Source organism: Desulfuromonas sp. KJ2020 (assembly GCF_024197615.1).
GTDB lineage: Bacteria > Desulfobacterota > Desulfuromonadia > Desulfuromonadales > SZUA-540 > SZUA-540.
In genome coordinates, this window is sequence record NZ_JAKUKE010000004.1 from 56529 (window position 1) to 113132 (window position 56604).

General features: G+C 57.7%; 58 protein-coding genes (2 of these 58 running past the window's edge). 49 read left to right on the plus strand and 9 right to left on the minus strand.

Features of this window, described 5'->3' with window-relative positions:
* The 44 genes from fliL to MJO47_RS15680 all read left to right on the plus strand — a co-directional run.
* Positions 1-421: the 3' portion of a flagellar basal body-associated protein FliL gene (gene fliL / locus MJO47_RS14940; protein WP_253961961.1), read on the plus strand. Its footprint begins 89 nt before the window's first position; the window shows 421 of its 510 coding nt (coding positions 90-510); its start codon lies off the left edge, out of view; the stop codon is at positions 419-421.
* 36 nt (positions 422-457) lie between these two features.
* Positions 458-1471: a flagellar motor switch protein FliM gene (gene fliM, locus MJO47_RS14945; protein ID WP_253961962.1), complete on the plus strand. Its 1014-nt coding sequence runs from the start codon at positions 458-460 to the stop codon at positions 1469-1471.
* Positions 1452-1790 carry a flagellar motor switch protein FliN gene (gene fliN / locus MJO47_RS14950; protein WP_253961963.1) on the plus strand — a complete coding sequence of 113 codons (339 nt, stop codon included), beginning with the start codon at positions 1452-1454 and terminating at the stop codon, positions 1788-1790. The genes fliM and fliN overlap by 20 nt, the downstream gene beginning before the upstream one ends.
* Before the next feature lie 7 nt (positions 1791-1797).
* Positions 1798-2172 carry a flagellar biosynthetic protein FliO gene (locus MJO47_RS14955; protein ID WP_253961964.1) on the plus strand — a complete coding sequence of 125 codons (375 nt, stop codon included), beginning with the start codon at positions 1798-1800 and terminating at the stop codon, positions 2170-2172.
* A complete protein-coding gene (fliP, locus tag MJO47_RS14960) occupies positions 2169-2909 on the plus strand; it encodes a flagellar type III secretion system pore protein FliP (RefSeq protein ID WP_253961965.1) in 741 nt (246 codons plus the stop codon). The genes MJO47_RS14955 and fliP overlap by 4 nt, the downstream gene beginning before the upstream one ends.
* A 72-nt stretch (positions 2910-2981) precedes the next feature.
* A complete protein-coding gene (gene fliQ / locus MJO47_RS14965) occupies positions 2982-3251 on the plus strand; it encodes a flagellar biosynthesis protein FliQ (protein WP_253961966.1) in 270 nt (89 codons plus the stop codon).
* A gap of 8 nt (positions 3252-3259) precedes the next feature.
* The gene (fliR, locus tag MJO47_RS14970) at positions 3260-4036 is read left to right on the plus strand and encodes a flagellar biosynthetic protein FliR (RefSeq protein WP_253961967.1); all 777 of its coding nucleotides are present in this window, start codon (positions 3260-3262) and stop codon (positions 4034-4036) included.
* Positions 4037-4044: 8 nt separating this feature from the next.
* Positions 4045-5109 carry a flagellar biosynthesis protein FlhB gene (flhB, locus tag MJO47_RS14975; protein WP_253961968.1) on the plus strand — a complete coding sequence of 355 codons (1065 nt, stop codon included), beginning with the start codon at positions 4045-4047 and terminating at the stop codon, positions 5107-5109.
* Complete coding sequence (flhA, locus tag MJO47_RS14980; protein WP_253961969.1) at positions 5106-7199, plus strand: flagellar biosynthesis protein FlhA; 2094 nt, start codon at positions 5106-5108, stop codon at positions 7197-7199. The genes flhB and flhA overlap by 4 nt, the downstream gene beginning before the upstream one ends.
* Positions 7189-8442: a flagellar biosynthesis protein FlhF gene (gene flhF / locus MJO47_RS14985; RefSeq protein WP_253961970.1), complete on the plus strand. Its 1254-nt coding sequence runs from the start codon at positions 7189-7191 to the stop codon at positions 8440-8442. The genes flhA and flhF overlap by 11 nt, the downstream gene beginning before the upstream one ends.
* 10 nt (positions 8443-8452) lie before the next feature.
* Entirely contained in the window at positions 8453-9364 is a 912-nt protein-coding gene (locus MJO47_RS14990; RefSeq protein ID WP_253961971.1) for a MinD/ParA family protein, read from the plus strand.
* Between the two features lie 2 nt (positions 9365-9366).
* Positions 9367-10104 (plus strand): FliA/WhiG family RNA polymerase sigma factor, encoded by a 738-nt coding sequence (locus tag MJO47_RS14995; RefSeq protein WP_253961972.1) that lies wholly within the window; start codon positions 9367-9369, stop codon positions 10102-10104.
* A gap of 9 nt (positions 10105-10113) precedes the next feature.
* Positions 10114-10527: a hypothetical protein gene (locus MJO47_RS15000; protein WP_253961973.1), complete on the plus strand. Its 414-nt coding sequence runs from the start codon at positions 10114-10116 to the stop codon at positions 10525-10527.
* A 59-nt stretch (positions 10528-10586) separates the two neighbouring features.
* Positions 10587-11318 (plus strand): flagellar basal-body rod protein FlgF, encoded by a 732-nt coding sequence (gene flgF / locus MJO47_RS15005; RefSeq protein WP_253961974.1) that lies wholly within the window; start codon positions 10587-10589, stop codon positions 11316-11318.
* A 27-nt stretch (positions 11319-11345) separates the two neighbouring features.
* Complete coding sequence (gene flgG, locus MJO47_RS15010) at positions 11346-12134, plus strand: flagellar basal-body rod protein FlgG (protein ID WP_253961975.1); 789 nt, start codon at positions 11346-11348, stop codon at positions 12132-12134.
* An 11-nt stretch (positions 12135-12145) separates the two neighbouring features.
* Positions 12146-13099, plus strand: a complete 954-nt coding sequence (gene flgA / locus MJO47_RS15015) for a flagellar basal body P-ring formation chaperone FlgA (RefSeq protein WP_253961976.1) — start codon at positions 12146-12148, stop codon at positions 13097-13099.
* A 1-nt stretch (position 13100) separates the two neighbouring features.
* Positions 13101-13793, plus strand: coding sequence for a flagellar basal body L-ring protein FlgH (locus MJO47_RS15020; RefSeq protein WP_253961977.1), 693 nt, complete (start codon positions 13101-13103; stop codon positions 13791-13793).
* A 22-nt stretch (positions 13794-13815) separates the two neighbouring features.
* Positions 13816-14922, plus strand: coding sequence for a flagellar basal body P-ring protein FlgI (locus MJO47_RS15025; RefSeq protein WP_253961978.1), 1107 nt, complete (start codon positions 13816-13818; stop codon positions 14920-14922).
* Positions 14923-15055: 133 nt separating this feature from the next.
* The gene (locus MJO47_RS15030) at positions 15056-15364 is read left to right on the plus strand and encodes a rod-binding protein (protein WP_253961979.1); all 309 of its coding nucleotides are present in this window, start codon (positions 15056-15058) and stop codon (positions 15362-15364) included.
* A gap of 303 nt (positions 15365-15667) precedes the next feature.
* A complete protein-coding gene (gene rfbF, locus MJO47_RS15035; protein WP_253961980.1) occupies positions 15668-16447 on the plus strand; it encodes a glucose-1-phosphate cytidylyltransferase in 780 nt (259 codons plus the stop codon).
* A complete protein-coding gene (gene rfbG, locus MJO47_RS15040) occupies positions 16429-17547 on the plus strand; it encodes a CDP-glucose 4,6-dehydratase (protein ID WP_253961981.1) in 1119 nt (372 codons plus the stop codon). The genes rfbF and rfbG overlap by 19 nt, the downstream gene beginning before the upstream one ends.
* A gap of 8 nt (positions 17548-17555) precedes the next feature.
* Positions 17556-18896 (plus strand): lipopolysaccharide biosynthesis protein RfbH, encoded by a 1341-nt coding sequence (gene rfbH, locus MJO47_RS15045; RefSeq protein WP_371926707.1) that lies wholly within the window; start codon positions 17556-17558, stop codon positions 18894-18896.
* Entirely contained in the window at positions 18893-19456 is a 564-nt protein-coding gene (gene rfbC / locus MJO47_RS15050) for a dTDP-4-dehydrorhamnose 3,5-epimerase (protein ID WP_253961983.1), read from the plus strand. Before rfbH ends, rfbC begins: the two co-directional genes overlap by 4 nt.
* On the plus strand, positions 19453-20385 hold the full coding sequence (locus tag MJO47_RS15055) for an NAD(P)-dependent oxidoreductase (RefSeq protein ID WP_253961984.1): 933 nt from the start codon (positions 19453-19455) through the stop codon (positions 20383-20385). Before rfbC ends, MJO47_RS15055 begins: the two co-directional genes overlap by 4 nt.
* 4 nt (positions 20386-20389) lie before the next feature.
* Positions 20390-22042, plus strand: a complete 1653-nt coding sequence (locus tag MJO47_RS15060) for a B12-binding domain-containing radical SAM protein (protein ID WP_253961985.1) — start codon at positions 20390-20392, stop codon at positions 22040-22042.
* The gene (locus MJO47_RS15065; RefSeq protein WP_253961986.1) at positions 22014-23030 is read left to right on the plus strand and encodes a radical SAM protein; all 1017 of its coding nucleotides are present in this window, start codon (positions 22014-22016) and stop codon (positions 23028-23030) included. Before MJO47_RS15060 ends, MJO47_RS15065 begins: the two co-directional genes overlap by 29 nt.
* Complete coding sequence (locus MJO47_RS15070) at positions 23027-24340, plus strand: glycosyltransferase family 4 protein (protein ID WP_253961987.1); 1314 nt, start codon at positions 23027-23029, stop codon at positions 24338-24340. The genes MJO47_RS15065 and MJO47_RS15070 overlap by 4 nt, the downstream gene beginning before the upstream one ends.
* Positions 24341-24344: 4 nt before the next feature.
* Positions 24345-25559, plus strand: a complete 1215-nt coding sequence (locus tag MJO47_RS15075; protein ID WP_253961988.1) for a bifunctional 2-polyprenyl-6-hydroxyphenol methylase/3-demethylubiquinol 3-O-methyltransferase UbiG — start codon at positions 24345-24347, stop codon at positions 25557-25559.
* Positions 25560-25624: 65 nt separating this feature from the next.
* On the plus strand, positions 25625-31558 hold the full coding sequence (locus MJO47_RS15080) for a glycosyltransferase (RefSeq protein ID WP_253961989.1): 5934 nt from the start codon (positions 25625-25627) through the stop codon (positions 31556-31558).
* Between the two features lie 232 nt (positions 31559-31790).
* The gene (flgM, locus tag MJO47_RS15085; protein WP_253961990.1) at positions 31791-32162 is read left to right on the plus strand and encodes a flagellar biosynthesis anti-sigma factor FlgM; all 372 of its coding nucleotides are present in this window, start codon (positions 31791-31793) and stop codon (positions 32160-32162) included.
* A gap of 2 nt (positions 32163-32164) precedes the next feature.
* Positions 32165-32515 (plus strand): hypothetical protein, encoded by a 351-nt coding sequence (locus MJO47_RS15090; RefSeq protein ID WP_253961991.1) that lies wholly within the window; start codon positions 32165-32167, stop codon positions 32513-32515.
* Position 32516: 1 nt separating this feature from the next.
* On the plus strand, positions 32517-33926 hold the full coding sequence (gene flgK, locus MJO47_RS15095; protein ID WP_253961992.1) for a flagellar hook-associated protein FlgK: 1410 nt from the start codon (positions 32517-32519) through the stop codon (positions 33924-33926).
* A 3-nt stretch (positions 33927-33929) separates the two neighbouring features.
* Complete coding sequence (gene flgL / locus MJO47_RS15100; RefSeq protein ID WP_253961993.1) at positions 33930-34871, plus strand: flagellar hook-associated protein FlgL; 942 nt, start codon at positions 33930-33932, stop codon at positions 34869-34871.
* Between the two features lie 53 nt (positions 34872-34924).
* A complete protein-coding gene (gene csrA, locus MJO47_RS15105; RefSeq protein WP_253961994.1) occupies positions 34925-35164 on the plus strand; it encodes a carbon storage regulator CsrA in 240 nt (79 codons plus the stop codon).
* A complete protein-coding gene (locus tag MJO47_RS15110; RefSeq protein ID WP_253961995.1) occupies positions 35164-35586 on the plus strand; it encodes a flagellar assembly protein FliW in 423 nt (140 codons plus the stop codon). The genes csrA and MJO47_RS15110 overlap by 1 nt, the downstream gene beginning before the upstream one ends.
* A 123-nt stretch (positions 35587-35709) precedes the next feature.
* Positions 35710-37722 (plus strand): tetratricopeptide repeat protein, encoded by a 2013-nt coding sequence (locus MJO47_RS15115; RefSeq protein WP_253961996.1) that lies wholly within the window; start codon positions 35710-35712, stop codon positions 37720-37722.
* The gene (locus MJO47_RS15120; RefSeq protein ID WP_253961997.1) at positions 37719-38555 is read left to right on the plus strand and encodes a glycosyltransferase family 2 protein; all 837 of its coding nucleotides are present in this window, start codon (positions 37719-37721) and stop codon (positions 38553-38555) included. The genes MJO47_RS15115 and MJO47_RS15120 overlap by 4 nt, the downstream gene beginning before the upstream one ends.
* 202 nt (positions 38556-38757) lie before the next feature.
* Positions 38758-39576 carry a flagellin domain-containing protein gene (locus MJO47_RS15125; protein WP_253961998.1) on the plus strand — a complete coding sequence of 273 codons (819 nt, stop codon included), beginning with the start codon at positions 38758-38760 and terminating at the stop codon, positions 39574-39576.
* Positions 39577-39650: 74 nt separating this feature from the next.
* Positions 39651-39995 (plus strand): flagellar protein FlaG, encoded by a 345-nt coding sequence (locus tag MJO47_RS15130; RefSeq protein ID WP_253961999.1) that lies wholly within the window; start codon positions 39651-39653, stop codon positions 39993-39995.
* 17 nt (positions 39996-40012) lie between these two features.
* Complete coding sequence (fliD, locus tag MJO47_RS15135) at positions 40013-41338, plus strand: flagellar filament capping protein FliD (RefSeq protein ID WP_253962000.1); 1326 nt, start codon at positions 40013-40015, stop codon at positions 41336-41338.
* 13 nt (positions 41339-41351) lie between these two features.
* Positions 41352-41804, plus strand: coding sequence for a flagellar export chaperone FliS (gene fliS, locus MJO47_RS15140; RefSeq protein WP_253962001.1), 453 nt, complete (start codon positions 41352-41354; stop codon positions 41802-41804).
* A gap of 23 nt (positions 41805-41827) precedes the next feature.
* Positions 41828-42319, plus strand: a complete 492-nt coding sequence (locus MJO47_RS15145; RefSeq protein ID WP_253962002.1) for a tetratricopeptide repeat protein — start codon at positions 41828-41830, stop codon at positions 42317-42319.
* 12 nt (positions 42320-42331) lie between these two features.
* The gene (locus tag MJO47_RS15150) at positions 42332-42757 is read left to right on the plus strand and encodes a hypothetical protein (RefSeq protein ID WP_253962003.1); all 426 of its coding nucleotides are present in this window, start codon (positions 42332-42334) and stop codon (positions 42755-42757) included.
* Between the two features lie 37 nt (positions 42758-42794).
* Entirely contained in the window at positions 42795-43469 is a 675-nt protein-coding gene (locus MJO47_RS15680) for a PilZ domain-containing protein (RefSeq protein WP_253962004.1), read from the plus strand.
* 709 nt (positions 43470-44178) lie between these two features.
* On the opposite strand, the gene mazF is transcribed toward MJO47_RS15680, so the two are convergent.
* The 3 genes from mazF to MJO47_RS15170 form a co-directional block, all read right to left on the minus strand.
* Positions 44179-44508 (minus strand): endoribonuclease MazF, encoded by a 330-nt coding sequence (mazF, locus tag MJO47_RS15160; RefSeq protein WP_253962005.1) that lies wholly within the window; start codon positions 44506-44508, stop codon positions 44179-44181.
* A 3-nt stretch (positions 44509-44511) separates the two neighbouring features.
* Entirely contained in the window at positions 44512-44757 is a 246-nt protein-coding gene (locus MJO47_RS15165) for an AbrB/MazE/SpoVT family DNA-binding domain-containing protein (protein WP_253962006.1), read from the minus strand.
* A 567-nt stretch (positions 44758-45324) separates the two neighbouring features.
* Positions 45325-46323: a diguanylate cyclase domain-containing protein gene (locus MJO47_RS15170; protein ID WP_253962007.1), complete on the minus strand. Its 999-nt coding sequence runs from the start codon at positions 46321-46323 to the stop codon at positions 45325-45327.
* A 106-nt stretch (positions 46324-46429) separates the two neighbouring features.
* On the opposite strand from MJO47_RS15170, the gene MJO47_RS15175 reads away from it, so the two are divergent.
* The 3 genes from MJO47_RS15175 (at position 46430) to MJO47_RS15185 (ending at position 48338) form a co-directional block, all read left to right on the plus strand.
* Positions 46430-47461, plus strand: a complete 1032-nt coding sequence (locus MJO47_RS15175; RefSeq protein WP_253962008.1) for a flagellar hook-length control protein FliK — start codon at positions 46430-46432, stop codon at positions 47459-47461.
* Between the two features lie 3 nt (positions 47462-47464).
* Entirely contained in the window at positions 47465-47752 is a 288-nt protein-coding gene (locus tag MJO47_RS15180; protein ID WP_253962009.1) for an EscU/YscU/HrcU family type III secretion system export apparatus switch protein, read from the plus strand.
* Positions 47753-47819: 67 nt separating this feature from the next.
* On the plus strand, positions 47820-48338 hold the full coding sequence (locus tag MJO47_RS15185; protein WP_253962010.1) for a chemotaxis protein CheW: 519 nt from the start codon (positions 47820-47822) through the stop codon (positions 48336-48338).
* Between the two features lie 78 nt (positions 48339-48416).
* Here the strand turns inward: MJO47_RS15185 and MJO47_RS15190 are convergent, their stop codons facing one another.
* The 5 genes from MJO47_RS15190 to MJO47_RS15210 form a co-directional block, all read right to left on the minus strand.
* Complete coding sequence (locus tag MJO47_RS15190; RefSeq protein ID WP_253962011.1) at positions 48417-50330, minus strand: putative nucleotidyltransferase substrate binding domain-containing protein; 1914 nt, start codon at positions 50328-50330, stop codon at positions 48417-48419.
* Between the two features lie 122 nt (positions 50331-50452).
* Positions 50453-52156, minus strand: a complete 1704-nt coding sequence (locus tag MJO47_RS15195) for a VC_2705 family sodium/solute symporter (RefSeq protein ID WP_253962012.1) — start codon at positions 52154-52156, stop codon at positions 50453-50455.
* A 1-nt stretch (position 52157) separates the two neighbouring features.
* On the minus strand, positions 52158-52493 hold the full coding sequence (locus MJO47_RS15200; protein ID WP_253962013.1) for a DUF4212 domain-containing protein: 336 nt from the start codon (positions 52491-52493) through the stop codon (positions 52158-52160).
* 61 nt (positions 52494-52554) lie between these two features.
* Positions 52555-53343, minus strand: a complete 789-nt coding sequence (locus MJO47_RS15205; protein ID WP_253962014.1) for a helix-turn-helix domain-containing protein — start codon at positions 53341-53343, stop codon at positions 52555-52557.
* A 374-nt stretch (positions 53344-53717) separates the two neighbouring features.
* Positions 53718-54137, minus strand: coding sequence for a (deoxy)nucleoside triphosphate pyrophosphohydrolase (locus MJO47_RS15210; protein ID WP_253962015.1), 420 nt, complete (start codon positions 54135-54137; stop codon positions 53718-53720).
* A gap of 134 nt (positions 54138-54271) precedes the next feature.
* Here MJO47_RS15210 and ubiE point away from each other — a divergent pair, with 134 nt between their 5' ends.
* Positions 54272-54982: a bifunctional demethylmenaquinone methyltransferase/2-methoxy-6-polyprenyl-1,4-benzoquinol methylase UbiE gene (gene ubiE, locus MJO47_RS15215; RefSeq protein WP_253962016.1), complete on the plus strand. Its 711-nt coding sequence runs from the start codon at positions 54272-54274 to the stop codon at positions 54980-54982.
* Positions 54983-55107: 125 nt separating this feature from the next.
* Positions 55108-55629, plus strand: coding sequence for an isochorismatase family protein (locus tag MJO47_RS15220; protein ID WP_253962017.1), 522 nt, complete (start codon positions 55108-55110; stop codon positions 55627-55629).
* 16 nt (positions 55630-55645) lie between these two features.
* Here the strand turns inward: MJO47_RS15220 and MJO47_RS15225 are convergent, their stop codons facing one another.
* Positions 55646-56604: the final stretch of an AsmA-like C-terminal domain-containing protein gene (locus MJO47_RS15225; protein ID WP_253962018.1), read on the minus strand. The gene runs 2290 nt beyond the window's last position; only the last 959 of its 3249 coding nucleotides appear in the window; its start codon lies beyond the right edge, outside the window — the gene reads right to left on this strand; it ends in the stop codon at positions 55646-55648.

Sequence of the window (56604 nt, forward strand, 5' to 3'; positions counted from 1 at the left end):
CCTGCTCGGCGGGGTTGGGGTCGGCGCCTATTTCCTGGGGGCCAATGGGCAGGAACAGACGCCTGCTGGCGAAGTCGCCGAATCGTCGGCGCCGGCCAAAAAAGCCCAGGCCGGGAAGGTCGGTCCCATGGTCGATATTTCGGGATTCATTATCAATATCCTCGATCGGGACGAGATCCGCTATCTCAAGGCCGCTATCACCCTGGAGGCGGACAGCGAAGCAGGCGCCCTGGAATTGCAGGAACGACAGGCCCAGGTGCGCGACGCGATCCTGTTGCTCATCGGCAACAAGACCTTCGACGAGTTGCGCGACCTGCAGGGCAAGATGCAGCTGCGCTCCGAGCTGATCACCCAGGTCAACACCCTGCTGCAGCAAGGGCAGGTCAAGAACATCTACTTTACCGACTTCGTCGTTCAGTAATGGCTGCCCGCCGGGCATAGCAGCAAGGGGTCCTTCGTGGAACGCATCCTGACCAAAGACGAAATAGCCGAACTCCTCTCGGCCGTGCGCGACGGGGATATCGATACCGAGCTCGACGCGGAGGAGTCGCCGCAGCAGAAGCGGGCCGTCAGCCGGGTCGACCTGATCGGCGCCGGGGGGGCGGGTCGCTACCGCATCAACAATTTCGACATTATCCTCGATGCCTTTACCCGCAACTACAGCCTGTCCCTCTCCAGTCGCCTGCAACGGTCGGTGACCATCAAACGGGGCAAGCTCGATTACCTGGAATTCGATCCCTTTATCCAGCAGCTCGGTGACCACAACGCCATCGGGGTCATCAAGCTTGACCCTCTCAAGAGCGCCGGCCTGTTCATATTTGATGGTTCCCTGTCCTTCTCCTTCCTGGAGGCCATGCTCGGTGGCTCCTCCGATGTCAAACCCGTCGCCCTGTCCCGCGCGCTGACCGCCATTGAGATGAATGTGCTGCGCGGATTGATGCTCGATGCCTGCGGCGACATGCAGAAAGCTTTCCGGCCCCTCGAAGAGTTGACGGCGACCCTGGTCAACATCGAAGCGAGTTCGCGCATGGTCAACATCGTGGCGCCTGATACGGATGTCATGGTCGCCGAATTCGACGTCACCGTCGACAAGACGCCCGGCAAAATCACCCTGATGATCCCCTTCTTTTCGCTGGAGCCTTTCCGCGAGAAGCTCAAGGACGGCATCCTCGCCATCACCTCCCTGCGGGGAGACGACTGGAAATCAACCCTGCAGAGCGACCTGGCCCGCCTGAAAACCAGTGTCACCGGCCAGTTCGCCGAGGTATCCCTGTCGGTTCGGGATATTCTGAATTTCCAGGTCGGCGATATTATCGATCTGGGCTGTGAACCGAACAGCCCCATCCGCCTGCTGGTGGAAAATAAACCCAAATTCGAGGGCATGGTCGGCGCGCGCAACGGCAAGAAAGCGGTTCGCGTCACCAGCCGGATTATCCCAGAGGGAGTGCACGATGGAAAAGACAGAGAATAAAGAGTCCAAGGTCGCGGCTGCCGAGACACAAGGGGAGAGCGTCGCACCGCAGAAAGAGCTGCGCAATCTCGACTTTCTGCTCGACGTCCCTTTGCAGCTTTCCGTTGAAGTGGGGCGGTCCAAGCTGCTCATCAAAGACCTGCTGCAGGTGCGGGAAGGCTCCGTCATCGAACTGGACAAGCTGGCGGGGGAGCCCCTGGACGTCTATGTCAATTCCCGCCTCATCGCCCGCGGCGAGGCGGTCATGGTCAATGACAAGTTCGGCCTGCGGCTCACCGACGTGGTCAGTCCCGCCGAGCGCATCGAGAAGCTGGGCTGAGTCCGTGATGATACGTCTTTTTTTTGCAGCCCTCTGCCTCTGGCCTTCTCTGGCTCTGGCCGCCGATTCGGGCAGCCTGCTGGCCTCTTCTCTGAAGATGCTGGCCGCGCTCGGTGTGGTTCTGGGGCTGGTGCTGCTGCTCTATGCGGCCAGCCGCAAGGGCTTCGGCTTTCTGCCGGCGGCCAAAGGGGGCGCCATCAAGATCGTGGAGATGCGACATCTGGCCCCGCGCAAGGCCGTCTGTCTGGTGGAGGTCCGTGGCCGGGAATTTCTGCTGAGCGTCGGCAACGACCGGGTAGAATTGCTGACCTCCCTGGGCCCGAAAGAGGCGCAGAAATCGTTTGACGAGAATCTGCGATCCGAGATCGAGAGCGGCCAATGAAGACGCGGTTTTTCTGGCTGTTGGCAATACTTCTTCTGCTGCCGGCTCTGGCTCAGGCCGCGCCGCTGCCGACGATCAGCTTCGGGATAACGGAAGCCGAAGGTCCCCAGCAGGTCTCCACCGCCATGCAGGTGCTGCTGCTGCTCACCGTTCTGTCCATGGCGCCGGCCATCCTGCTCATGACCACGGCTTTTACCCGCATCGTCATTGTCCTGTCCTTTGTGCGGCAGGCCATGGGGACGCAGGGAATGCCGCCCAACCAGATCATCATCGGCCTGGCGCTCTTTCTCACCCTCTTCATCATGGCGCCCGTCTACAACCAGGTCAACGATACGGCCCTGCAGCCCTATCTGGCCGAGACCATCAGCCAGGAGCAGGCTTTCGATCAGGCCCTGATTCCGGTGCGCGAATTCATGTTCGCCCACACGGACGAAAAAGACCTGGCCCTGCTCATGGAGATCGCCAAACAGCCGGCGCCGGAAAGCCGCGCCGATATTCCGACCCTCAGTCTGGTCCCCGCGTTCATGCTTTCCGAGCTCAAGCGGGCTTTCCAGATGGGGTTCATGATCTTCATCCCCTTTCTGGTCATCGACATGGTCGTGGCTTCGGTGCTCATGTCCATGGGGATGATGATGCTGCCGCCGATTATTATTTCACTTCCATTCAAGCTGCTTCTCTTCGTTCTGGTCGATGGCTGGGCCCTGGTGGTTGGCTCGCTGGTGCAGAGTTTCTATTGACGGAAAGTAGGGGCCTCGGGCGGCAGGACTTAACGTCTCCCACCTTGATGTCTCTGGTCCTCGGGATATGCCATGACTCCGGAATTTGTTGTTGACATAGGACGCCAGGCGGTAGAGACAGTTCTGCTGATGGCTGCCCCCATGCTGCTGGCCGCTTTGATAATCGGCCTGATTATCAGTATTTTCCAGGCCGCCACCCAGATCAACGAGCAGACCATGACCTTCATTCCCAAGATCGTGGCGGTGTTGGTGACCCTGCTTATTTTCGCCCCCTGGATGATCAAAATCATGCTCGCCTTCACCCTGGGCATCTTTGAAGGTCTGGCCACTGTCGGAACCTGAGGCCTGCTGTGGAACTGCCGCTTATTCCCGTCGAACAATTTCAGAGCTTCCTCGTCTGCCTGGCCCGGGTCGGCGCCCTGATCGGGGCCCTGCCCGTCTTCAGTGGCGGTCAGACCCCCATGCAGTTGCGCGTCGGCCTGGCGGTGACGGTTTCGCTCCTGGTCTACCCGGTGGTGGCGCCCTATATCCCGGCCCAGTCCTTCCATCCCGTCAGTCTGGCGGTGCTGGTGACGGGGGAGACCCTGTTCGGCGTCCTCGTGGCCATTATCGCCCGCCTCATCTTCACGGCCGCGGAGTTTGGCGGCACCATCATTGGTTTTCAGATGGGATTCGCCGCCGCCAACGTCTTCGACCCGCAGAACCAGCGGCAGATCGCTCTTATCTCCCAGTTGCAGAATGTCTTCGCCATCCTGGTCTTTCTGGCGCTTGACATTCACCACCTCTTTTTGCGGGCCATCGTCGCCTCTTATGAGCTGCTGCCGCCGGGTGGGGTCGATTTTTCCGGCGAGGCCGTCCCTTATCTGATGACCCTGGTTTCGGGGATGTTCGTGCTGGCGGTCAAGTTCAGCGCGCCCATCCTGGCCGTGCTGCTGCTGTCCAGCTTCGTGCTGGGCATACTCTCCCGCGTCTTTCCCCAACTCAATGTGTTCATGCTGTCCTTCCCGATCAATATCGGCCTGTCTCTGATCGTGATGGGATTGACCCTCAACGTGCTGGTTACCATGCTCGGGCGCGAATTCAATGCGCTCAGCGACCGTTTCATGCAGCTCTTTGAGCTGCTTTAAGGACGACCATGGCTGACGACAGCGGACAGGAAAAAACCGAACAGGCGTCAGAAAAACGGCGCCGGGAATTTCGCGAAAAAGGGCAGGTGGCTCAGAGCCGGGAAGTGCAGACGGCGGCTTTGCTGACCACGTCGCTGCTGCTCTGGTTCTTTTACGCGCCCTTTTTCTGGGCGCAGCTCTCCAGGCTGGTGGCGACGTTCTGGCGCACCGCCGGCGAATTCGAAATGACGCCCCTGTCCATAGTCAATTTAATGACAGCCACTTTCGGCAAAATGGCCCTGATGCTGGCGCCTCCCCTGATTCTGGTCCTGGTGGCGGGGTTTCTGGCCAGTTTTCTGCAGATCGGCTGGCTCTTCACCGGCAAACCCCTGGTGCCGGACCTCAAAAAGCTCGACCCGGTCGAAGGGGCCAAAAAGTTCGTTTCCAAACGCTCTCTGGTCGAGCTGGTCAAATCTTTGGCCAAAGTCCTCTTGGTCGGCGTTATCGCCTTTCGCGCCGTCAGCGCCGAGTTCGAGCAGGCACTCTACCTGATCGACATGGACGTCAGTGAGACCGTGCGCTACGTAGGCCGGGTCGGGGCGGTCGTGCTGCTCAAGAGCAGCGGCGTCCTTATTTTGTTGGCCGTGCTCGATTTTTTGTTCGTGCGCTGGGAAATGGAACAGAAAATGAAGATGTCCAAGCAGGAACAGAAAGAGGAGTACAAGGAAACGGAAGGCGACCCCTACATCAAGTCGCGCATTCGCTCCATTCAGCAGCAGGTCGCCCGCAAACGCATGATGGCCGAAGTGCCCAAGGCCGATGTCATCATCACCAACCCGACCCACCTCTCCATTGCCCTGGCTTACCGGCGCGGGGAAATGGAGGCGCCACAAGTGGTGGCCAAGGGCGCCGATCATCTGGCCATGCGCATCCGTGACCTCGCCCGCGAGCACAACGTCCCCATGGTGGAGAACGTGCCGGTCGCCCGGGCGCTGTACAAGGTGGAGATTGGTCGGGAGATCCCCGAAGAGATGTTCAAGGCCGTGGCCGAAATCCTGGCCTATGTCTATAACGTAAAGAGGAATAAGGGATGATAAACGTAAGCACGCTTCGCTCGCTGAACTACAAAGAGATGCTGCTGCGCAGTGACATCATGGTCGCCGTGGGACTGGTGGCCATTCTGCTGGTGATGATTATCCCGCTGCCGCCCATCCTGCTTGATATTTTTCTTTCCCTCAATATCACCCTGGCCCTGCTGATCATGATCATCAGTCTTTATACGTCCCGGGCTTTGGATTTCGGCATCTTTCCTTCAGTGCTGCTGGCCACAACCCTCTTTCGTCTCTCCCTCAATGTCGCTTCCACCCGGCTGATTCTGCTCAACGGCGACCAGGGGCCGACGGCGGCCGGTTCGGTGATCGCCTCCTTCGGCCAGTTCGTGGTCGGCGGCAACTACGTGGTCGGTATCGTGGTCTTCTCCATCCTGGTGGTCATCAACTTCATGGTTATCACCAAGGGGGCCGGGCGCGTGGCCGAGGTCGCCGCCCGCTTCACCCTCGACGCCATGCCCGGCAAGCAGATGGCCATCGACGCCGACCTTAATGCCGGCCTGGTCGACGAACAGGAGGCCCGCACCCGCCGCAAGGATATCGCCATGGAGGCCGAGTTCTACGGGGCCATGGACGGTGCCAGCAAGTTCGTGCGCGGCGACGCCATCGCCGGCATCCTCATCACCCTGATCAACATCGGCGCCGGTTTTATTATCGGCGTCATGCAGAAGGGCATGCCGATGCTGGAGGCGGCCCAGAACTACACCATCCTCACCGTCGGTGACGGCCTGGTGGGGCAGGTGCCGGCCCTGATCATCTCCACCGCCGCCGGCATCCTGGTGACCCGCACCGCTGGCGACGGCGACTTCGGGTCGGATATCAAGAAGCAGTTTTCCCTGCACCCGCGGGCCATCTGGGTGGTTTCCGGCGTGCTGCTCGGTTTCGCTCTCATCCCGGGCCTGCCTTTTCTGCCCTTCATGCTCCTCTCCATTGCCCTGGCCTTTCTGGCCTACGGCATTGACAAAAAAGTCAAGGAGGCCGAACGGGCCGCCCGCCTGCCGGTGGAGCCGGAAGCGCGTCCGGAGGAGAAGGAGGACTACGAGGAGATGCTGGCGGTGGACCTGCTCGAGTTGGAGGTGGGGTACGGTCTGATTCCTTTCGTCGACGCGGCCCAGGATGGCGAACTGCTGGCCCGCATCCGCTCCACGCGCAAGCAGTTCGCGGTGAGCATGGGCTTCATCGTGCCGCCGGTGCATATCAAGGACAATCTGCAGCTCAAGCCCAACGAATACCGTATCCTCCTCAAGGGGGTTTCCATCGCCGGCGGCGAGATGCTGCCCGGCCACTATCTCGCCATGAATCCGGGGCTGGCCACGGAGAATCTCAAAGGAGTGCAGACGGTGGAACCCGCCTTCAACCTGCCGGCCACCTGGATTTCCGAAGACAAGAAGGAGAGGGCGCAGATGGCCGGTTATACGGTGGTCGACTGTACCACCGTCATTGCCACCCATATCAGCGAGATCATAAAAAGACATGCCCATGAGCTGCTTGGCCGTCAAGAGGTACAGAACTTGCTAGATAACCTCGGCAAGAGCTATCCGAAGCTGGTTGAGGAACTGGTTCCCAACCTGATCAGCCTGGGGGGCGTCATGCGTATCTTGCAGAATTTATTGCGCGAACAGGTTTCCATAAGAGATCTGCGCACCATCCTGGAGACGGTGGCCGACTGGGCGCCTTCCACTCAGGATGTCGATATGCTGACGGAGCAGGTACGGCAGGCCCTGGGACGGCAGATCAGCGCCCGTTATGCCCAGGACGACAATGTGCTGCCGCTGCTCACCCTCGATCGCAGCGTCGAGGAGACGCTGCAGCGGGCGGTGCAGCAGACGGACCAGGGCGCGTTTCTCAATATCGATCCGCGCACGGCCCAGTCCATCCTCGAAGGCTTGAGCGAGAACCTGGGGCGGTTCAGCGGGGCGAGTGAGCCGGTGCTGCTGTGCCCGCCAACAATCCGACCGCATGTCAAAAGGTTGACCGAACGTTATCTGCCGTCGCTGGCGGTCATCTCTCACAACGAGGTGGCCCCCAATCTCAAAGTCAGATCCATCGGAACGGTGAAATTGAATGCAAGTTAAAGTCTTTCAATCGGAAAACATGGCGACCGCCCTGAGGATGGTCAAGGAAACTCTGGGGCCCGATGCCCTCATCCTTTCCACCCGCACCGTGCGCAAAGGCGGCGGCTTTTTCGGTAAGCCGCTGCTGGAGGTAACGGCCGCCGTCGAACCGGAGACCGCCAAGCCGGCCCTGAATAAGCCCGTGGCTGCGGCCAGGCCGGCGCGGACCTACGCCAGCGTCGCCGACGATATCCGTTATGAAGATATCTGGGCCGGTCGCCGGACTTCGCCGGTGATGGAGGAGCCGCCCGCGCGCCGCCCCCAGCCTGCCAGCGTTCCAGTCGACACCTTGCGCGGCGAAATCGACGAACTGCGCTCACTGGTCCAGGGCTTTGTCCGGGAGATGGCCGAGCGCAAGCCCGAGCCTGCTCCGCCGGCGCCGCGTTGGGCCGAACCCGCCCTCCCGGCGCGCAAAGGGCAGGATGCCTGGCTGGCGCCGGTCATGGCTGAGCTCAGTGCCCGCGGCCTCGAAGATGAGGTGGCCGAGACCATCGCCCGTTATGCCGGCGAGAAGCTGACGCCGCAGCAGGTGTACAGCCCCGGCGTGCTGGACAGCTTCTTTCACGACGCCCTCACTGATCTAGTGCAGGTCAGTGGCCCGGTCTTCCGCCCTGGCGAGGCCCGTCGACTGGCCCTGGTTGGTCCCACCGGGGTCGGCAAAACGACGACCATTGCCAAACTGGCGGCCGATTATCTCCTGCAGGGCGGGCAGAGCGTCGCCCTGGTGACCATCGACACCTACCGTATCGCCGCCGTGGAGCAGCTCAAGGTCTACGGCGAAATCATGAATGTTCCCGTCGAGGTGGTTGTCCGGCCCGAACAGATGGAGCAGGTTTTCGCCCGCCACCGGGACAAAGACCTCATTCTCATCGACACTGCCGGCCGCAGCCCCAAAGACGATGTCAGCCTGCGCGAACTCGGGGAATTTCTGCACCCCGATTATGCCATCGAGAATCATCTGGTCCTTTCCGCCACCACCCGCGAACGGGATCTGGGCGAGGTCATCCGTCGTTTTCAGGGTCTTGGCCTTAAAAGTCTGATGTTCACCAAGCTGGATGAGTGCGAAAGTCTGGGCGCCCTGATCAATGTGCCGGTACGTCACAACTTTCCCATTTCCTATCTGGGCAACGGTCAGCGGGTTCCTGAAGATCTTCTGCTGGCCGAGGCGCGCCGGGTAGCCGGTCTCATTCTGGGAAAAGAGTAAGGATTTGCCAATGATGGAAACTGTACAGAAATATGTGGACCAGGCTGGAACCCTGCGCTCCCTCTCCGGCCGACTGGCCGGACAGGACAAGGTGGCGGTGGCCGGAACGAAGACGACCCGCGTCATTTCCGTCACCAGCGGCAAAGGGGGGGTCGGCAAGACCGCCGTCGTTTCCAACATGGCTGTGGCGCTGGCCCGTCTGGGGAAAAAGGTGCTGATTATCGATGCCGACCTCGGCCTGGCCAACGTCGACGTCGTCTTCGGCCTGGCGCCGCGCTACAACCTGAACCATTTCTTTGCCGGCGAACAGAGCCTGCAGGATATCATGGTCGAGGGACCGGCCGGCATTCACATTCTGCCCGCCGGCTCGGGGGTTCAGAAATTCACCCGTCTCGATTCCTCGCAGAAGATGCGCTTCATGGATGATCTGGACAACCTGCACGGCGAATTCGATATCGTCCTCATCGATACCGAAGCCGGCATTTCCGAGAACGTCACCTATTTCAACGTGGCCGCCCAGGACATTCTGGTGGTGACGACGCCGGAGCCGACGGCAATCACCGACGCCTACGCGCTGATGAAGCTGCTCTCCATCCAGTATCACGAAAAACGCTTCAACCTCATTGTCAACTCGGTGCGCAACAATGACGAGGCCCTCGACGTCTACCGCAAGCTCACCATGGTCTCGGGGCGCTATCTCGACATTTCCATCGATTTTCTCGGCGGCATTCCCTTCGATCGCCGCATGCACGAGGCCGTGCGTCGGCAGCGGGTCATGGTCGAGCTCTTTCCCACCACCAAGGTAAGCGCCGCCTTTGAATCCCTGGCCGGCCAGCTCACCTCCGGTTCGCGCGAAGCTCAGGCCAAGGGGTCCCTGCAGTTTTTCTGGAAAAAACTCATGTCTTTCGGCAGCGGAGGCTAGGCATGAACAAAGCGTTTGGATATGGCCAGGCAGAGGGCGACGAGCGCTCCCGGCTGATCCAGTCGCATCTGCCGACGGTCAGCCTGGTGGTCGATCGCATGATGTGCCAGGTGCCATCCTTTCTGACCCGCGACGACGTCACCAGCGCCGCCATGATGGGACTGCTCGACGCGGCCAATCGTTTTGACCCTTCGCGGGGCATCCTCTTCAAAACCTTTGCCGAACACCGCATTCGCGGCGCCATCTTTGATGAAGTCCGCAAGATGGACTGGTTCTCCCGCTCCTTGCGCGATAAGCAGTCGCGGGTGGCCGAAGCGATGAACGCGCTGGAGCATCAGCTCGGCCGCAGTCCCGAGGAGGAAGAAGTCGCGCAGGCCATGGGGATCGCCCTGGCCGAATACCGGGACACCCTCGGTCAAATCGGTCATCTCGGCTGTGTCAGTCTGCACGAAACGCTGGATGATTCGGACGAAGGCCGCAGCTTCCTCGACAGTCTCGAAGACACCGACAGCAAGAACCCCGAAGAGCGGCTGGCCGAGCACCAGCTGACCCATGAACTGGCCGCGCACCTGGAAAAACTCACGGAAAAAGAGCGGCTGGTCATCTCCCTTTATTATTATGAAGAACTGAGTCAGAAGGAGATTGCCGAGGTGCTCGAGCTCTCCGAAGGGCGGGTTTCCCAGCTGCACAGCCAGGCCCTGCTCAAGCTCAAAGTCAAGATGCAGAAACGTCAGCCATAGGTCATGTCCATGTCTCTGCAGGAAATCGCCCTCATTGCCGCTTCCGCCCTCTGGCTGCTCACCTGTGTGGTTCTGCTTCTGCTCCTGGTGCGGCTGCGGCGCCTGGATGGGCAGAACGGCGCCCTGCGGCAACAGCTGGACGAGGCTCTCGCCCGCCTGGAGCAGCTGGAGAGTCAAACGACCGCGAATGGCACCCCGATCGACGCCCGGCCCGACAAAGAGCAACTGCGCGCCCAGCTCAAAGCCCGCCTTGACCTGTCCGCCGCCGGCAGCAGCCTGCCGGAAAAATACCGCTATCTCGCCTCCATGGCCGGGCACGGCATGAAGGCCGAAGATATCGCCGACGTGCTCGACATTTCGCCCCGTGAGGCCGAGCAGCTGGTACGGCTGGCCCAGGTAGGGAGACGAAACAGTAACGCCTAAAGATTCGGCCTCTTCCTGTCGAAGAGTAAGGGGACAGTCAAGAGAGAGGACAGGTTGCCATGAGTTCAGGAATATACAGCGCCATGTCGGGCGCGATGGCCCGGATGAATCGGATGGATACCATCAGCGACAATATGAGTAACAGCCGTACTGCCGGCTTCAAGGGCGGCGAGAGCGCCTTTGAAGGCATTCTGGAGCGAACGATAACCGGTGTCGAAACCCGCGGCATCAACCTGACGGAAGTTCGCCAAGGCTTCACGAATTTTGGTCAGGGAGCGCTTACCCCCACCGGCATCGGCACCCACCTGGCCATCGAGGGCGAGGGTTTCTTCCGGGTGCGCGGGGTCGATGGTGAAGACTTCTATACGCGCCAGGGCAATTTTAATCTCAACAGCCTGGGCCAGCTGGTCAACGGCGCCGGTATGAACGTGCTGGACGACGCGGGCCAGCCCATCGTGCTGCCCAGCCCCGACGTGGAAATCGACGAGCACGGACGCGTCAATGTGGGGGAGGGCGACTTTCGGCAGGTGGCCATTGTGACGTTTGCTGACCCAACGGCTCTGGAGCGCCGGGGTGACGGTCTCTTCGCTCCTAACGGCAACGCCCTTGAGCCGCAACCGGTGGCCGCGCCTGTGGTTCATCAAGGCAAGATTGAAGAATCCAATGTCAACATGATGGCGGAGATGGTGCGCATGGTTGAAGCCAACCGCGCCTTTGAGGCCTGCCAGCGCATGATGAGAACCTTTGACGACCTTTCCAGCAAGGCCAATGAAATCGGCCTGCTGGGTTAAGACGCCTAACAGCGAGGAGATAAAATTATGATCAGGGCATTGTGGACAGCATCGAGCGGCATGGAAGCCCAGCAGGTGAACATGGACGTGATCGCGCACAATCTGGCGAACGTCAACAGCGTGGGCTTCAAGAAGAGCCGGGCCGACTTCCAGGACGTCCTCTACCAGACGACCCGCATGGCGGGAACGACCACCGCTGACGGCGGCGAGATTCCCACCGGCATCCAGATCGGACTCGGCTCCAAAGTGGCCGCCGTCCAGAAGATCTTCACCGTCGGCGATATGCAGAGCACGGGCAATGAGCTCGATCTGGCTATCGAGGGGACCGGCTTCTTTCAGGTGATTCTCCCCGATGGCGAAACCGCCTACACCCGCGACGGTTCTTTCAAAAAAGACAGCGTCGGCCGTATCGTGACCTCCGAAGGTTATCCGCTCTTTCCTGAAATCGTCGTCCCCGAAAATGCCACCCGCATCGCCGTGGGTGAGGGGGGCGATGTGGAAGTCTTCCTCGATGGCGAAAACGCTCCGGCCCAGGTCGGCGTCATCGAACTGGTGCGCTTCAGCAATCCCGCCGGCCTCTCCAGTCTGGGTCGCAACCTCTACGCCGAAACCCTCAGCTCCGGGGTGCCGGTCGCTGGCGTGGCTGGCACCGAAGGCCTCGGGCTGATCAGCCAGGGTTTTCTGGAAGGTTCCAACGTCAGTGTCATGGAAGAGATGGTCAACATGATTGCCGGTCAGCGCGCCTACGAGGTGAACTCCAAGGCTATACGCACCGCCGACGAGATGCTGCAGATGACCAACGGATTGATCCGTTAGGCGGGATGATCATGACGCGTCTTTGGCTCATGCTGACGCTGCTCCTGCTCTGCGGGCAGGCAACGGCTGCGCTGGCCCTGGAGATTCGCTTTCGTCCCCAGGCCCAGGCTCAAGGGGAAATTCTGCTGCTGGGCGAGGTGGCGCAGATTCTTCCCGAGACGCCCGAGAATCGCCTGCTGGGGGACTTGACTCTGTTTCGCGCCCCAGCCCCCGGCGAAGAGGAGCTGCACCAGGCCGCCGATATCCGGGCCTATGTCCAGCGCACGAACCCCGATCTGGCGGAGGCTGCCTGGGGCGGCGCCGAGGAAGTTCGGGTCATCCGTGCCGGCATCACCGTGGACCAGGCCCAAATCAACCGGATTCTGCAGGACTACCTCAAAGCCCAGCAGGACAACCTGGCGGCGACCACTACCTCGCTGGAAATCGTCGGCCGCATCGCCCCCTTCGTGTTGCCGCAAGGCAAACTTCAGGTTGACGTCATCCCCTCCGACCCCGCCATCGTCAACAGCAACCGGTTTACCCTGATCTTTCGCATCGACAGCCGCGTAGTCAAAAACCTCTCCGTGCGTGTCCAGATGCAGGCCATGGCCCAACTGGTCGTGGCGACGACCGAGCTTCGCCGGGGGCAGATTATCGGTCAAGGCGACCTGCAGCTGGTCGAAGCCGAAATGGCTCGACTGCGCGAACCCTGCCAGGACCTGGATGAGCTGATCGGCAAAAAGGTGCGGCGTACCATTCGCGCCGGCGAGCCCATCGAATGTTACAGCATTGAATTTCCCCCCATGGTTCAGCGCGGCGAACTCGTGACCATCGTGGCCGCCAAGGGCTCCCTGACCATCAGTGCGCGAGGGCTGGCCCGCGAAGACGGCAAAAAGGGGGATGTCATCAAGGTTCGCAACACCAGCTCGCAGAAAGATGTTCACTGCCGGGTCATTGCCCCCGGCGTGGTCGAAGTGGAGTTCTGATATGAAAAAAGCCATCACCCTTTTTTGTGCCTTTGGTCTGTTCGCCGCCGGGTGCGCTTCGCATCAGCCGGCCATGGATCCCCCGCCGCCCCTGACTCCTACCGCGGCCATGGTGGAGCCCCCGGTAGAGCCCTCGGCTCCCGGCTCCCTGTGGAATGCCGGCAACAACGACCTTTTCGCCGACCATAAGGCCCGGCGGGTCGGGGATATTCTCACCGTCGCCATTTTCGAACGGGCCAGCGCCAGCAAGGAAGCCAAGACCAGCACCGGGCGTTCCAGCAGCGCCTCGGCCGGGATCGACAATCTCTTCGGCATCGAAAAGAACATCGGCATGATCAACAGCGCCATCAATCCCGCCAGCCTTATCGGCACCGAGTACGAAAACAGCTTTCAGGGCAGTGGCACCACCAGCCGCAAGGAAGACCTGGTCGCTACGCTCACCGTGCGGGTGACCGAGGTTTTCGGCAACGGCAACATGCGTATCGAAGGCGGCAAGAACGTGCGAGTCAACAACGAAGACCAGATCATCCGTCTCACCGGCCTGGTGCGACCGGCCGACGTCACCCGCGACAACATCGTCGATTCCAAGTACATCCTCGATTCGCAGATCACTTATACCGGCAAGGGTGTGATCAGCGACAAGCAGAAGCAGGGATGGCTTGTACGGGTACTCGACAATGTCTGGCCCTTTTAAAGGTTGAAGCTGAGGTAAGCTCATGAAACGAATTCTGACCGGCCTTTTGACTGTTCTCCTGCTGGGGGCGCTTGTGCTGCCGACCGCGGCGAAGGCCGCCCGCATCAAAGATATTGCCGGCCTGGAAGGGGTGCGCGACAACCAGCTGGTCGGCTACGGCCTGGTGGTCGGCCTCAACGGTACCGGCGACAGCGCCAGCACCGAGTTCACCATCCAGTCCCTCGTCAACATGATGGAAAACATGGGGCTCACCGTCGACCGCAGCAAGGTCAAGGTCGACAACGTGGCCGCCGTGATCGTCACCGCCCAGCTGCCGCCTTTTGCCAAAACCGGCACCACCATCGACGTCCTCGTCTCTTCCCTCGGTGACGCTGACAGCCTCGCCGGCGGCACGCTGCTGATGGCGCCTCTCAAGGGCCCGGACGGTCAGGTCTACGCCGTCGCCCAGGGGCCGCTGGTCGTCGGCGCTCTCGCCTTCGGCGGTAATGCGGCCAAGGTGCAGAAAAACCATCCCACGGTCGGTCGCATTCCTGGCGGCGCCCTGGTAGAACGCGAGGTGCCCTTCGCCCTGCCCAACCAGAACCGCCTGGTCTATCGCCTGAAAAGCGCCGATTTCACCACGGCCTCGCGCATGGCGGCCGTCATCGACTCCCGTTTCGGGCGCGGCACCGCCTATACGCTCGACAGCGGCAGTCTCGAAGTCGCCATCCCCCGCGCCTACCTCGGCCGCACCGTCGATTTTGTCGCCGCCCTCGAGCGCCTCAACGTGACCCCAGACGCCCTGGCCAAAATCGTCGTCAACGAAAAGACCGGCACCATCGTCATGGGTGAGGAAGTCCGCCTCTCAACGGTGGCCGTCTCCCACGCCAACCTGAGCCTGGTCATCACCGAATCGGCCGAAGTCTCTCAACCCGGCCCCTTCAGTGAAGGGGAGACCGTAGCGGTACCGCAAACCGGGATTGAAGTCACCGAAGAAGGCGGCGACCTCCTTGTGGTCGAACCGGGGGTCAGCATCGGCGAAATCGCCCGCGCCCTCAACGCCATCGGCGCCACCCCCCGCGACCTCATCGCCATTTTCCAGGCCATTAAAGCCGCCGGGGCCATGCACGCCGATCTGGAGATTCTGTAAAAGGGTGATCCTCTTTTAAGTCTGGAAATGCACTCGCCACGAAGACACCAAGGCACCAAGAAAACTTTAATTGTCAATGGGGTACTTGGTGTCTTCATATCTTGGTGGTGGATAGTCTAAAAGGTTTTGACTCATGAAAATAAACGTCGACCCGCAAATCCTCCTGTCCCAGGCCAATGCCCAAGCACCGGCCAAAAACGTCAAGCGCGACGATCCCGAGGCGCTCAAAAAAACCTGCCAGGAATTCGAGGCCATCTTCCTCGCCTCTATGTTCAAGGCCATGCGCCAGTCCGTTCCCCAGGGGGGGATTATTGAAAAGGGCAACGCCGACGAGATCTACCAGAGCCTGCTCGATCAGGAGATCGCCACGCAGGCGGCCAAAGGGCAAGGGATGGGTATTGCCGAGGTGCTGTACAGGCAGTTGAACAGAGAGGCCGAGTAAAGTCAGGTCATTCACTTGCTAAAAAACAAGAACTCCCTGTCAAAAACCTGTCATGTCCCTTTGGGGTTGACAGGTTTTTTGCGTTTGTATTCAAAGTGTCAAGATTTTGAAGAATGAAGCGCAGCTAAGGACGATTATGTAAAAACAGGTGTATTTTCTGATGGTTGGTGTGTGGCCAGGAAATTGCAATAAGTCTGAAGATGATTTTATCGAGGTCGCCCTATTCCTAGTGCGCCGCGATAGCGAACTGGTTTGATCTGCCGACTGTAGAAAGTTCTATTTCTGAAATAAGCGAGGATACCCATGAAGGTTGTTATCTTGGCCGGAGGCCTGGGGACACGGATTTCCGAAGAGTCATACTTGAAGCCCAAGCCGATGATCGAAATTGGGGACAAGCCCATACTCTGGCACATCATGAAAGTATTCGAGACCCAGGGATTCAATGAATTTATCGTCTGTCTGGGATACAAGGGGTTCATGATCAAGCAATATTTCATGAACTACTATCTTTATAATTCGGACGTTACCTTCAACCTGGCTACCAACAGTTTCGAAATCCACCGCAATAATACGGAAAATTTCCGGGTGACTTTGGTGGAAACCGGTCTCGACACTTTGACGGCTGGTCGTCTCCAGCGTGTCATGCCCTACCTTGGCAAGGAGGAATTCTTCCTCACCTATGGTGACGGCGTTGCCGACGTGGATCTGCAGGCACTGCTTAAGTTTCATCACGAACATGGGAAAATTGCCACGGTGACCGCAGTGCAGCCCGCAGGACGTTTCGGGCTGCTCGGCATGAGCGACGAAGGGCACGTTTCCAGCTTCAAGGAGAAGCCGCTGGGCGACGGGGGCTGGATCAATGGTGGCTTCTTCGTGTTTAAACCCGAAGCCTTTGCCTACCTGCCGGAAGATGCCGATGGCAAGATGCTGGAACAGGATCCGCTGGAAAACCTGGCCCATGACGGTGAACTGATGGCCTACAAGCATCATGGTTTCTGGAAATGCATGGATGCCCTTCGCGACAAGGAAGAGCTGGAACAGATGTGGCGCCGCGGGAAAGCGAAATGGAAGATATGGGAATGAACAGGGATTTCTGGCAAGGCCGCTCGGTATTTCTGACGGGGCATACCGGCTTCAAGGGAGGGTGGCTCGCGTTGATGCTTCAGCAGGCGGGAGCGCGGGTGAGCGGCTATGCGCTTCCTCCGGCCCATCGGCCTGGTATCTTTACCAGCGCCCGCGTTGCCGAAGGGATGGTGTCCACCTTGGCGGATGTCAGGGACGGCCAGGCGCTTGCTCGGGCGATGGCGGATGCCGCACCCGAAATCGTACTGCACCTCGCCGCCCAACCCCTGGTTCGGGCCTCCTACGCCAATCCGGTCGAAACCTACGAAGTGAATGTTATGGGGACAGTCCACTTTCTGGAGGCCGTCCGCAGGACGCCTTCGGTGAAAGTGGCCCTCGTGATCACCAGCGACAAGTGCTATGACAACCGCGAGTTGATGCGAGGGTATCGCGAAAACGACCCCATGGGGGGAAGAGATCCCTATTCAAGCAGCAAGGGGTGCGCCGAGCTGGTAGCCGCCTCCTATCGCCATTCGTTTTTGACCGAACAGGGGGTTTTTCTGGCGACGGCGCGCGCCGGAAACGTCATCGGTGGCGGTGACTGGTCGGAAGACCGACTGATCCCCGACATAGTGCGGGCCTGGTCCGGAAGGCAGCCCATCCGCATTCGCTATCCCCAGGCTATTCGCCCCTGGCAGCATGTCCTTGAAGCGCTGAATGGCTATCTTCTACTGGCGGAAAACTTGTGGGCGAGGGGGGATGCCTGCGCTGACGGCTGGAATTTTGGTCCTCCGGATACCGATGTTTGGACGGTCGGGGATATGGTGCAGTTGGGGCGCGATATCTGGGGGGAGGGCGCCTCCTGGCAGACTGATCACGAAACGCATCCCCATGAAGCACGTATCCTGAAGCTCGATTGCACCAAGGCCATGACGCATCTGGGGTGGCAACCGCTGCTTGATGTCAATACGGCCCTCGAGTGGACGCTATCCTGGTATCGGGTCCAGCAGGGGGGAGACGAGGACATGAGGAGCTTTTCCCTGGATCAGATCCGCCAGTATGCCGGTCTGGGGAAGCCCCTGTCTGAAACCGACCGAGTATGCATGGGAGGAAGCGATTGAGTGAGACCATGGAACAGGCGTTGAGGCGACAGGCCATCGAAGCGGCGATCGCTTACTATCGTCATGGCCGCAGCGAGAATACCCCTTATGCACCCGGTGACCGGATTCCCTACGGGGGCCGGGTGTACGATGAGCAGGAGGTGGCGGCTCTGGTCGATGCCTCCCTTGATTTCTGGCTGACGACCGGACGCTACGCGGAACGCTTCGAACGGGATTTTTCCCGTTTTCTGGATGCTGGATACTGTTCCCTGACCAACTCGGGTTCTTCGGCGAACCTGCTGGCGTTCATGGCTCTGACCTCCCCTAAACTTGCGGAGCGCCGTATCCGGCCGGGCGACGAGGTCATCACCGTGGCCGCCGGGTTTCCCACGACCGTGACGCCGATCATCCAGTTCGGCGCCGTCCCGGTCTTTGTGGATGTAAGCCTGCCGACCTACAACATCGATACGAGTCAGCTCGAGGAAGCGCTCTCCCCCCGCAGCCGTGCCGTTATGGTGGCGCATACCCTGGGCAATCCCTTCGACTTGGCTGCCGTTCGCGCCTTCTGTGACCAACACGAACTCTGGCTGATCGAAGACAACTGCGACGCCCTCGGCTCCCGGTATTGTCTGAACGGTGAATGGCGCTATACCGGCACGATCGGTCACCTGGGGACCTCAAGTTTCTACCCCCCTCATCACATGACCATGGGAGAGGGGGGCGCCGTCTATACCCGCGATCTCCAGCTCCAGAGGCTCGTCGAATCGTTCCGGGACTGGGGGCGGGACTGCTGGTGCCCATCGGGGCATGACAACACCTGCGAAAACCGCTTCAACCGCCAGTTCGGCGAGCTTCCCATCGGCTACGACCACAAATACGTCTATGCCCATTTTGGCTACAACCTCAAGGTCACCGAGATGCAGGCCGCCATCGGCTGTGCCCAGCTCGACAAACTGCCCGCCTTCATCACCGCGCGCAAAAACAACTGGCAGCGCCTGCGGGATGGGCTCAAAGGGTTGGAAGAGGTCTTCATTCTCCCGGAGGCCACGGCAAACAGCGACCCCTCCTGGTTCGGCTTCCTCCTCACGGTACGAAACGGCTCCCGTGTCAGCCGGGACGGCCTGGTCGCGCACCTGGAATCGAAAGGCATCCAGACTCGCCCCCTGTTCGCCGGCAACCTGCTCAAGCACCCCTGCTTCGACGAGATGCGCCGCAGCGGAACCGGCTACCGGGTGGCAGGAGAGCTGGTCGTCACGGATCGCATCCTCAAGGATACCTTCTGGCTGGGGGTCTATCCAGGACTGACAGAGCCCATGATAGATACCATGATCGCCGAAGTTCACGCCGGCGTGGAGCGGGGTTGTCGATGATCTTCCAGGAAACCGTCCTTCCAGGCTGTTTTGAAATCACCCCACGCATCCTGGAAGATGAACGGGGGAGGTTCGTCAAAATCTTCCATCGCGAGGTTTTTGCCGATCGGGGATTGAACACGGATTGGGCTGAGGAATACTACTCGGTATCACGGCGGGGCGTATTGCGTGGGCTGCATTTTCAGCTTCCCCCCCATGACCACGACAAGCTGGTGTACTGCACCGAGGGTTCGGTGCTCGATGCGGCTCTGGATCTGCGAAAAGGATCGCCGACCTACGGTGAGCATGTGCTGCTGGAGCTCAGCGCCGCAGCCGGCAACATGCTCTATCTCCCTCGCGGGCTGGCGCACGGTTTTTACGTGCAGAGCGCCTCGGCGACCCTGGTCTACAAGGTCACCTCGGTCTATGCCCCGCAGCAGGATGCCGGCATTCTGTGGAGCTCCGCCAACATCGCCTGGCCGGACAGCGATCCCATCATCTCCGCGAGGGACAGGGACTTTCCTGAATTCAACTGTTTCGAAACCCCTTTTGCGTTTCATACTGGAGGAGGGGAGGCATGAACGTTCTGGTGACGGGAGCCACGGGCTTTATCGGTTGTCACGTGGTGACGGCCCTGCTGGCAAAGGGGCATCGGGTGACGGCCGTGGCCCGCAACCCGCAGCGGGCGTCCCAGGCCCCCTGGTATGGCCAGGCGACCTTTCTGGCCGCCGATATCCATGCGCCGGGGTGCGCCGAGCGTCTCGAGCCCTCGCAGTTTGACGCCGTCGTGCATCTGGCCTGGCCGGGGCTGCCCAACTACGGGGCCCTGAGCCATCTGGATCGGACGCTGCCGGACGAGTGCCGTTTCCTGGGTGACCTTGTCCGTTTGGGTACCCGGCAGCTTCTGGTTTCCGGCACCTGTTTCGAATACGGGCTCGTCTCCGGCTGCCTTGCCGAGAGCACCCCGCCGCAGCCGGTCACCGCCTACGGCATGGCCAAGAATTCCCTGCGCGGATACCTGGAGCTTCTGCAGAAAACCCACCCCTTCCGGCTGCAGTGGGCCCGACTCTTCTACATGCATGGTCCGGGGCAGAACCCGAAGAGTCTCCTGCCCCAGCTGGATAAGGCGCTGGCGGAGGGCCAGCCGGTCTTCAACCTCTCCGGTGGGGAGCAGTTGCGCGACTACCTGCCGGTTGAGGAGGTGGCTACCCGTCTGGTAGCACTGCTCGCGCATCCGGGCTTTGACGGGGTCATCAATATCTGCAGCGGCCAGCCGGTTTCGGTGCGACGCCTGGTCGAAGGGCATGTCACCGCGGTCGGCGGCTCCATCCGCTTCAACTTCGGCCATTACCCCTATCCCGATTACGAGCCCATGGCCTTCTGGGGGGATACGCGGAAATTCCAGAATCTGTATCGATCCCCTATGCAGAGCGTTGAATGCGATGGGACAAACGAACCGCAAAATGAAGTATTTGCCAGGGATCTTTCCATCCATGAGAACGAACGGTGAAATTATGAAAACACACACGAAGGCCCTGTTTGTCATCCCGACCTATATTGATCAAACCCTTGAGCAGGATTTCAAAAGTCCGATTACCGTCCCCTACGGCATTCTGAGCCTGGCCAGTTATGTCAAGGAACGGTGTCCTTCCATAGAAATCCGGATTATCGATTTCAACACCCGCAATATTCCGGTAGCGGAACAGGAATCCGTCTTGCGCGAAACCCTGCAGGAATTCGATCCGGACCTGGTCGGCATCGCCCTGATGTTCAGTTTTTTCAATGAATCCCTGTACCGGCTGGCGGCGCTCGTCAAGCAGATTGATCCTCATCGCCTGGTGGTGGCCGGGGGGATTGCGGCGTCGAACCTGCACGCACAACTGCTGGCACACGACGCTATCGACGCCGTGTGCATCGGCGAGGGGGAAATCCCTTTTCTAGACCTGGTCCTCAGCGAGGATCGCCGCAAAACCCTGCAAGACCATCCTTCATGGGCGACGTTGGAAAATGTCCGGAACGGGGAGGTGTTTCGTCCGACCTTTGTGCAGGATCTGGACGAAATTCCTCCTATCGATTATGGACTCATCGACCTGGGCCTGTATGGCGAACGGCTTATCGGCAAGAATCAGGGAAAGGGGTCGCGGTATCTGGTTATTCATACCACCCGCGGTTGTCCGTTCGACTGCATATTCTGCTGCGCGGCTGCCAATCACGGTAAAAAGATCCGCTCCATGAGCCCCGAACGGGTCATCAGCGACACCCGGGAAATGGTTGAGCGTTATCAGTTGGAGCGGCTCGGCATCGAAGATGATCAATTTGTCTTCAATGCCAAGCGGGCCAAGGCCATCCTTAAGGGGCTTGCGGAATTCCATCTCAAAGTCGAGATACCCAACGGACTGTCCGTCCGATTTATCGACGATGAGATGGCGCGCTTGATGCGTGATGCCGGAGTGGAAGGGGCGTCGCTTGCCATCGAGTCGGGGTCTTCGAGGGTTCTGAAGGACATCATCCGCAAGCCCCTGAATCTCTCCGAGGTCAAGCCGGCCGTCGATGCCTTGAGAAAATACGATATTTCGACGCTCGGACTCTTCGTCATCGGCATTCCGGGTGAAACGGACGAGGATCGACAGGCGTCGATCGATTTCATCCGGGACCTTGAACTGGACTGGGCGGCCATTCATATTGCCACCCCATTCCCGGGATCGCGGCTGTACGACCTCTGCCTCGAGAATGGGTACATCAACGTGGAAGACCTTTCGCAGAAAGTAGGAATCTACAAGGGGCTGATCCGTACGGAAGACCTCGATCCCGAAGAAATGACTGAATTCGCCTACCTGATGAACCTGGAGGTGAATTTTGTCCAGAACAACAATCTTCGCACCGGACGCTATGCCAAAGCGGCGATCCGTCTGAAGAACGTGGTGGACAAGTACCCCGACCAGGCCTTTGCCCACTATTACCTTGCCAGGGCCTATGAGCATTTGCCGCATGTCGATCCGAAGCTTATTCAATTTCACAGAGAGCGTTTTTACTGCATCATAGCCGAGGACAAAAAATGGATGGAATACGCTCTTCGCTTTAACCTGGTTCCGGCAACCGAAATTTCCATGAACCCCCGAGGAGAGGCTGAGAGCATCTATGAAAGCTCAAATCAAGCCGCGCATTAACCAGGAAGGGAGGACCCGGCTCGAAGAGGTGATCCCGCTGGAAACCCCCTTTGTCCTGTTCGTCGACCCGTCGAGCGCCTGCAATTTCCGCTGCAAGTTCTGTCCGAATGGTGATCCGGCGCTGATCCGCGACAGCGGCCGGTGGCAGGGGAGCATGGAGTTTTCCCTGTACCGGAAGATTATCGACGATCTCAAGGCGTTTCCCGAGCCCCTGAAAGTCCTGCGTCTCTACAAGGACGGCGAACCCTTTCTGAACAAGCGCTTCGCGGACATGGTCCGCTATGCCAAGCAGAGCGGCGTAGCCCGCTTTATCGACACCACCACCAACGGCTCGCTGCTTGATCCCGAGACGGTCAAACCGGTTCTCGATGCCGGCATCGACCGGATCAACATCTCGGTCGACGGCCTCTCGGAACAGCAGTTTCTGGAATTCGCCGGGGCCAAAGTGGATTTCGAACGCTTTGTCGACAATATCCGCCGCCTCTACGCCATGAGGGGGGATTGCGAGATCCTCATCAAGATCGCCGGAGATTTTCTCAGCCCGGAGGATAAGGAGCGCTTTTTCGCGCTTTTCGGCGACTACGCCGACCGCATTTTCATCGAGAACATGGCCCCCTGCTGGCCAGAGTTCGATCTGGCCGACCGCCTCGACGTCTCCATGGATACGGGGATATACGGCCAGCCGGTCGGAGAGGTTCAGGTCTGCCCCTATATTTTCTATTCCCTGTCGGTGAACTCCGACGGCACGGTCAGCCTCTGCTTTCTTGACTGGGCCCGCAAGCTGGTCGCCGGTGACCTGCGCCGGGAGAGCCTCAAGAGCATCTGGACCGGCGAGCGCGTCCGGGCTCACCGCATCGCCCACCTGCAAGGGCAGCGGAAGCAGGACCCCGTCTGCGGGGATTGCGGCCAGCTCACCCATTGTCTTCCCGACAACATCGACCCTTTTCGCAGCGAACTTCTGGAGAAGATTCGGGCCGCGAAATCATGACCGGTCCCGTCTCGGTACTGCATCTGACGGCCCACCTGGGGGGTGGCGTGGGTAAGGCTCTAAGCGGCCTCATCCTCAATACCCCGGCGCAGGGGGGGATCCGTCATGCCATCGCCTGCCTGGAGCGCCCCGAGAAAACCCAGTTCATCGATCCGCTTATTGACTCGGGGTGTCCCGTGGCGATCGCCCCAGACCCGAAGAACCTCGCCCGCATGATCGAAGAAGCGGATGTCGTCCAGCTCGAATGGTGGGGACATCCCGCCCCCATGGCCGCGCTCTGCGCAGGGCCTATGCCGGCCATGCGGTTGCTGCTCTGGTGTCACGTCTCGGGAATCCATACGCCTGTTATCCCTCAGGGGCTGATCCGCTCGGCGCATCGCTGTCTCTTTACCTCGCCCTGCACGTACGAGGCCCCGGAAGTCGTCGGGCTGTCTCCGGATCAGAATTCCAGGCTGGGTGTGGTGCACAGTGCCGGGGGCTTCGAAGGGCTTCAGCCTCCGGTGAGACAAATCGATGACACCCTGGCGGCCGGTTATCTGGGGAGCCTGAATTTTGCCAAACTGCACCCTGATTATGTCGAGTTTTTGACAGCGGTGCCGGGGGCGGATTTCCGGGTCCGGGTCATCGGAGACGAAACCAATCGGGATATTCTCGAGCGGCAATGTCGGGATGCCGGTCGTCCCGGGATGCTCGAATTTCGCGGCTACCGAACGGATATCGCCTCGGAGCTGGCCGCCATCAACGTCTTTCCCTACCTGCTCAACCCGCTGCATTACGGCACCTCGGAGAACGCCCTGCTGGAAGCCATGGCCATGGAGGTCGTCCCCATAGTCCTGGATAATCCCGCTGAACGCTGCCTGGTTACCGAGGGGGAAACCGGCCTATTTGTCCGAAATCCAAGGGAGTTCGGAGAGGCGATCGACTGGCTTGCCCGCCACCCGCAGGAACGCCTGAGACTGGGACGACAGGCCTCACTCTTAGTGCGCGAGCGCTTCTCCGTGCATCGGTCGGTTACGGCCTTCGAACGCCTCTACCGGGAGGCGCGCGAAGAAAAAAAACGGGACGTTGATTTCAACGCACTCTTCGGTCATCACCCCTCAGAGTGGTTTCTGGCGACCCAGCGGCTTCCGGAGATTTTTGCGCCGGATGGAACGGTATCGCTTGGCATGCTGAGTGCAATGATCCTCCCAGGGCTTCTGGAGAGAACCAAAGGGACCGTCTTTCACTATGCCGCGTATTTCCCCGAAGATCTCCTCCTGAAGCAGTGGGCCGACCGGCTCGGCAATGTCAACCCCGATAGCGACAGGTGACAGGATGTCAAGGCTTTCATGCCCGGTGTGCGGGGCCGCGTCCCCGCGAAATCTTCTTTCTCTCGACTGCGGCAACCTGGATGGTTCCAGCCTCTATCCGACCGTGCGCCTGATGGCCTGTCCGGTCTGCGGCCATCATTTCAACGATCTGTCCCCCGAAGACATGGCCGGATTGGGACGGTATTACAACGACGAGTATGCTCCGGCCAACCTGAACTCCGTGGTCAAGGAGGGGGATCTGCCCGGTAGTACCGGCAAGTTCACTTCTGATCGCTACGGGCAGTTGTACGCGTTGATCGCGCCGCATGTGGGGGGGCATGGAGCCGTCCTGGATGTTGGCTGTGCGGTGGGTGGCTTTCTCGATTTTCTCAAGGCCCGGGGGTATTCGCATCTGTACGGGGTGGATTTGACCCAGGCCTATGTCGAGGTCGCCCGCCGGAAAAACTACGATATCCGTCTGGGGGATGCGCAAAGCCTGCCCTTCGATGATCGACTGTTCGATGCCCTGGTTGTCGAGCAGGTTCTCGAACACCTGGTGAACCCGGTCGCGGCCTTTCGTGAGGCTGCCCGGGTGCTCAAGCCCGGCGGCGTACTCTGCATCGGCGTCCCTGATGCCGCCCGCTACGACGACTATTTCTATTTCGATTTCTACTGGCTGCTGATGCGCGAACACATCCAGCATTTCGATATCGCCAGTCTGAAGCGACTGGCCCATTCCGAAGGTTTTGACCTGGTCGATTACCAGCAGACCGCTCACCCGATCATGGGGGAGAAGATGGTCATGCCAAATCTTTCAGCCGTCTTCCGCAAACGTTCCGACGAGACCGTCACGGACACGCCCTGCATGCCGGTGGCACCCTCGGTCTCCCTGGAAAGCTACGTTCAGGAGGAAATCGCCAGACTGGCGCAGAGGCGCCAGAGCCTTGGGCGGATCGCCGAAAGCGGCCGCCCGGTTTACGTCTGGGGGATCGGCAGGGAGTTTCTCTATCTCTACGAGGCTGCCGGACTGAAGAACTGCGCTCTTGAGGGGCTTGTTGATATGAATCCGTTTAAACAAGAGACGGCAACAGTTGGCGGGAGAAAGGTTGTCTCTCCGGATACTCTCTCTGGCGCCAGCGGTGATTCGTGTCTTCTGATCACCGCGATTGCTCACGACACAACGATTCGTGAACGCCTTGAGTCGCATCAATTGTTTAACGGGGAAATCCTCAATCTTTAACGCCTATCCACAGTGACATTGTTCCCAATAGGAGCGTGTGATTGGGAAAATCGGAGGTTTTGTAAATGAACAACGCTAGCCCACTGGTCAGTATCGGCGTCGCTATCTATAACGAAGAGAAGTTTCTGCGGCGGGCGTTGGAATCTATTCTTTCCCAGGATTATCCCAACATCGAGATCATCATTTGTGACAATGCTTCAACCGATAAAACACCATCCATCTGTGAAGAGTTTGCAGAAAAATACGCGCATGTTTCCTACTACCGATCCGATGAGAACGTCGGAGCCCATGCGAATGGATTCAAAGCCATCCATTTGGCCAAGGGGAAGTATTACATGTATGCCCCTGGGCACGATCTCTGGGATCCGTCCTTTGTCTCCAAGGCTGTATCCCTTATGGAGGAAGATCCGGAGGTCGTCCTCTGTTATTCCCGAACCATGCGGATCGATACGGAAGGCAATCCCTTGGGCCTGGCCAATAACAGTTGGGATCTTCGCGGGTTGTCTCCTGTTGAACGCCTGACGTACCTGGTCAATCATCTTTCGGGAGGAGATCCCTGTAATGGCTTGATCCGCCTCAAGGATTTGAAAAAATTCGATCGCAAATTTGTATGGGGCTTTGATCAGGTGATGCTCGCCTATTTTACCCTGGCTGGCTCCATTGCCCACATTCCCGAATCCCTGTTTTTCTGGAGGGTGACCGACGACGAAAACGTCGAGGTCCGTAGAGCCACCGTCCCGCAGGACAACGACCCGGGGAACAGCCGCAAGCTGCTGAACATGTCGATGATGGAGCTCTGGCGCCAGATGGGGGAGGCCACCCTGGCTGTTGTCAACGAATCCGATCTCGACATGTCCGACAAGCTCGCCTGCAAGGAAGCTGTGCGTCAGTGCTTTACCCGCCGTTATGGTGTGCAGTGGAATGAGGTGATCCCGTCTGAACTGAACCCGGACGGGCAGAACGTCCTCCTTGTGACCTCGGCCCCGCCCCAGCAGACCCCGTTCTACACGACCGAAAAAAGACCGCCTATCGGTGTCGGCTTTCTCATTGCCGTACTGCGGGATGCCGGCCATAACGTGTTTTTTATCGATAACTATCTTAAGCCCAGTGACTTTCTGGAAACGGACTACCTGCAGCGCCATCAGATCGACATGGTTGGGATATACACCAACACCATCTGTTTCCGCGACAGCCTGCGCATGATCCGCCGGCTCGACGCCATGCGTCAGAACGGCACCTGGCAAGGTCGTATCGTGGTGGGTGGCCCCCATGCTTCAGTATCGCCGCAAACCATCCCGGAGTGCGTGGACCATATCGTTCTCGGCGAGGGGGAATATGCGCTGAGGGACATCGTTGCAGGCAAAGTGCAGGAACGCATAGTCCAGTATCCGCCCATCAAAGACCTGGATTCACTCCCCATGCCGGCATGGGATTATTTTGCCGACATGCCTTATAACTGGGGAGGGAACTGGCTTCCCGAGGGTCCGGTGTTTACCATGAATACCAGCCGGGGGTGCCCTTTCGATTGCACATTTTGCTCGGTCGGCTCAATTTGGGGGCGACGGTACGTCTGTTTTTCCCCAGAGAGGATCGTTGCCGAAATCGAGCATCTCAAGACGAACTACGGGGTGCGGGGCATCTATTTCCGTGAGGACAATTTCACGCTGAACAAGAAACGGTTGGAGGCTTTTTGTCAGCTCATGGTGGAAAGGGAGGTCAACATTCCTTGGGTCTGCGAGACCCGGGCCTCTTCTCTTGATGAGGAAACCGTGGATATGATGGCCAAAGCTGGAGCCAAAGGTGCCTACATCGGTGTGGAGAGCGGCTCTCAACGACTGCTTGATTTTATGCATAAGGACATCAAACTGGAGGATGTCCGCCGTGCGTTCCGCTTGTGCCGCGAGAAGGGTATCAATACGGCTGCTAGTATGATTGTCGGGGTGCCTGGGGAAACCGAAGATGATTTGAGGAAAAGCCAGGAACTGCTTGTAGAAATCAAGCCAACGGTTACCTGGTTTAATATCTTTGTCGGCATTCCTGACAGCAACCTCTATAAACATGTACTTGAAAACCGACTCTATCAATTTATCGATGACCGGGGCTTGGTCTATTTGCATGGGCACAATAGCCACGTCGATCGTTATTACGGTGGAGACTCCCAGGCCAAGATTCCTTTTGACCGTTCTCGTGAAGAAGATTCCTCCAGTCCCAAAGTCAGTGTGCTTTTGTCGGTATACAACGGTGAAAAATATCTACCGGAGGCGCTGGATAGTATTTTTGCCCAAACTTTCCAGGATTTCGAGCTGATAGTGGTCGATGACGGTAGCACGGATCGTACTCCAGAGATACTTCTCCAGTACAGGGACAGCCGCACACTCATTTACCGCAACCAAGAAAACATGGGCCTGACCCGGTCCCTTAACCTTGGATTGAAGTTCTGTCGTGGGGATTATGTTGCCCGCATGGATGCAGACGACATTTCTGCACCCCAGCGTCTGGAGAGACAGGTTCGGTTTTTAGAGGAAAACCCGGATCACGCTCTTGTAGGCAGCAGTTACTGCATACTGGATGATGATGGTAAAAAAACCGGCCTTGTTGAAGTCCTGACAGACTCGGAGTCCCTTAAAAAAGGGCTCATTCAGCAGAACTGGTTTGGGCATGGCAGTGTTGTGATGCGAAGGAAGGCACTCGAAAGTGTTGGAGGCTACAACGAGGAATACCTCTATGCCCAGGATTACGATCTTTTCTTGAGGATTTCAGAGCACTTCGAGGTAGCAAACCTGTCCGCTCCCCTTTTCTTTTGGCGAAAAGCCCTTGGAGGAATTTCACAAAGAAAGGCGCAGGAGCAACAGGCATTTGCCCAATTGGCCCGGAGGGAAGCGATAGCCCGCCGTCAGAGATTAAAATCAGGTGCACGGGAAAGCGTTGAGAATAAACCCAAGGTCTCAGTCATCGTCCCCACCTACAATCGCCTGGAAATTCTTCGCGAGGCACTTCAGAGTATATTGGCTCAGAGTTATCACGATTTCGAGATCATTGTTGTCAATGATGCTGGAGCTCCCGTGGAGGAGGTGATTGCATCCCTTGACGTCGAGGGCCGTATCACTTATGTGCGCCATTCCCTAAATAAGGGGCTAGCAGCGGCTAGGAATACCGGGATCCAAAACGCACGGGGCAAATACATCGCCTATCTCGATGATGATGATATCTTTTTCCCCAACCATATCGAACTATTGGTCAATCACCTCGAATCCAGCGGCGACAAAATTGCCTATACGGATGCTTATCGGGGCTATCAAGAGAAACAAGGTGATCAGTGGGTGGTGACCCGCCGGGACATCCCCTATTCACTGGATTTCGATTCCGACAGGATTCTCGTAGACAATTTCGTGCCAGTCCTCTGCTTTATGCATGAGCGATCCGTATTAGATGAAGTGGGAGGGTTTGACGAAACTTTAAAACGCCACGAGGATTGGGACCTCTGGATACGGGTTTCCAGCAAATATCGTCCGTACCATTTGAAACAGGTAACCTGTGAGTTCCGCTCCCGCTCGGACGGGTCCTCCATGACGGGTGGTCAGGTCGGTGAATTTTATAAGACCTGTCAGCAAATTTATAAAAAATATGCTGATTGGGTTGCCGATAAGCCCTCGGTACGCAGAGCTCAGGAGGCGAATCTGGTCAACTATCAGGTTAACCAGGCACTTGAGCTGTCAAAAGGAGTGAATAATCTGACGACGGGCATTCGTCGCCTGGAAGAGCTTCTGGTTTCATGGCCACAGATGGCAACCGTTCATAACGCCTTAGGGTATTTGCATGCCCAGGCAGCCAACAGGGCGAAGGCGATAAAATATCTGAAAGAAGCAGTACGCCTTGAGCCTCAGTCGGAGCTCTATCGCAACAATCTGGCCATCGTTGTGTCTTCTCCCGACAATGCCGGGACGGATAAAGAAAGCAATGCAAAAACGTACCTCGAAAAAGGAGAGCAGGCCTTTGGCGAAGGCGACTTCGATTTGGCTGCCCTCTATTTTGAAAGGTTACTTGGGATCGACGAGAACAATCTGGACGCTTTGAATAATCTGGGAGTCGTCGCGTTTAAACAGGGGCAGGTGGCGGAAGCCAGGCGGTTTTTCGAGCGGTGTCTGCGAATCAAGCCCGGATTCGACGAAGCCCTGCAGAACCTGCAGATGTGCGACAAGGCACGGGAAACGAATGCGGGTGATCTGGTTGATGGAATTGAAGCCCTGCTGCGCCGGGGCGAGGAGCTTTTTGGCCAGGGGGACCTCGACGGAGCGAGCGACTGCTTCCTGCAGGTGCTTCATCTGGATGCCGCTCACATCGAAGCCCTCAACAACTTGGGGGTAGTGGCGATCCAGGTCGGACAGAGCGAAGATGCCCTGGTTTTTGTCGACAAGGCCCTGGCGATCAACCCGTACTTTGTCCAGGCGCTGGAGAACCGCGCGGCGATTCTGCATCACCTTGGGCGCGATAAAGACGCCGAAACGGTCGATGCGCGCCTTTCCGCCGTGCGTGGCGATGTCGAGAAACTGATTGCCGTCGGGGAGGAGGCCTTTGTCGCTGGCGATATCGTCAAGGCGTCCCAGGCCTTTGACAGCGCCCTGGCTTTCGATCCCCAGCAGCGCGATGCCCTGAATAATCTGGGGGTGATTGCCTACCAGCAGGGAGAGGTGGATGACGCCCGGGCGCTGTTCGAGAAATGCCTGCACAGTGATCCCGACTTTGCCGAGGCCCGGCAGAACCTGCAAATGTGCGACGCTGCGCCGGAACCGGCATTACTTGAAGCCACCCCAGACGAGCCCCCATATTTCTCCGTCATCACCTGCAGCATCGATGACGAGAAGTTCGCCCGGCTGCAATCGAGCCTGTTTAAAGCCTTCAAGGAGCCGGTCGAACTGATCCGCATCGACGATGCCCGCTCGCTGTGCGAAGGCTACAACCGTGGCCTGCTCGAGGCCCGCGGCGAGGCGGTGGTGTTCTGCCACGACGATATTGAATTTCTCAACGAAAACCTGGGAGAACGTCTGCGACAGGACCTTGAGATGAGCGATCTTGTTGGGGTAGCGGGGACGACTCGGCTGGTCGAGGGGAGCTGGATCGCCGCCGGACAGCCCCATATCCACGGCCAAGTAGCCCATCTGGTCAAGGACCGCCCTGGGGTGATCAGTCTCTGCATGTACGGCAACGGCAGAGATCCTGAACACGTGACTGACGTGCAGGCTCTCGACGGGCTTTTCTTTGCGGTCAAAAGACCGGTGCTGGAGCAGATCCGTTTCGACGAGGCGACCTTTGACGGATTTCACCTCTATGACCTTGATTTTACCTATGCAGCCTACCTGAAGGGATTCCACCTGATGATCGATCACGGCATTCATCTTCTGCATGCCTCGGGCGGAAATTACGATCAGGCCTGGTCCGGTTATGCTGAAGCCTTCAACCAAAAATATCGAGAAAGGCTGGCAACGCGGGAGGAACCTGTCATCCGCTTTTTCAAGGGACTTCTCTTCGATGACCTCGCAGCGGTGAAGCAGGAGATGGCGCGTTATCCCGGCCTGAATGCCCTGCGGTATGAAGGGGGGCAGCTGTCCCTGAATTCCGAGACGGAAGGGAGAGTTGAACTTGACACGGTCGCCTCACTGCCTCTGGACTCCGGCAATCTCGACTATGCCCGACTGGTCCACAATCCCAACGAACTAGGCGATAAAGTTGGGGTCATGCGGGAGCTAGCCAGGGCTCTGCGGCCCGGCGGTGTGGTCGAGATCCTGCTGCCCCTGAAGAAAAAAAAGGGAGGGCGCCTGGGGATCCCCGGCTCGTGGCAACTAGGTGACCTGTTCGGCTTCGCCTCCAACCCCCCCGAGGGGCAACCCGTGGTTCGCCATGCGGACCTGAGAAATCATTTCATCATGCAGGCTATGGTGGAGAAAGAAACCCACGGGGATCGTCCCTATCTGCATGTCATTTATAGTCGGACCGCAGCCTGATCAGGCGGCCTGTCAGATTTTTTGACCAGAAATTGTTGAAAAGGACTACCAGATGTCTACAGACATTCTGGTAGTCCTTTTCACGTCCTGTTTCTTAAAGCACTTCTTGATTTTTTCCTAAAGTTCTCTCCATCTCCCTCCGATAAGACAGGCAAGAGCAGGTATCTTGCCGATGTTTTATGTTTCTTTGCTACGATTAAAATGAATAATTTTTATCGATAAGGGGATGACCATGACGATCAAAATTTCTGGCGACAAGGGGCTTGGGCCTCTGGATGGGTTGAAAAAAAACCAGAAGGCACAGGCCGACACCGATAAATCAAAAGCGGGCGCTACAGACAAGGTGAGTTTTTCCTCTGCACTGCAGCAAGCCGCTCAGACTCAGGAAGCCAAAGGTGCAGTGCGTGCCGAGTCCATGGAGAAAGTCGCTTTCTCACCGCTTATTCTGGAGATGAGTCATCTGCAGGATGGTGGCTCTTCTGAAGTGTCTGCCCGTCAACAGAAAATAGCCGCGCTCAAGGCGCAGATCGCTGAGGGCTCTTATCAGCCAGACCTCAAGCAGGTAGCGGCCAGCTTGCTCAAGTTTGTCGCAGGGGAGAAGTAATCATGGCTACGACCTTGCGAGCTCAGCTTGAAAGACTGCATAGTCTCATACTCCAGGAGCGTGAGTGCGCCAAGGCGATGGCGATGGATGACCTGCTGCATACAGTTCAGGCCAAAAATGAACTTCTGCAGTCTTTGCAGTCGGTAAATGAGGTGGCCCCCGAAGATCGCGAGCTGGCGGTTGTGGTTAGAGAAGAAAATCGTCGCAACGCGTATCTGTTCTGGGCGTCTTTGGGGTTTATTCGTGAATCGATGAGCTTTTTTCAGAAAGAATTGTCCCCGGTCAGCTATGGGGCCCATGGGGCTGCCGTCAGCGGGCGTTCCGAAGGGATGCTGCTGAGGGGGAGGATCTGATATGGGCGGCCTTCTCAATGCGTTGAATTCCGGCAAGACCAGCCTCTTTACCAACCAGAAGGGGATTGAAGTCACCGGCAACAACATGGCCAACGTCAACACGCCGGGCTATTCCCGTCAGGTGATGCAGCTCTCGGACGTCCCCACCTTGGAATACGGTGGTCTGTTTATCGGTACCGGTGTCAGAGTTGACGACATCGTGCGCAACTACGACTCATTTGTGCAGGATCAGCTCGTCTCCAAGCAGGCGGCTTTTGGCGAAATGGACGCCAAAACCTTGCCTTTGACAGAGGTGGAAAGAATCGTCAACGTCACTGAAGCCAACCTTTCCACCGCGGTAGATGCCTTTTTTGACGCCTGGCAGGAGCTATCGACGAATCCCAGCGGCGAAGTGGAACGTCAGATCGTCATCCAGAACGGTCAGACTTTAGCATCGGCGTTTAATTCGGCCAGCAGCCAGATGCAGTATGCGCAGGAAAACATCAATACGGTTCTGGAATCCAAGGTGGTTGGCATCAATTCGGCTCTCCAGGAAATTGCCGATCTGAACGACCGTATCGCCGGCATCGAAGCCACGGGCCTTACCGCCAATGGCGAGCGCGACCGACGTGATCTGCTGGTGCAGGATGTTGCCAAGGCCTTGGGGGCTTCCTATCTGGAACAGCGAGACGGCACCGTTTCGCTTCAGTTGCCCGGCGGCCTTCCTCTGGTGCAGGGACGAGAATACCTGCCGCTGCAAACGCAGCGCATCGACGGCAAAATCGAGATTTCCCTGCAGACCAAGGCTTCAGATATCCCTCTGGGCCTTAAGGATGTGGGGGGGGAGATCAAAGGGCTTCTAAGCGTGCGGGATGAAATTATCCCTGACCTTCTGGCCGATTTCGACAAGCTGGCCTATAACCTGGTCGAAAGCGTCAATACGGTTCATCAGGCGGGTGTCGATCGTGACGGGAACCCGGCGGGCCTGTTTTTTGAGGCCGCCCCTGTGCCGGTGCCGCCGGCCACCTTCGGCGTGGGAACGGCTGCTGTCATGCAGGTCAATACCGCGCTGGTAAGTGATACAGGGTTGGTGGCGGCCGGTAAAAGCGGCCTGTCAGGAGACAATACCAACGCGCTGGATATGGCCGCTCTTCACCAGGCTCCCGTGATTGACGGGGCGGACAGCTTCAATGGGTTTTACAGTAAAATTGCCGGGAAGGTCGGCATTACGATCAATCAGAACAATCTTCAGCGGGATGGTGCCGACGATGCTCTGATCCAGCTGCAGAATTTGCGTGACTCCAAATCGGGCGTTTCGATTGAAGAAGAGATGCTGAGTCTGGTCAAGTACCAATCGGGTTTCGAGGCGGCAGCCAAATTTTTGACCACCGTCGATGAAATGATGGATACCGTGATCAATCTGAAGAGGTAGTCGATGAAAACAACCAACGCGACAACCTATCGTACCCTGTTGCAGAATCTCACCCGCGGCAGCACACGACTGAATGACTGGCGCATCAAAACGGCGACAGGCAAACAGGTGTCACGCCCTTCCGACGATCCGACGGCGATCCGTCCCATCCTTAACGCCCGCAGCCAGATCGCCGCTTCTGATCGTTACCTGCGGACCATGGATACGGCCCAGGATCGGCTGGATAATTCCGAAGGATATCTGTACAACGTCGAGAATGTTCTTACCCGCGTGAAAGAGCTGGCGATTCAGGCCGGCAATGCCACCTTTACCCCTGAAGACCGCGTTCTTCTGGCCAACGAAATTGCTTTGCGTCGGGAAGAACTGCTTGATGCCGCCAACGCCAAGGTCGATGGCAAGTTTCTTTTTGCCGGCTACGCCGACGACGCCAAACCTTTTGTCGCCAATCCCGCCTATCCGGCAACGTCGTCCGCACCCGTTCTTTACGCGGGCGACAACCGGGCCATTACCCTGGAGATCGGCCCGGGTGCTCTGGTGGAAACATCCATTCCGGGATCCGAGCTGTTCATGGGGCAGAAGGATACGGATGGCGATGGAGTTGCCGAGCAGGTGGGGATCGACATCTTTGCGGTTCTTGCCCGCATTGAAGAAGGCCTGCGAGCCAACGATCCTGACGCCGTCAATGTCGAGATCGACAATGTGGAGGAGGGCGCCAACCAGGTGCGTAAATTGCATGGCTTGTTGGGTGCGGTTGGTCAGCGTCTTGACACCGCTCGTGTTCATATGGAAACGCTCAATATCGACATGGAAGAAATTCGTTCCCGTTATGAGGATATTGATCTGGTTGAGGCCATCAGCAATATGACCATGGAGGAAAATGCTCTAAAAGCGGCCATGCAGGTTAGTTCCAGGGTCTCGCAGTTGTCCATTCTCGACTATTTCTAAAGTTAACCCCCATTCCCCTTGGAGAAGGGGACACTTCAGCCAGGGAGGGCGCCATGTTAGTTCTGACACGCAAAGCCGGTGAAGGCATCGTTATCGGCGACCATATCAAAATCTCCGTTGTTGAAATCAAAGGAGGCGGCATCCGCATTGGCATCGATGCCCCTCAGGATATGAAAATCTACCGGCAGGAAGTCTACGACCGCATCTGCACGGAAAACAAGGAGGCCACCCAATGGAACCTTGCCGATCTGAACTCTCTTTTGACGGCCAGCCTTGCCAAGGAGGATCGGTGATGAAAAAGATCACGACACGCTTCGGTGAAGTCGAGTACGATCCTCAAAATACGCTGCATTTTCCCAAGGGGCTTATCGGCTTTGAAGATCTGCGGGAATTCATCGTCATGCCCAATATCAAGGATGGTCCTCTGTTCTGGATTCAGAGCGTCGACGATCCCCAGATCGCTTTTGTGCTGACTGACCCGACCGATTTTTTCCTCGATTACCGGGTCGTGGCCGACAACGGTGAACGCGCAGTCTTGGGGATTGACGATAAGGACGAATCCTATGTTCTGTCTGTGGTGACCGTTCAGGATGGCGGAAATGTCACGCTCAACCTGATGGCTCCAATTCTCTTTGCACCTTCGACCAACCGGGCAATCCAGGTAATTTTGGAAAAATCGCCCTATACCACGCGGCATCCGCTTCCAAAAGTCTGAATCCAGAGTGCAATCTTGTATAAAGCCCTTTTTCCGCATGCAGAAAGAGGGCTTTATATTTGCAATCAAAGGTTGGAACGATGGAAAAGTAAAAACTCCATCCTGAATGAGGACGTCAGAGCAATGGGGAAGAAAATTCGGAACAACAGATATCCGGCAGAACGGCAGTCGGCGGATTCGCTCATTGAACAGGCGATGTCTCTGTTTCGACATGGACGTGTGGTTGCTGCTGTTGAGATTCTTGAAAAAGGCCTTCGACAACAGCCGGGCCAGGCACAGCTGTGGTTTGCCCTCGGGTGCGTCTGTCAAGGCGGTGCGAGGTTCGAGGAGGCTATCCGGGCTTACCGGGAGGCCTTGAGAGTCAACCCGGCCCTGGTCGAGGCCTGGAACAACCTGGGGACCCTGTATGCGCACCAAGCCCTGAGGGCGGAGGCGGAAGAATGCTTCAATGCGGCCCTGCAGCATCGGCCCGGAATGCATGACGCCAGCATCAACCTCGGCCGAATCCTCGTAGAGCAGGGGCGGGCCCGGGAGGCGATCGCCATCTATCAGGCAGCCCTGGCAGGCTCTCCCAAGCCGGCCGAAATTCTCTATGCCCTCGCTGTCGCATTTCGAAACGCCAATCGGGTCGGACAGGCCATGGTGCATCTTGAGGAATCACTCGCGCAGGCTCCTGACTACGCCGACGCGCACAATCTCATGGGGGTCCTTCTCATGGATATGGGGATGGCCGAAGACTCCCGCATCCATTTCGAAAAGGCTATCGCCCTCAACCCCCGGGATGACGGACCTTGGACGAATCTGGCCTGCCTGCTGCAGTCCCTTGGACGTTACCGTGAGGCCTATTCCATGGCCAGGACCGCTGTCGATCTAGCTCCGCAGAAGCCTCTGATTCACTCCAATTTGCTGTTTCTGTCGAACTATCAGGACTCACTTGGCCGCGAGGAAATATTTGCCGAGCAACGGCGCTGGAATGAACGCCATGCTCTTCCCCTGACCCGTGCGGGCGAGCCCCCGGTGACTGAGAAGAATCCGGACAAAAAACTTCGCATCGGCTATGTCTCGCCGGATTTCCGGTTTCATCCCGTCTGTTTTTTTATCACTCCGATCCTTGCTGGATTTGATCGCGAACGCTTTGAGGTGACATGTTACTCCAATGTGTTGCAGCCCGATGAGCAGACCGAGGCGCTCAGAGGGTTGGCGAGCCGCTGGCGAGATATCTGCGGGGTTCCAGATGACGAGGTTGTCCGTTGGATTCGCGAGGATAAGATTGACATTCTGGTCGATCTGGCGGGTCATTCGGGCGATAACCGCCTTCTTGTCTTCGCTCGTAAACCGGCCCCCATTCAGGTAACCTTTCTGGGAAATCCGGATGGAACGGGGATGGATGCCATGGACTACCGCATTACCGACGCCTGGTGCGATCCGGTAGGGCTGACGGAACCCTTTCACCGAGAAGAACTGATACGGTTGCCGGGAAACTTTTTCTGTTACGCTCCTCCGTCTCCGGCGCTGGACATAGCCCCCCTGCCCTGGAGAAGCAACGGCTATGTGACTTTTGGCAGCTTCAACAACTTTTCCAAAATCTCCAATAAGCTTCTGGAGACTTGGTGCACGATTCTCCACGCCGTGCCCGATTCCCGCCTCTTTTTCCAGGGTAAGCCGATGTCGGACCACGTCAAGGTTAGTGAATTGAAGACTTTTTTTGAGCGAAGAGGGATTCATGGAGAACGGATCCACGTCAGGGGGAATACCTCGTTTCAGGAACATATGAATCTTTTAAGTCAGGTGGATATCGCTTTGGATACCTTCCCTTGGAATGGGCATACGACAACCTGCCATACCCTGTGGATGGGAGTGCCGGTTGTGGCCTTGGAAGGCGAACGGGGGATTTCCAGAATGGGTATGTCCATCCTGTGTGGATTGGGCGAAGAAAGACTGGTCGCCCGCACTGTTGAAGAATATGTGTCCAAAGCTGTTGCCCTGGCCGAGACACCAGAGGCTCTTAGCCATTTTCGTATGAATATCCGCGCTCAAATCTTGAACAGTCCTTGGGGAAAGCAGGAACAGTACAATGCCAACCTCGATGCCGTTTACAGAGATCTCTGGAGAAAATACTGCGGGGTCTGCTCATGAGCGCCGGTGCTGAGTCAATCAATCCGGGGCTGTCGGTGGTGATGATCGGCCGCAATGAGGCCACTTCTCTGAGGCAGGCCATTATTCCGGCCTTGCAGCTGGCGGACGAAGTGGTCTTTGTCGATACCGGCTCCAACGATTCTTCGGCCGCCCTAGCTGAGGCGCTTGGAGCGCGGGTCTTTTTCTTCGCCTGGTGCGACGATTTTTCCCGGGCCAAGAATTTTGCCGTCGAGCAGGCTCGTCATGACTGGATTCTCAATATGGACTGCGATGAAAGCATCGATGTGCGACAAGCTCGGAAAATTCTTCAGGAAGCGCTGAGTCGCGAAGATGAGCAGGCTTACCAAATCCGCATTGATAATGTGCGTGACAACGGAGATTGCCTGCCCTCCTCGGCGCTACGTCTTTTTCGCAATGATAAGCGCATCCGCTTTGCTAATCCCATTCACGAGTCGGTGGGCGAATCGCTGTATCGGCATTGGCCCGACCGCCGACCCCCGGAGTTGCCATTGCGATTGATGCACTGGGGATACAGCGAGACCAGCACGGCGGAGAAGACCGACAGGAACTGGCGGGTACTGCAGCAGTGGCTGGAACGTGAACCGGAAAATATATTCGCCAATTTCAAAGCCGGCCAGACTTTACGGGGAAAAGGGGAGATAGCAGAAGCGGCAACAAGGTTCGGTCGAGCCTTCCACCAGCTCCTGCAGGATCCCCAACGCGGAACCTACCCCTACTGGCCGGACTTGGTGCAGCAGTACCTTGAATGCCTCATGGCCACGGGCTCTGGAGCAGAAGCGGCGAAGGTCCAAAGCCTGGTGGCGGTTTTGTAAAAATTTTTCAGCAACGGTATAAATATTTTCTAAAGTCTCGACACATAGTGGTCGATAAGATCATCAAGCCGGGAGAAATCCATAAAAGGAGGTGGTGGCGTTTCACGAAACAATTCCAGTCTCGCGGTGAAGACAATTTTTCAAGGTTTTTTTAAGTAGGGCACGGACGCCCGCAAACACACACATCACGGAGGATAATCTTATGGCACTCGTAATCAACAGCAATATCGGTTCTCTTAACGCACAACGTAACCTGAACTCGACGTCTAAAGGCATGAACACTGCTATGCAGCGCCTGTCTTCGGGTTTGCGTATCAACAGCGCCAAGGACGACGCCGCCGGTCTGGCCATTTCCGACCGCATGACCGCCCAGATCCGCGGTCTGAACCAGGCTGCCCGTAACGCCAACGACGGTATCTCTCTGGCTCAAACTGCTGAGGGCGCGCTCTCTGAGACCACCAACATCCTGCAGCGTATGCGCGAACTGTCTGTTCAGTCGGCCAACGCCACCAACTCCAGCTCGGACCGCACTTCTCTCGACGCTGAATTCAAGCAGCTGATCTCTGAAATTGATCGGATCGCTACCGACACCACCTTCAACAACACCAAGCTGCTCGATGGCTCTTTCACTAGCCAGGCTTTCCAGGTTGGCGCTAACTCCGGTCAGACCATTTCGGTCAGCGTAGCCGGTGCGACCGCTTCTACCCTGGGTGTCGGCTCCTTGGCCGTTACTTCAGCCTCTGGCGCCAGCGCAGCAATCGGTGCCATTGACACGGCCATTGCCAGCGTGGACAGCATCCGCGGCAATCTCGGTGCGGTGCAGAATCGCTTCGAGTCGACTATCGCCAACCTGCAGAACGTGTCTGAGAACGTCTCCGCCGCCCGTTCCCGTATCCTCGATGCGGACATCGCGTCTGAAACGTCCAACATGACCAAGTACAATATCCTGCAGCAGGCAGGGGTTTCGATCCTGGCTCAGGCCAACCAGACTCCTCAGTTGGCCCTGTCTCTCCTCGGCTAATCGAGAGAACCATCAGTGAGATCGGGGGCCGGATTTCCGGCCCCCCTTTTTCCCGTTGGTAAGAGGAGAAGACCATGAGAGTTGAATCTGTTGCCGCCCAAGGCACATCCCCATTCAAGGAACAGGAGACCCTTGCAACTCAGAAGGTCGAGCGGCAAAGCGCCAGGGACTCCAGCTCGTCTCCTGATGATAAGCAGAAGGTGCCGCCTGAGGAAGTTCTGACCAAGATCAAGGAATTGACTCAGGACGGTGCCTACAGTGTGCGCTTTGAAATGGATGACGCGACCCAAAAGCTGATTATCCGGCTTGTCGATCCGGCTACCGGCGAAATGATCCGACAGATCCCGCCCGAGGAAATCCTTGGTAACGTCAAACATCTGAAGACCCTGCGAGGCAATCTGGTCGATTCGGCCAGCTAAAGAAGGCGGAGGCAGCTATGTCCATTACTTTCGGCGGATTGGCCACGGGCCTGGATACAAATGCCATCATCGATGCGTTGATGCAAATCGAACGCAGGCCGATCGATCGTCTGGAGCGTGAGCAGAGCTACCTCAAAAGCCGCCTGGATGCCTTTAAAAGTTTTGACGGCATTCTGGCGAAGCTGCAGAGTAAATTTGAGGCCTTGGATTCTCAGGACGAAGTCCGTTCCTATGCCGCCAAAGCCGGCACCGACGAATTTTTCGGCGTGTCAACCTCCGGCACGGCGATTCCGGGCAACTACCAGATCGAAGTCCAGAACCTTGCTCAGTTGCAAAAAGATGTCAGTGGCGGATATGCCAGTTCGACGGAACCAGCGTTCGGGCAAGGTGCAATCACCATCAATGGCGTTGATATCACCTATGACGGTGATTCCCTCAGCAGCTTGGTGGATAAGATCAATCTGGCCAATACGGGGGATACGCCGACGGGTGTTTCTGCCTCGATCATCAACGACGGGGTTACCGGCTACCGCATGGTCCTGACGGGGGATGACGCCTCCACCAGCTTTACGGTGAGCGGGAATGAGACAACGGCGGGAACGTACGCAGCCCCGATTTTTACCAATGTTCAATCGGCCATGCAGGCGTCCATTCTGGTCGACAATATCCAGATCAAAAGTGACACGAATACTTTTGATGAGGCGATTCCCGGCATCACCCTCGATTTGACCAAAGCCAACGCCGTTGGCGAGAAAACCAGCCTCAATGTCACCGTTGACAAAGAAGCGGTTAAAACCAAAATCAACGATTTTGTCAAAGCCTATAATGAGGTGTTTGATTTTATCGCTCGGCAATCCGAGTCCGATTGGGGCAAAGATTCCAGTTTCCGCAGCGTCAAGCGTCGCCTTCAGGATTTGCTTACGACGCCAGTCGGCGTTTCGGGAAGCTATACCATGCTGTCTCAGTTGGGCCTCAAAACCGAACGAGACGGTACTCTGACGGTCAGCGATGCGCAGTTGACCGAAGCGATCGATAATGACCTCGACGGAATCGCCAAATTGCTGGCCGGAGAGACCGGTGTCGATGGAATCAGCACCTTGTTCAAAGGTTATCTGGACAGCATGACCGACAGTTCTGATGGGATTTACGCCAGTCGCAAGGAGACCACGGATAGCAGTCTCCGGCGCATCGACCTCAATATTCTGAGGCTTGAGGACCGCCTTGAGCAAAAAGAGAAAAACCTTCGGGCCCAGTACAGCGCGTTGGAGGAGCTCGTTTCGGTAATGAACTCGCAAAGTGCGTATCTGTCCCAGCAACTGAGTGCCTTGAACGTTAGAGCCTAAAGCGGAGTTTCTTATGAACGCCTATTTCAACCAATATCAGAATACCCAGGTTTCGACAGCCTCGCGCGAGCAGATCCTTCTTATGCTATACGATGGTGCGATCCGCTTTGTGCGTCAGGCCGAAGAGGCCATGGCGGCGAAGAATTTCAGCCAAAAAACGGTTATGATCAACAAGGCCATGGCGATCATCACCGAATTTTCGGCAACCCTTGATTTTGAGGTTGGTGGGGACATTGCGCATAATCTTTACGCCTTGTACGACTACATGAACCGGGAGCTGGTCAAAGGGAATGTCTCCAATGACCCGGCTCATCTGCAGATTGTCCTCAAACTTTTAACGGAGTTGCGGGAAACTTGGGCTGAGGCCGTCGAAATCTACCGGAAAGAGAAAGCGGCTGAAAAAAATGCCGCGGTTTCCTCTCAGGCAGGTGCCGGAGAGGGGCGAACCCTCGCCGTGTCACTGTAGCGGCCCCACCGCAGGAGAAGGCAATGGATAACGCGATGAACATGGAAGAAAGGCTGTTGGAAAAAGGCGAATTCTTTTTCGCAAAGGGCTCCCTCGACCTGGCTGTGCAGATGTTTCGTGAGGTGTTGGATCTGAACCCCCGCCGCAAAGAGGCGCATAATAACCTGGGCTGCGTTTTCTTTCAGCAGGGAGTGATGGACAAGGCCGAAGAGAGTCTGCTCAGGGCTTACGCCCAGGACTGCGATTATCTTAATGCTGCCGAAAACCTGGCGGAGCTGTATAAGCAGATGAAAAATTACCGCCGTGAACTCTTTTTTCGCCAGGAGGCGGTCAAGATCGAGCAGGATAACCCTTCCCGCTGGAATGCTTTGGCACTCTGCTGGCTGGAACTGGGAAATGCCGCCGAGGTGCAGAGGGCTTTTGAGAAATCCCTTTCTCTCGATGGTGGACAGGCGCAGATTCGTGACCTTCTTGCCGAGCTAGCTTCGATGAATAAGGAAGCTGCCGCAGTCTGAAAAAGGATGGAAATGGACAGCTGCCAGAATAATGAGGATCGATTGACCGAATTATTGCGCGAATCCTTGACAGGATATGAACAGCTACTTTCTCTGAATGAAGAAATCCTCGATATAAACATACAGGCTGCCCCGGAAGCGATTGAGTCGTACAGACAACGCGTAAAAAGTCTGTTGGTCGAGATTCAGAAGGTGGATAATCGGGCTGCAAGGGTTGTAGACGAGCTATCTGCACAGCCTGAAAACCCATTGCACCAGCAACGCCAGGAGCTTCTGCAGCGCCTTGAGGAGCAGAACCGATTGATTTCTGAGAAAATCCGTGGCATGATGTCCCTCATTTCGGCCGAAATCGGGCAGTTGCGGGGGGGGATGACGGCCATGTCCGGTTACCACGGTGACTGTGACCAGAAAGGCAGTGTCCTCAAAAAGTCCTGCTGATCCCCCCTCCCCAGATCATTGCAGCAAGGATTCATCCGTGTCCTCCTTAACGCTTCTCAGCCATTTGCAAGACTCCAAGGTCGTGCGTGTCTTCGTGCCGCTGAAAAACGGTGACCGCAAACGCCTGGACGGTGTAGCCAAGGTCGTCAACGACACCCTGGTCGAAGTCAGCTTCCTGCCCGATCAACTTCCAGTCTCTGATATTGAAATCCTTCAAAAGGCCTTGATCTCTCTCGATACAGGCGATGGTACCCTTTCGTTAAACTGCTCGATCGAGAAGATCGTCAGTGACGAGAAGCTCTTGCTGATGGCGACCGAATCAATCAGCCATGAGCAAAAACGCGAATGGTTTCGGGTGGATGGGAACTTCGCCGTCAAGTACTGGCCGGTCACGGAAAAAGGGGCCCCAAGCGGTGATACCGCCACGGGAGAGACCATCGATATCAGCGGCGGTGGCGTGCGTCTGGCGGTCAAAGAGTGTCTGCCGGTACGAACCCGTCTGCGCATGGAGATCGAGATGGCAGAGCATGGCGAGAAAGTCACCTGCATCGGGCGCGTCATGCGCGTGATCCGCACCTTCAGCGGTCGTTCGCAGATGGGGGTGCAGTTTGAGGATATGGAGAATGAGGAGAGGGATAAGATCGTCGCCTTCTGCCTGGCCGAGCAGCGGCGGCAGTTGCGCCTGAAGGTGCAGGTGGTGGGGACGGTTTAGGGACTTATTCGTCATACGTGGTTTTTTTGAGGCCTCTGCCGTAATGGTGGGGGCTTTTTTAATTTTTTCGGTCCGGTAAGTCTTAAAACCGGCGGGTTGCGCCCCGCCTTGACGCCTTCCTTTTCTTGCTCGTCCAAGAAAAGGAAGCAAAAGAAGGACGCCCGGCTCCTTGCCCTGCGGGTTCCCTCCGCTCCGCCGCCCGTCCGGGGGCGGGCAAAAACTCGCTGCGCTCAAACATTTGCCCGCCTCTTCCCGGCCGGTCGGCTACGCTCCGGCAGCGTCACATGGGGGGGAAGCAGAAAACCCTGGGCTGAAACGGTTTTGACTTGCCCTTTGTGGTTTGTCCTCCCCCTGAGAACTCGCCTTCGTCGGGCGGAGGTTTCGGGAAAAGCCGTGAGCTTAAGCGCAGCGTATGTGAACGGCCTCGAAACTTCTGCCCGTCGAAGGGAACCTGCGCCAGCAGGCGAGTGAACCGGGGGCGCCCTTTGGGTCCAACCCTTTGGGCGAACAAAGGGTTGGGCGGCGTCAGGGGCCGCGCCCCCTGGGTTTTAAAACCCTTTAGCCACGAATAAAGGCAAATAAGGGCAAATGAAGGCAAAAACCAGGCTTGGGGTAATCCCTAAAAACGCCTCTTAGGGTTTTCATTCGTGTCCATTCACCCTTATTCGTGGCGCTCTTTTGACCTTTGACCGATTATCCCGCGCAGGCGTTACGACAACAGCGTCTCCACCTTGGCAAGAACCTCGTCGATAACTTCCTGCTCTACCTCCCCCTCTTTTTTCGCTTTGCGGGCCCGCCAGTCGAGGCTTTTGAGCTGATCGGCCAGCGCTACGCCGGGTTTGCCGCTGACTGTAGTAGCCACTTCAAAAGGATAGCCCTTGACCGCCGTGGTCAGGGGACAGCAGAGCATCAAGCTGGTCAGCTTGTTGTACCGTTGCGGGGACAGAACGAGCGCAAGACGGTGTCCGGCCTGTTCATGACCGGCCTGGGGGCTAAAGTGGAGCCAGACCACATCCCCTCTTTTGGGTACATAGGCCATGCTTTACAACCCCTCCTTGCCGACAGACTCGCCATAATCGCATTCATCATGAAGATTCTCTGGTTTTATCCCCGCCAGAAGATCATCCAGCGCATACGTCTGCTTTTCGCGAACAGGTTCTATGACGATGGTGTGGTCGCGTACACTGATCTCCACCGACGAATCGAGATGTACACCAGCCTCGTCTGTCAGGGCTTTAGGCAGGCGAAGAGCCAAGCTGTTTCCCCATTTTTGAACTTTTGTGAGCATGATTGCCTCCCTGAAGAAATATGCCCCAACCATAGCACGTATATACAATGTGTCAACATTTCGTTTGCGCTATGGGGCCAAGTCTGTAACCCTTTAGACACGAATAAAGGCAGATAGGGGCAAATGAAGGCAAAAACCAGGCTCTGGGTTAATTCCCAAAGTATTTATTGGGCCTAATTTTCTCGACTATTCCAGGCCAGTCGGCAGCGCCACTCGGAGTGAACACAGGAAGACAAACCTCCCCCTGAGAACTCACCTTCGAGGGGCGGAGGTTTCGGGAAAAGGCGTGAACTTAAGCGCAGCGCATGTGAACGGCCCCGAAACATCTGCCCGTCGAAGGGAACCTGCGCCAGCAGGCGAGTGAACCGGGGGATCACTTTGGGGCCAACCCTTTGGGCGATCAAAGGGTTGGGCGGCGTCAGGGGCCGCGACCCCTGGGTTTTAAAGCCCTTTAGCCTCGAATAAAATCAGATAAAGGCAAATGAAGGCGACCCCCAATCCTGAGGTTAAATCCTAAAAGCGCCTCTTAAGGTTTTCCCTTATTCGTGGCAAAAAGACTGCATCCGCTCAGGCGAAGGCATATTCTCCCGTTTGCGAGGCATGTGGGGGGAGAAAGTCAAGAAAGGCATCTTCGGGGGAGAACATCTCGGTGCGGTTGCGGCCTTTGCGCTTGGCGGCGTAGAGGGCGCAATCTGCCTGTTCGACCACATCCTGGGGTGAGATGGTGTTGTCGCCGGCAAAGCAGGTCAGGCCGATACTGATGGTGATGGGCTGGCCGAGCAGCCCGAATCTTTCGCTAACGGCCTGTAGGCTCTTGTGGATGCGGCTGGCCAGGGTGAAGGCCTGGGGAGCGTTGGTCTCAGGCAGAATAATGGCGAATTCCTCGCCGCCGTACCGGCAGGGGGTGTCCGTGCGTCGTACCGTGCGTCCAAGGCATTTGGCCACTTCCTGCAGCACCCGGTCCCCCTGGCCGTGGCCGTAGGTGTCGTTGACCTTTTTGAAGTGGTCCAGATCGAGGAGCATGAGAGAGAAGGGTTTGCCGGTCCGCACACTTCGGGCCAGTTCGGCTTCGAGGGTGACGTCGAAGAAGGCGCGATTGTACAGATGAGTCAGCGAGTCGGTCAGCGCCAGGCGGGCCAGGTCGCTTTTGACCTGGCGCAGGTGATCCATCCGTTCTTTCTGGCGCAGATGGGCCCGGATGCGCGCGGCCATTTCCTGGCCGCAGATGTCGGCGGGTAGACAGTCGCAGGCGCCGAGGTCGAGGGCGAGGATGCGATCGCTGGCTTCTCCCTTTTCTATCAGCACGACCACCGGGATATCGCTCAATTCTTCCTTCTTTTTCAGGGCTTTCAGCCAATCCAAACTGCTGGGCGTGAGCTTCTGCTGCTGGCAGAAGATCATGGCGACCTGTCGCAGGTGGACAGATTCCAGGGCCGATTGACCGTTGGTCGTCATGCAGACGTCGGCAAAGAGACTGGTGGCTCTGAGAGCGTCGGTCAATGCCTGACGTTTAGGGGATGCGGGGGCGATAATGAGCGCTGAACTGTGCATAAGAAGAATATCCATCTCGGTGTTAAAAGATTCCTGTACCAGTCTTATCGGCAAATTTCAGCCAGAATTTAGGCCCATTTTTTTATTAAAGATTTCGCTGTATGGTGTCGATAAAGGTCTTATGAATATTATCCCGCCCATGTCTCCCACCCCTTTTGCCGTGCAGCCGGTGGTTTCCGCCAGCGGTCTGCATGAACAACGGCAATACGACCTGCATCCCAACCAGATGGTGCGGGCAACGGTGGCCGAGGGCGGTGCGGACCGGGCCCTGCTCGATCTGGGCCATCAGCAGGTGCTGGCCGAAACGAAAGTCCCTCTGCAGAAGGGGCAGAAGCTCAGCCTGGTGGTGGTGGAGACCTCACCCCAGCTGATTCTTCAGATCGTGGAGGATAAACTCGCCAGCCGCCTGATGCGTTCTCTTCATTTGCTGGCGGAAAAGCCGGAGATGTTGCCGCTGCTCGGCCGCCTGCTGGCGGGTTCCTTCCGCGGCAAGGGGCTGGCTGAACAAGCGCAGGCCGTACTCGGACGCGCTGTTGAACTGATGCGCCTGCCGCCCGAACAGCTTAAAGGGAGCAGTCTGGCGGAGTTGGTTCGCGTGCTGGGACTCGACACCGAGGCTCTGCTGGCCAGAGGCGACGACACTAGGGCGCTTGCTGGCCTCAAGGGCGCGCTGCTGCAAGCTGCCGGTTTGCTCGCCGAGGAGAGTGCGACGGCGACCCTGATGGAAAAACAGCTGCAGGGGCTCGAACTCTTTCAGCTCTGCCGGGCCCGTCTGGAGCAGGAGTCGATGCTTTTCATCCCTCTGCTGCTGCCTTTTTTGGAGCAGGGTTTTGTTGTTGGTGAAAAGAACGGCTCTTCCAAAGAAGGGGAGGATGACGGAGCGCGGATGCTCTCCCTACATCTGCGCCTGGAAGGGCTCGGCAACCTGCAGATCCGCCTTTTGAACGATGGCAAGGGGCTTTTTCTGCGTTTTTATTGTGAATCGCAGGAAATCGCCGACTTTGTGGCGTCTTTCGCCGATGAGTTGAAGGAGATGCTGACCTTGCTGCCCCTGCAGGGTGTTGTTTTTACCGATGGGGCACGGGAGCCGGCCAGGGTGTTGGCTGAAACGGTGAGACCGGATCGTGACAGTCTTCTTGATGCCAGGGTGTAGGGTATGAGTGAGGATAAGCCGCTGAAAAAGGCCGTGGCCCTGCAATACGACCGCGAGAAGGCGGCGGCACCGCGCGTGGTGGCCAGCGGTCGCGGCGAGATTGCCGAGCGTATCCTGCAGACGGCCAGGGAGGCGGGCTTGCCAGTGCGCGAAGATGCGGACCTGCTGGAAGTTCTGGCCCGCATTCCCGTCGGTGAGGAGATCCCCGAAGATCTTTATCAGGTTGTCGCTGAGATCCTCGCCTTTGTTTACCGGGTCAACGGACGGTATAAAGAGAAGGCCGGCACCTGAGGGTGCCGCCCGGCTCATCACGCTTTGTTCGAGGGCTTCCCCTCTTTTGATTCAGGAGATGTGCAGTATGATAGATAATATTCGAGAAAATAACGCCTTCGAGGCGGACGCCACACGGGATGAGGACACCATGGAGAACAAGTTCCTCACCTTTCATCTGGGGCAGGAGGATTACGGTATCGAAATCCGCCACGTCACGGAGATCATCGGCGTGCAGAAGATCACCGACGTGCCCGACATGCCTGACTACATCAAAGGGGTGATCAATCTGCGCGGCAAGGTCATCCCCGTGATGGATGTGCGCGCCCGCTTCAAGCTGCCGCCGCGGGCCTACGATGATCGCACCTGCATCATTGTCGTGCAGTATAACGGGACGGCCGTGGGACTGGTGGTGGATGAGGTGAGCGAGGTGGCCAATATCGCCCGTGACCAGATTGAGCCGCCGCCGCGAACCAGCCGTGGTAAGAGCAGCCGTTTCTTCAGCGGCATGGGCAAGATGGGCGATGAGGTAAAGATTCTGCTCGATGTGGAGCGCCTGCTCTACGACGAGGAACGTTTAAGTGCTGGGCTGGTGGATCAGGCTTAGTTCGTTGCCTGCCGTTAATTGATACAGAAAAGGCCTGCCTGTCGGCAGGCCTTTTTATTGGGGTCAGGCTGGGCCTGGTTAAAAGGGCGTCTTGGCGAAGTGGCGCTTGGTGGCGTCCTGTAGCTTGCTGACGGCGTTGAAGGACTCCTTGAGCAGGTCCTGCTCGTTTTTGGGTAGCGCGTAGGGGTCGAGGTGGTGGCTTGGTTCCTTTCCCCGCTCCACCATGGCGATCTCGTGGCGCAGCCGCAGAAAGATGAGGGCCTCAAAGGCGGCGCGGATGTGTTCGGCGGTTTCAGGGGCAAAGACGTGGCTCTCCACCAGGGCTTTAAGGCGGTCGAGGGTGGTGATGCGGTTGATTTCCTTCTCTAAGGTGAACATGCGGATGCAGTCGACGATATAGACAATCCCCCCCTGCTTGAGCGAGAGTTCCCCTTCGTGTTCGCCGCCTTTGTCGACGATAAACCTGCCCAGCAGTCCCACCGGAACCTTGTAGCGCAGATCCAGCGACATGACGTGGTAGAGGAAACCGGGAAATTCCCGGATGAGGTGGTGCACCCGGTCCCGCAGATCCTGGGCCAGGGTCGGGTCGCCCACCAGGGGCGAAAAGTCGAAAAAGATGGAGGAATAGCGAACTTTCTGGGGCTCGGGATCATGCACCCAGTCGGCAATGCGCTCCTCCCAGTCCTGCAGGCGGCCGCGCCAGGCCGGGTTGTTGGCCATGACCTTGCCGCTGCACAGCGGGTAGCCGACCTGCGCCAGCGCCTGGACGACCTTTTCGGCCAGGGGGGCGAAAAAACCTTCGATCTCCGGCATCCGCTCATCGGGGACATCCTCGAAGATGAAGCCGTGGTCCTGATCCGGCCCCAGCAGCATTTCCCGGCGGCCGCCGCTGCCCATGATGAGGAAGCAATAGCGGATGTCGGGGAGAAAATTCCCCTCGGCCAGATGCTGTTCCAGGCAGATTTCGTAGGTGCGCCGAATGATACCGTGATGGATGTAGGAGATGATCTCCATGACCTCCGGAGTGCTGCGCGTCTCTGACAGCAAGGCGCGGGCTACCGTAACGATTTCCCGGCGGATGGCGGCCAGCCCGGCCAGGGTCGTTTCGTCCCGGATGGTGCCGACCAGCACCATGGCTTTTTGGCTGCGGTAGCGCAGCAGGTCGCGCAGGGTAACGATGCCCACCACCTCGCCGCGATCGATCACGGGCAGATGCTTGATACGGTGGCCGGTCATGTAGGCCATGGCCTCGTACATGTAGGTGTCGGGCGCCATGGTATAGGGGTGGGCGGTCATGATATCGCGGGCGCGCAAGGTCTGGCTGTTCGCCTGCTCCGGGGCGATGACCTTGTAGACCAGGTCTTTCTCGGTGATGATGCCGCAGGGCCGGTTTTTCTCGTCGAGAACGAGAACCGAACTGATCTTTTTTTCCATGAGGCGGCGGGCCACCTGCTGGGCGGTTTCATCGGCTTCGCAGGTCACCACGGTGGTTACCATGATCTCCGACAGCCGTTTTTTAAAAGGATAGGCTTCGACCTGGGTCAGGGCTTTCTGCGTAAAGTCGGTGACCATTTCCGAGTAGAGCTGACGCACACGTGAGTGGACGATGCGGGCGAAGTAGGCGCTCAGCTGCGGATGGTCTTTCTCGGCCCGTTTGAGGATATCCTGGGGGATGAGGTAGCACTCCGTCGCCTTGACGGTGCGGGCGCCGCCCGTATAGGGCTCGCCGGTGAAAATGGGGGTGCCCCCGAAAAAGGTGCCTTCCTTACGATAGTCCACCACCATGTCCGAGCCGCCGGGGGTCGTGACGACGATTTCGACCAGGCCTTCCTTGATCACATAGAGATAGCCCGTGGGTGGATCGTTCTGGTGAAAGATATGATGGTTGGCGGGATACTTTCGCACCGAAGCGGCCGTGCTGATCTCCTGAAAGATCTCTTCGGGCAGATGGTTGAACGGCTCGGTGTCTTTGAGATGTCTGATGAGACTCATGCCGGATTCCGGGGTCAAGGGATAGGGAACTGTCGCGGACATTCACCGAGCCACCCTGGCGGCGGCCCGGTGATTAAAATGGCGTTTCATTATGGTCTGGAATGGCTTAAATGGCAACCCCTTTAGGGGGTCTTCGTTGCAGAGTGGACGGTTCTGTCTTCTTCCTCCACATAGCCGGGCAGGTTGTGGAGCTTGCGCAGAATATTGTCCATGCGGGTAGCCGACTCGTCGCTCACCCGTTCATCGGTCAGGTTGGAGACGAGGATATTGAGGAGAAAGGCCAGAGGACAGACGATAAGGGACGATGAAGTGGCCGGCAGCAGGCCTTCCGGCCCGAACAGAGGAATGCCGGCAATCCAGCCGGCCATGGCCGTGAGGGTCAGGGTGAGACCGAAAATAATGCCGGCCAGGGCGCCGTATTTGTTGGCCTTGCCGTACCAGACAGCGAGTACGGCGGCCGGGAAGATCGTGTTGCCGGCGATGGCAAAGGCCATGGCGACGATCTGGGCGATGAGGGCCGGCGGGTTCAGGGCGGCGATGACCACGATGGCGCAGATAATGATCGTGAAGATGCGGCCGACATGCAAGGCCTCCCGGTCGGTGCAGTCGGGTTTAAAAACGGTGGCATACCAGTCGTGAGCTATGGCCGAGGCACCGGCGACCAGCAGACCGGCGACAGTGGATAGGCCGGCGGCCATAGCCCCACCGGCCAGGTAGCCGATAAACGGTATGCCGAGACCCGCCCGTTCGGGAGCGGACAGGATAATGACGTCAGCTACCGCCTTGCCGCCCAGAGGGTTCCAGAATTTACCCATGGCGGCGTAGACGGGGGAGGACCAGTAAAGCAGGCCGATGAAGAAGAGCCCCCACAGCACGGACTTGCGGGCGATATCCTCATTCTTGACGGTGTAGAAGCGGATCATGATATGAGGGAGTCCGGCAGTGCCGACCATGAGCGTGAAGGCCAGGGCGATGAACTGGTAGATGTTCCCCATGCCCCAGGGCAGAAAGTCGCGGCGGAGTTGATCCAGGGCTTCCGCTGAAAGTTGGCCGGAGGCGACTTTGCCGTCCATGAGACCGGAGAGGATGGCGCCGTACTCGAGTTGCGGCAGCCAGCCCGTACCGCCTGCCTTTTTGATCAACAGCCAGAGCGGAATGAGAAAGGCGGAAATGAGAACGACATACTGGATCTGCTGGTTGCGGGTGACCCCGCGCATGCCTGAGATGAGCATGTAGGTGAGAACGACACCGGCAGCGAGGAGAACACTGGCCGTGTAGTCGATGCCGAAAATCCAGCCGCAGATGAGGCCGATGCCCTTGAATTGCGCGGTGGCGTAGGTGATGGCGATGATAACGGTCACGGCTGCCGAAATCAGGCGGACGGCGTGGCTGTCGTAACGGTCCCCGAGAAATTCGGGGATAGTGTACTTGCCGAAGCGGCGGATCTGGGCGGCCAGCAAGGTCAGGAGGAGCACGTAGCCGCCGGTCCAGCCAAGAATGTAGCCCAGGCCGAACCAGCCCTTCAGGTAGAGCAGACCGGCCACGCCCATGAAGGAGGCCGCCGACATCCAGTCCGAGGCGATGGCGGCGCCGTTGCCGATTTTGCCTATTCCTCGCCCGGCCACCCAGTAGCCGGAGGTCTCCGATACCTTGGAGAGAAAACCGACGCCGATATAGACACCGAGCAGGACGAGCAGAATAATCGCCGGAATCATCTTGAAGCCCGGTTCCACCTGGTAGATCTCTTCGCCGACGGCCAGAGCGGGCAGAGGGATGGCCAGCAGAATAATCAGGGTTGCCGCTGTCTGGGAAAGAAGCCGGGTCATGTCAGCCCCTCCTCAGCGGTGGCGGCGCGATCTGTTGCTGGCCGACGCGACGCTCCCAGAGAAAGCAGTAGAGCTTGCACAAAAGCACATAGCCGATGGTGCAGCCCTGAGCCACCAGCCAGTAGTGCAGGGGAAAACCCAAAAAACGCCCGCGGGTAAAGAACGACTCGCCCAGACCCTTGGGGTCGCCCAGTCCGGCCAGCCAGATGATGAGGGGGACGCCAAAGCTCAGAAAGGCCCAGAGCAGAAGGATGGTTTTGATGACAGCCGTCTCATTCCGCATGTTCCGGTGCACAGGGCGAAAGAAGTTGACCGTCACTCGTTGTCGTGCCGTCATTCAGGTCTCCCGATTTAAGTTGCCGAATTTTATGGGATTTGAAAACAAATGCGCGATGGCGTCAGTCGTGCTCGCCATCAAAGTAGCGGCCCAGGTGGCCGAGTTTGGAAGAGATAATATCACCGGCATCCTTGATTTGGGGAAGAATTTCTTCCTGCAGGCGTTCATCGGTCATCCGAAAGTCGGGACCGACGCAACAGAGGCTCCCCACCACTTCGCCGCCGGAGCGGAACAGGGGCACCGCCACGCTGACTACCCCCTCGCCCAGACCGCCGCGGTCAAGGCAGAAGCCATCGCGGGCAATAGTCTGCTGTTCGGCCGGGGGTAGGGCTGGAACGTCCCGGCCCTTTTTGCCGTTTGAGCCATGAGACGATCCGTTGCCTGCGACCCGAGAAGCCAGGATGACCTTGCCAGCCGCAGTGGCCGAAATTTGATAGCGATTGCCGGCGAGGGAGACGATTTTGACCTGGGCGCTGGTGTCGACCATATCCAGGAGAAGAATACTGGGATCGCGGGGAACTGCAAGATAAACGGCCTCATTTATCTGCCGAACCAGGCGTTCCATAATGGGCTTGGCTTTGCGCAGCAGATGCATGCGAGAGAGAAATTTCTGCCCCATCTCATAGGCGGACAGGCCAAGACGGTATTTGCCGGAGCCTTTTTCCCGTTCGACGTAGCCCCGGTTTTCGAAGGTGGCCAACAGGCGAAAAACGCTGGTTTTGTTCATGCCCAGCCGTTCGCTCAGTTGGGAGATGCGGACTTCGTCCCCTTCTTCGCAGAGGGCTTCAAGGACATCGAGCGCGTTATCCACCGACTGGATGGAGTAGGATTCTTTTTCCCGGGTAGGCACTGTTTTTCCTCCTTGACATCCAATGGTGGCAGGCGCGGCTGTAAGTGGAACCGATTGCCGCATAAAATGGGTTTTGTTAATGTGTTGATGTAAAAAATAATACACTGTTTTATTTATGTCAACTTCATTCGGTAGAAAAACTGGAAGGGGGTGCGGGAAGAGCTAAAGCCTTTGGATGAACGTTTTTCGGTCGGCAATTAAGATCTGGGAGGGTGGATGCTGTGAAACGAAAGATCGGTGTGTGCGACCTGTTTGACGGTCGATTTTATTACAGCGATACTCCAATAAAAAAATTGTTTTATTTATGAGGCAAGGTCAGTAGAAAGATGGTGGGTGGGGGCAAGAGTGTCGGCTGGTCTGGATAACGGGTGAAATCAGGTTTTGTCCACGAAAGCACCGGGTTGTTCTTGAAGTTTTTCAATGATGGGGCGATCTGCCGGCAGGATGTCGAAGTCACTCAATTCCTCGGGCCTCACCCAGCGATGCTCGGACACCTGAATGTTTTGTACTCTGGTGTTCAGGGGCCGACAGAGGTAGGCCAGAATCAGCACCGGCCCCCAATCATAGCGATGATACACCACTTCGAAGATGTCGCTGGTTTCGACCTCCAGGGCCAGTTCTTCGCGGAGTTCCCGCCGCAGCCCTTGCGAGGGTGATTCGCCGGGGTCTAGCTTGCCGCCGGGAAATTCCCACATGCCGCCGTGCTTGCTGCCGCCTGGTCGACGGGTGATGAGGATGCGGCCCTGATGACAGACGATGCCGGCGGTGACGATGAGGGGGAGGCTCTTGTTCATGGGATCCTTGTGAATGGGGATGGAACGGGCAGTATAGCGGCGCCGGCGCTGCGAAAAAAGGTTTTTTTGCTGACAGCCTCCTTTGGTTGTGTTAAAAATTGCCCCGCAAAACCCTGCCAATGGAAGGTTGACTTATGTTCAAATTGTCTGACAAAGGGCGCGGCATCCGGGAGATGTTCGACACCATCGCCCCCCGTTATGATCTGCTCAATCGTCTTCTCTCACTGGGCATTGACCGCCGCTGGCGGGCCTTTGCCGTGAGGCAGTTGCAGATTCCCGAGGGCGGGCGCGTTCTTGACGTGGCGACGGGCACGGGGGATGTCGCCCTCGAGATCGCGACCCGCACCCCCGATTCGGTGCGCATCGTCGGCGAGGATCTGACCCAGGGCATGCTGCGCATCGGGCAGGAGAAGATCGCTGCTTCCGCCTTTGCCCACCGCATCTTTCTGGTAAACGCGCCTTGCGAGGCCATGCCGCATCCGGGCTCCGTCTTTGACGGCGTCACCATTGCTTTCGGTATCCGCAATGTGGTCGATCGCCTGGCGGGGTTGCAGGAAATGGTGCGGGTGCTCAAGCCGGGCGGCCGAGCCGTCATTCTTGAATTTTCCAATCCGCGCAGCCGCCTGTTCAAGGCCCTTTACTACTTCTATTTCCGCCGGGTGCTGCCCTTTATCGGCGGCCTGCTCTCCAAACGCAGCGCCTACCAATACCTGCCCGATTCCGTACTCGAGTTTCCCGACCAGCAGACCTTCAAGGGGATGATGGCCGAGGCCGGCTTCACGGACCTGCGCCATTTCGATCTCACCTTCGGTATCGCGACGATCTACGTCGGGGTGCGCCCCTGATTTCTACTCAACATTGTTCTGCCTGCCACGGCGGCCTTCGGGCCGCCTTTTTTGTTGCCGCAAAACCGCTATACTTTGTTTTTAGTGGTTCAGAATCCCCGGATGGCAATGGGAAGGAGGTTGGTGTGAAACAGGTTCTGTTGATTATCGACATGCTCAACGACTTTGTGCGGACGGGCGCTGCCCTGGAAGTTCCCAAGACCCGCCTTATTCTGCCCGATCTGCAGGCGCGTCTGCACCAGGCCCGGGCCGCTGGCGTCCCGGTCGTCTTTGTCTGCGATGCTCACGCCGCCGACGACCGGGAGTTTGAGCGCATGGGCTGGCCGCCTCATGCGGTGCGTGGCAGCGAAGGGGCCCAGATTGTAACGGAATTGTCGCCTCTGCCGGGCGAAGCGGTGGTGGAAAAGACGACCTATTCGGGATTTTACCAAACGGAACTCGAATCGGTCCTGACGGATCTGGAGGCGCAGGAACTGGTGCTTACCGGCTGCGTAACCAACATCTGCATTTTTTACACTGCGGCCGATGCTGTTATGAGGGGCTACCAAGTTCGCGTGCCCCGGCAGCTCGTGGCCGATATCGAGGCCGCTGACGGACGCTTTGCCCTGGAGCAGATGGACAAGGTGCTGGGCGTGACGGTGGAGTGATTCAGAACGGGAGGCTTTATTCCCCGTCTCGATCCCCTTTTGTCTCACCTGTGCCCAAGGATTCCAGGTCCGTGATGACTTTGCCGGGCAGGCCGAGGGTACGTTTGAAAATGCCCAGCACCGTTTCTGACACAGAGGTGATGGGGATGGCACTGACTTCGGGATCCTTGCCGCTGCCCTCCACTTTGAACTGGGCGGTGACCAGGGCTTTGTCCTCGCCGGTCAGCAGCCAACCGGCCAGCGGGATACTGGAGACGATTTTGTCGACCGTCCCCAGCGGCTTGATTCCCAGGGTCAGGTTCAGCTGGTCGTCGATCAGGCTGTAGCTGCCGACGAGAGAAAGATTCATGGCGTTGCTGTCAATGAACAGGTCCTTCGTACTCAGAACACCCTGGTCCAGGGAAATAGAGGTGTGCAGTGTGTTGAAAGGCATGCCTTCTTCGGCCATGTCCGGCAGCTGCAGAGAAAAGATTTGCGAGACGTTCAGCAGGGAGAAAACCCGGGACAGGGTCTTGAGCTGCCGCAACACCCCTTTTTTGATTTCCAGATTGATCCCCCCCAGCGATGTGGTCAGAAAATCTTTGCCCAGCCGTCCTTGCAGATAAAAGTCGCCGCGCATGGTGCCGGTAACCAGGCCGCGGTGCTCGAGCATCTCCTGATAGATGGTGGCGGCATCGAAGTTCTCCAGATGACCTGAGATGCGCAGCAGGGAAGGGGAACCCTGGCTGCTGTCCACCAGAACCTGGCCGATGCCGTAGCCGTCCTTGGCGTGAAAGCGGATGGGGGAAATGCCGAGTACGTGGTCTTTGAGCCAGATGTCCCCTTCGGCATTGGTGAATCGAAGATTACCGATAGAGCCCTGGGCGGCCCGGGCCTTAATGTCCACCTGTACCCTCGACCGTTTCCCTGAGCGCTGTTCGGCTCTATCCTTTTCGTCCTCCTTACGGCTGGAATCGTCCTGCCAGAGCGCGATAA

What these genes read in the sequence shown, in the direction of transcription:
- fliN (WP_253961963.1), top strand. Translation starts at nt 1,452, where the DNA reads ATGGAAAAGACAGAGAATAAAGAGTCCAAGGTCGCGGCTGCCGAGACA.
- MJO47_RS14955 (WP_253961964.1), top strand. Translation starts at nt 1,798, where the DNA reads ATGATACGTCTTTTTTTTGCAGCCCTCTGCCTCTGGCCTTCTCTGGCT.
- fliP (WP_253961965.1), top strand. Translation starts at nt 2,169, where the DNA reads ATGAAGACGCGGTTTTTCTGGCTGTTGGCAATACTTCTTCTGCTGCCG.
- fliQ (WP_253961966.1), top strand. Translation starts at nt 2,982, where the DNA reads ATGACTCCGGAATTTGTTGTTGACATAGGACGCCAGGCGGTAGAGACA.
- flhB (WP_253961968.1), top strand. Translation starts at nt 4,045, where the DNA reads ATGGCTGACGACAGCGGACAGGAAAAAACCGAACAGGCGTCAGAAAAA.
- flhA (WP_253961969.1), top strand. Translation starts at nt 5,106, where the DNA reads ATGATAAACGTAAGCACGCTTCGCTCGCTGAACTACAAAGAGATGCTG.
- flhF (WP_253961970.1), top strand. Translation starts at nt 7,189, where the DNA reads ATGCAAGTTAAAGTCTTTCAATCGGAAAACATGGCGACCGCCCTGAGG.
- MJO47_RS14990 (WP_253961971.1), top strand. Translation starts at nt 8,453, where the DNA reads ATGATGGAAACTGTACAGAAATATGTGGACCAGGCTGGAACCCTGCGC.
- MJO47_RS14995 (WP_253961972.1), top strand. Translation starts at nt 9,367, where the DNA reads ATGAACAAAGCGTTTGGATATGGCCAGGCAGAGGGCGACGAGCGCTCC.
- MJO47_RS15000 (WP_253961973.1), top strand. Translation starts at nt 10,114, where the DNA reads ATGTCTCTGCAGGAAATCGCCCTCATTGCCGCTTCCGCCCTCTGGCTG.
- flgF (WP_253961974.1), top strand. Translation starts at nt 10,587, where the DNA reads ATGAGTTCAGGAATATACAGCGCCATGTCGGGCGCGATGGCCCGGATG.
- flgG (WP_253961975.1), top strand. Translation starts at nt 11,346, where the DNA reads ATGATCAGGGCATTGTGGACAGCATCGAGCGGCATGGAAGCCCAGCAG.
- flgA (WP_253961976.1), top strand. Translation starts at nt 12,146, where the DNA reads ATGACGCGTCTTTGGCTCATGCTGACGCTGCTCCTGCTCTGCGGGCAG.
- MJO47_RS15020 (WP_253961977.1), top strand. Translation starts at nt 13,101, where the DNA reads ATGAAAAAAGCCATCACCCTTTTTTGTGCCTTTGGTCTGTTCGCCGCC.
- MJO47_RS15025 (WP_253961978.1), top strand. Translation starts at nt 13,816, where the DNA reads ATGAAACGAATTCTGACCGGCCTTTTGACTGTTCTCCTGCTGGGGGCG.
- MJO47_RS15030 (WP_253961979.1), top strand. Translation starts at nt 15,056, where the DNA reads ATGAAAATAAACGTCGACCCGCAAATCCTCCTGTCCCAGGCCAATGCC.
- rfbF (WP_253961980.1), top strand. Translation starts at nt 15,668, where the DNA reads ATGAAGGTTGTTATCTTGGCCGGAGGCCTGGGGACACGGATTTCCGAA.
- rfbG (WP_253961981.1), top strand. Translation starts at nt 16,429, where the DNA reads ATGGAAGATATGGGAATGAACAGGGATTTCTGGCAAGGCCGCTCGGTA.
- rfbH (WP_371926707.1), top strand. Translation starts at nt 17,556, where the DNA reads ATGGAACAGGCGTTGAGGCGACAGGCCATCGAAGCGGCGATCGCTTAC.
- rfbC (WP_253961983.1), top strand. Translation starts at nt 18,893, where the DNA reads ATGATCTTCCAGGAAACCGTCCTTCCAGGCTGTTTTGAAATCACCCCA.
- MJO47_RS15055 (WP_253961984.1), top strand. Translation starts at nt 19,453, where the DNA reads ATGAACGTTCTGGTGACGGGAGCCACGGGCTTTATCGGTTGTCACGTG.
- MJO47_RS15060 (WP_253961985.1), top strand. Translation starts at nt 20,390, where the DNA reads ATGAAAACACACACGAAGGCCCTGTTTGTCATCCCGACCTATATTGAT.
- MJO47_RS15065 (WP_253961986.1), top strand. Translation starts at nt 22,014, where the DNA reads ATGAAAGCTCAAATCAAGCCGCGCATTAACCAGGAAGGGAGGACCCGG.
- MJO47_RS15070 (WP_253961987.1), top strand. Translation starts at nt 23,027, where the DNA reads ATGACCGGTCCCGTCTCGGTACTGCATCTGACGGCCCACCTGGGGGGT.
- MJO47_RS15075 (WP_253961988.1), top strand. Translation starts at nt 24,345, where the DNA reads ATGTCAAGGCTTTCATGCCCGGTGTGCGGGGCCGCGTCCCCGCGAAAT.
- MJO47_RS15080 (WP_253961989.1), top strand. Translation starts at nt 25,625, where the DNA reads ATGAACAACGCTAGCCCACTGGTCAGTATCGGCGTCGCTATCTATAAC.
- flgM (WP_253961990.1), top strand. Translation starts at nt 31,791, where the DNA reads ATGACGATCAAAATTTCTGGCGACAAGGGGCTTGGGCCTCTGGATGGG.
- MJO47_RS15090 (WP_253961991.1), top strand. Translation starts at nt 32,165, where the DNA reads ATGGCTACGACCTTGCGAGCTCAGCTTGAAAGACTGCATAGTCTCATA.
- flgK (WP_253961992.1), top strand. Translation starts at nt 32,517, where the DNA reads ATGGGCGGCCTTCTCAATGCGTTGAATTCCGGCAAGACCAGCCTCTTT.
- flgL (WP_253961993.1), top strand. Translation starts at nt 33,930, where the DNA reads ATGAAAACAACCAACGCGACAACCTATCGTACCCTGTTGCAGAATCTC.
- csrA (WP_253961994.1), top strand. Translation starts at nt 34,925, where the DNA reads ATGTTAGTTCTGACACGCAAAGCCGGTGAAGGCATCGTTATCGGCGAC.
- MJO47_RS15110 (WP_253961995.1), top strand. Translation starts at nt 35,164, where the DNA reads ATGAAAAAGATCACGACACGCTTCGGTGAAGTCGAGTACGATCCTCAA.
- MJO47_RS15115 (WP_253961996.1), top strand. Translation starts at nt 35,710, where the DNA reads ATGGGGAAGAAAATTCGGAACAACAGATATCCGGCAGAACGGCAGTCG.
- MJO47_RS15120 (WP_253961997.1), top strand. Translation starts at nt 37,719, where the DNA reads ATGAGCGCCGGTGCTGAGTCAATCAATCCGGGGCTGTCGGTGGTGATG.
- MJO47_RS15125 (WP_253961998.1), top strand. Translation starts at nt 38,758, where the DNA reads ATGGCACTCGTAATCAACAGCAATATCGGTTCTCTTAACGCACAACGT.
- MJO47_RS15130 (WP_253961999.1), top strand. Translation starts at nt 39,651, where the DNA reads ATGAGAGTTGAATCTGTTGCCGCCCAAGGCACATCCCCATTCAAGGAA.
- fliD (WP_253962000.1), top strand. Translation starts at nt 40,013, where the DNA reads ATGTCCATTACTTTCGGCGGATTGGCCACGGGCCTGGATACAAATGCC.
- fliS (WP_253962001.1), top strand. Translation starts at nt 41,352, where the DNA reads ATGAACGCCTATTTCAACCAATATCAGAATACCCAGGTTTCGACAGCC.
- MJO47_RS15145 (WP_253962002.1), top strand. Translation starts at nt 41,828, where the DNA reads ATGGATAACGCGATGAACATGGAAGAAAGGCTGTTGGAAAAAGGCGAA.
- MJO47_RS15150 (WP_253962003.1), top strand. Translation starts at nt 42,332, where the DNA reads ATGGACAGCTGCCAGAATAATGAGGATCGATTGACCGAATTATTGCGC.
- mazF (WP_253962005.1), bottom strand. Translation starts at nt 44,508, where the DNA reads ATGGCCTATGTACCCAAAAGAGGGGATGTGGTCTGGCTCCACTTTAGC.
- MJO47_RS15165 (WP_253962006.1), bottom strand. Translation starts at nt 44,757, where the DNA reads ATGCTCACAAAAGTTCAAAAATGGGGAAACAGCTTGGCTCTTCGCCTG.
- MJO47_RS15170 (WP_253962007.1), bottom strand. Translation starts at nt 46,323, where the DNA reads ATGGATATTCTTCTTATGCACAGTTCAGCGCTCATTATCGCCCCCGCA.
- MJO47_RS15175 (WP_253962008.1), top strand. Translation starts at nt 46,430, where the DNA reads ATGAATATTATCCCGCCCATGTCTCCCACCCCTTTTGCCGTGCAGCCG.
- MJO47_RS15180 (WP_253962009.1), top strand. Translation starts at nt 47,465, where the DNA reads ATGAGTGAGGATAAGCCGCTGAAAAAGGCCGTGGCCCTGCAATACGAC.
- MJO47_RS15185 (WP_253962010.1), top strand. Translation starts at nt 47,820, where the DNA reads ATGATAGATAATATTCGAGAAAATAACGCCTTCGAGGCGGACGCCACA.
- MJO47_RS15190 (WP_253962011.1), bottom strand. Translation starts at nt 50,330, where the DNA reads ATGAGTCTCATCAGACATCTCAAAGACACCGAGCCGTTCAACCATCTG.
- MJO47_RS15195 (WP_253962012.1), bottom strand. Translation starts at nt 52,156, where the DNA reads ATGACCCGGCTTCTTTCCCAGACAGCGGCAACCCTGATTATTCTGCTG.
- MJO47_RS15200 (WP_253962013.1), bottom strand. Translation starts at nt 52,493, where the DNA reads ATGACGGCACGACAACGAGTGACGGTCAACTTCTTTCGCCCTGTGCAC.
- MJO47_RS15210 (WP_253962015.1), bottom strand. Translation starts at nt 54,137, where the DNA reads ATGAACAAGAGCCTCCCCCTCATCGTCACCGCCGGCATCGTCTGTCAT.
- ubiE (WP_253962016.1), top strand. Translation starts at nt 54,272, where the DNA reads ATGTTCAAATTGTCTGACAAAGGGCGCGGCATCCGGGAGATGTTCGAC.